The 57,671-nt window shown below is 58.4% G+C and carries 48 protein-coding genes, 3 tRNA genes, 3 rRNA genes and 1 pseudogene (2 of these 55 running past the window's edge); 22 read left to right on the forward strand and 33 right to left on the reverse strand.

The genetic code is table 11. The features are described from left to right. The 10 genes from ACYZUM_RS13030 to ACYZUM_RS13075 form a co-directional block, all read right to left on the reverse strand. Nucleotides 1-1,067, reverse strand: the 5' portion of a protein-coding gene (locus tag ACYZUM_RS13030; RefSeq protein WP_108182857.1) for an ABC transporter ATP-binding protein. It extends 544 nt beyond the left edge of the window; the window shows 1,067 of its 1,611 coding nt (coding positions 1-1,067); its start codon is at nt 1,065-1,067; its stop codon lies beyond the left edge, outside the window. 1 nt (nt 1,068) lies between these two features. Further along, nucleotides 1,069-2,091, reverse strand: coding sequence for an ABC transporter permease (locus ACYZUM_RS13035; protein ID WP_108182858.1), 1,023 nt, complete (start codon nt 2,089-2,091; stop codon nt 1,069-1,071). Beyond that, nucleotides 2,091-3,155 (reverse strand): microcin C ABC transporter permease YejB, encoded by a 1,065-nt coding sequence (locus ACYZUM_RS13040; protein WP_108182859.1) that lies wholly within the window; start codon nt 3,153-3,155, stop codon nt 2,091-2,093. The genes ACYZUM_RS13035 and ACYZUM_RS13040 overlap by 1 nt, the downstream gene beginning before the upstream one ends. Further along, nucleotides 3,142-4,992: an extracellular solute-binding protein gene (locus ACYZUM_RS13045; protein WP_108182860.1), complete on the reverse strand. Its 1,851-nt coding sequence runs from the start codon at nt 4,990-4,992 to the stop codon at nt 3,142-3,144. Before ACYZUM_RS13045 ends, ACYZUM_RS13040 begins: the two co-directional genes overlap by 14 nt. A 298-nt stretch (nt 4,993-5,290) precedes the next feature. Beyond that, nucleotides 5,291-7,933: a TonB-dependent receptor gene (locus tag ACYZUM_RS13050; protein WP_108182861.1), complete on the reverse strand. Its 2,643-nt coding sequence runs from the start codon at nt 7,931-7,933 to the stop codon at nt 5,291-5,293. A 115-nt stretch (nt 7,934-8,048) separates the two neighbouring features. Next, nucleotides 8,049-8,552, reverse strand: coding sequence for an RES family NAD+ phosphorylase (locus ACYZUM_RS13055; protein ID WP_108182862.1), 504 nt, complete (start codon nt 8,550-8,552; stop codon nt 8,049-8,051). Continuing rightward, a complete protein-coding gene (locus ACYZUM_RS13060; protein ID WP_186448526.1) occupies nt 8,549-9,025 on the reverse strand; it encodes an MbcA/ParS/Xre antitoxin family protein in 477 nt (158 codons plus the stop codon). Before ACYZUM_RS13060 ends, ACYZUM_RS13055 begins: the two co-directional genes overlap by 4 nt. Before the next feature lie 269 nt (nt 9,026-9,294). After that, entirely contained in the window at nt 9,295-12,216 is a 2,922-nt protein-coding gene (locus tag ACYZUM_RS13065; protein WP_108182864.1) for a TonB-dependent receptor domain-containing protein, read from the reverse strand. 211 nt (nt 12,217-12,427) lie between these two features. Further along, a complete protein-coding gene (locus tag ACYZUM_RS13070) occupies nt 12,428-13,375 on the reverse strand; it encodes a FecR domain-containing protein (protein WP_108182865.1) in 948 nt (315 codons plus the stop codon). Next, on the reverse strand, nt 13,372-13,881 hold the full coding sequence (locus tag ACYZUM_RS13075; protein ID WP_108182866.1) for a sigma-70 family RNA polymerase sigma factor: 510 nt from the start codon (nt 13,879-13,881) through the stop codon (nt 13,372-13,374). Before ACYZUM_RS13075 ends, ACYZUM_RS13070 begins: the two co-directional genes overlap by 4 nt. 295 nt (nt 13,882-14,176) lie before the next feature. Here ACYZUM_RS13075 and ACYZUM_RS13080 point away from each other — a divergent pair, with 295 nt between their 5' ends. From ACYZUM_RS13080 to ACYZUM_RS13095, 4 genes are all read left to right on the forward strand, one after another. Next, the gene (locus ACYZUM_RS13080) at nt 14,177-15,895 is read left to right on the forward strand and encodes a hydrogenase maturation protein (RefSeq protein ID WP_108182867.1); all 1,719 of its coding nucleotides are present in this window, start codon (nt 14,177-14,179) and stop codon (nt 15,893-15,895) included. A 268-nt stretch (nt 15,896-16,163) separates the two neighbouring features. Beyond that, nucleotides 16,164-17,027, forward strand: a complete 864-nt coding sequence (locus tag ACYZUM_RS13085) for a LysR family transcriptional regulator (protein WP_041072725.1) — start codon at nt 16,164-16,166, stop codon at nt 17,025-17,027. A 112-nt stretch (nt 17,028-17,139) separates the two neighbouring features. Then, a complete protein-coding gene (locus tag ACYZUM_RS13090; RefSeq protein ID WP_108182868.1) occupies nt 17,140-18,285 on the forward strand; it encodes a sterol desaturase/SRPBCC family protein in 1,146 nt (381 codons plus the stop codon). After that, on the forward strand, nt 18,282-19,352 hold the full coding sequence (locus ACYZUM_RS13095) for an SMP-30/gluconolactonase/LRE family protein (protein WP_108182869.1): 1,071 nt from the start codon (nt 18,282-18,284) through the stop codon (nt 19,350-19,352). The genes ACYZUM_RS13090 and ACYZUM_RS13095 overlap by 4 nt, the downstream gene beginning before the upstream one ends. A gap of 65 nt (nt 19,353-19,417) precedes the next feature. Here the strand turns inward: ACYZUM_RS13095 and ACYZUM_RS13100 are convergent, their stop codons facing one another. The 4 genes and pseudogenes from ACYZUM_RS13100 to mug form a co-directional block, all read right to left on the reverse strand. Further along, a complete protein-coding gene (locus tag ACYZUM_RS13100; protein WP_108182870.1) occupies nt 19,418-19,798 on the reverse strand; it encodes a RidA family protein in 381 nt (126 codons plus the stop codon). A 172-nt stretch (nt 19,799-19,970) separates the two neighbouring features. Then, nucleotides 19,971-20,045 (reverse strand) — tRNA-Gln (locus ACYZUM_RS13105). A 138-nt stretch (nt 20,046-20,183) separates the two neighbouring features. After that, nucleotides 20,184-20,324 (reverse strand): annotated as a pseudogene (locus ACYZUM_RS13110) (DUF1801 domain-containing protein); the annotation flags it as partial. Beyond that, nucleotides 20,266-20,835 carry a G/U mismatch-specific DNA glycosylase gene (mug, locus tag ACYZUM_RS13115; RefSeq protein WP_108182871.1) on the reverse strand — a complete coding sequence of 190 codons (570 nt, stop codon included), beginning with the start codon at nt 20,833-20,835 and terminating at the stop codon, nt 20,266-20,268. The gene mug and the pseudogene ACYZUM_RS13110, both read right to left, overlap by 59 nt. Nucleotides 20,836-20,930: 95 nt before the next feature. On the opposite strand from mug, the gene ACYZUM_RS13120 reads away from it, so the two are divergent. Then, on the forward strand, nt 20,931-21,875 hold the full coding sequence (locus tag ACYZUM_RS13120) for a LysR family transcriptional regulator (protein WP_108182872.1): 945 nt from the start codon (nt 20,931-20,933) through the stop codon (nt 21,873-21,875). Nucleotides 21,876-21,919: 44 nt separating this feature from the next. On the opposite strand, the gene ACYZUM_RS13125 is transcribed toward ACYZUM_RS13120, so the two are convergent. Continuing rightward, nucleotides 21,920-22,171, reverse strand: coding sequence for a DUF2790 domain-containing protein (locus ACYZUM_RS13125; protein WP_108182873.1), 252 nt, complete (start codon nt 22,169-22,171; stop codon nt 21,920-21,922). Between the two features lie 773 nt (nt 22,172-22,944). Here ACYZUM_RS13125 and ACYZUM_RS13130 point away from each other — a divergent pair. Together ACYZUM_RS13130 and ACYZUM_RS13135 are read left to right on the forward strand one after the other, a co-directional pair. Next, entirely contained in the window at nt 22,945-23,307 is a 363-nt protein-coding gene (locus tag ACYZUM_RS13130) for a DUF6124 family protein (protein WP_108182874.1), read from the forward strand. 207 nt (nt 23,308-23,514) lie between these two features. Beyond that, nucleotides 23,515-24,153 (forward strand): DUF6988 family protein, encoded by a 639-nt coding sequence (locus tag ACYZUM_RS13135; RefSeq protein WP_108182875.1) that lies wholly within the window; start codon nt 23,515-23,517, stop codon nt 24,151-24,153. A gap of 117 nt (nt 24,154-24,270) precedes the next feature. Here ACYZUM_RS13135 and ACYZUM_RS13140 read toward each other — a convergent pair whose 3' ends face one another. The 3 genes from ACYZUM_RS13140 to ACYZUM_RS13150 form a co-directional block, all read right to left on the reverse strand. Beyond that, complete coding sequence (locus ACYZUM_RS13140; protein ID WP_108182876.1) at nt 24,271-25,212, reverse strand: hypothetical protein; 942 nt, start codon at nt 25,210-25,212, stop codon at nt 24,271-24,273. A gap of 479 nt (nt 25,213-25,691) precedes the next feature. Next, on the reverse strand, nt 25,692-26,537 hold the full coding sequence (locus ACYZUM_RS13145; RefSeq protein WP_108182877.1) for an HNH endonuclease: 846 nt from the start codon (nt 26,535-26,537) through the stop codon (nt 25,692-25,694). A gap of 32 nt (nt 26,538-26,569) precedes the next feature. Then, entirely contained in the window at nt 26,570-27,709 is a 1,140-nt protein-coding gene (locus tag ACYZUM_RS13150) for a PDDEXK-like family protein (protein WP_108182878.1), read from the reverse strand. Between the two features lie 388 nt (nt 27,710-28,097). Between ACYZUM_RS13150 and ACYZUM_RS13155 the strand changes: the two genes are divergently transcribed. Beyond that, on the forward strand, nt 28,098-29,078 hold the full coding sequence (locus tag ACYZUM_RS13155) for a helix-turn-helix transcriptional regulator (RefSeq protein WP_108182879.1): 981 nt from the start codon (nt 28,098-28,100) through the stop codon (nt 29,076-29,078). Between the two features lie 176 nt (nt 29,079-29,254). On the opposite strand, the gene ACYZUM_RS13160 is transcribed toward ACYZUM_RS13155, so the two are convergent. Beyond that, on the reverse strand, nt 29,255-31,174 hold the full coding sequence (locus ACYZUM_RS13160; protein WP_108182880.1) for a tyrosine-protein phosphatase: 1,920 nt from the start codon (nt 31,172-31,174) through the stop codon (nt 29,255-29,257). A gap of 583 nt (nt 31,175-31,757) precedes the next feature. Here ACYZUM_RS13160 and ACYZUM_RS13165 point away from each other — a divergent pair. Together ACYZUM_RS13165 and ACYZUM_RS13170 are read left to right on the forward strand one after the other, a co-directional pair. After that, a complete protein-coding gene (locus ACYZUM_RS13165; RefSeq protein WP_108182881.1) occupies nt 31,758-32,039 on the forward strand; it encodes a hypothetical protein in 282 nt (93 codons plus the stop codon). Between the two features lie 105 nt (nt 32,040-32,144). Next, nucleotides 32,145-32,981: an SDR family oxidoreductase gene (locus tag ACYZUM_RS13170; RefSeq protein ID WP_108182882.1), complete on the forward strand. Its 837-nt coding sequence runs from the start codon at nt 32,145-32,147 to the stop codon at nt 32,979-32,981. 116 nt (nt 32,982-33,097) lie between these two features. On the opposite strand, the gene ACYZUM_RS13175 is transcribed toward ACYZUM_RS13170, so the two are convergent. Continuing rightward, entirely contained in the window at nt 33,098-35,302 is a 2,205-nt protein-coding gene (locus tag ACYZUM_RS13175) for an OsmC domain/YcaO domain-containing protein (protein ID WP_108182883.1), read from the reverse strand. Nucleotides 35,303-35,543: 241 nt separating this feature from the next. Between ACYZUM_RS13175 and proP the strand changes: the two genes are divergently transcribed. From proP to ACYZUM_RS13190, 3 genes are all read left to right on the forward strand, one after another. Then, entirely contained in the window at nt 35,544-37,046 is a 1,503-nt protein-coding gene (gene proP / locus ACYZUM_RS13180) for a glycine betaine/L-proline transporter ProP (protein WP_041071723.1), read from the forward strand. A 136-nt stretch (nt 37,047-37,182) separates the two neighbouring features. Continuing rightward, entirely contained in the window at nt 37,183-38,445 is a 1,263-nt protein-coding gene (locus ACYZUM_RS13185; protein WP_108182884.1) for an MFS transporter, read from the forward strand. A gap of 90 nt (nt 38,446-38,535) precedes the next feature. Further along, nucleotides 38,536-39,462, forward strand: a complete 927-nt coding sequence (locus tag ACYZUM_RS13190; protein WP_108184403.1) for an alpha/beta hydrolase — start codon at nt 38,536-38,538, stop codon at nt 39,460-39,462. A 74-nt stretch (nt 39,463-39,536) separates the two neighbouring features. On the opposite strand, the gene rrf is transcribed toward ACYZUM_RS13190, so the two are convergent. From rrf to ACYZUM_RS13215, 5 genes are all read right to left on the reverse strand, one after another. Continuing rightward, nucleotides 39,537-39,652 (reverse strand): 5S ribosomal RNA (gene rrf, locus ACYZUM_RS13195). Nucleotides 39,653-39,806: 154 nt separating this feature from the next. Continuing rightward, nucleotides 39,807-42,698, reverse strand: a 23S ribosomal RNA gene (locus tag ACYZUM_RS13200). Between the two features lie 237 nt (nt 42,699-42,935). Then, nucleotides 42,936-43,011 (reverse strand) — tRNA-Ala (locus ACYZUM_RS13205). Between the two features lie 9 nt (nt 43,012-43,020). Next, nucleotides 43,021-43,097: transfer RNA gene (locus tag ACYZUM_RS13210), tRNA-Ile, on the reverse strand. 124 nt (nt 43,098-43,221) lie between these two features. Next, nucleotides 43,222-44,758 (reverse strand): 16S ribosomal RNA (locus ACYZUM_RS13215). The 16S, 23S and 5S rRNA genes sit together here with 2 tRNA genes alongside, the layout of an rRNA operon. Before the next feature lie 686 nt (nt 44,759-45,444). Here ACYZUM_RS13215 and ACYZUM_RS13220 point away from each other — a divergent pair. Further along, a complete protein-coding gene (locus ACYZUM_RS13220) occupies nt 45,445-45,897 on the forward strand; it encodes a thiol-disulfide oxidoreductase DCC family protein (RefSeq protein ID WP_108182885.1) in 453 nt (150 codons plus the stop codon). An 8-nt stretch (nt 45,898-45,905) separates the two neighbouring features. Here the strand turns inward: ACYZUM_RS13220 and ACYZUM_RS13225 are convergent, their stop codons facing one another. Both ACYZUM_RS13225 and ACYZUM_RS13230 read right to left on the reverse strand, forming a co-directional pair. Further along, nucleotides 45,906-46,397: a DUF2269 family protein gene (locus ACYZUM_RS13225; RefSeq protein ID WP_108182886.1), complete on the reverse strand. Its 492-nt coding sequence runs from the start codon at nt 46,395-46,397 to the stop codon at nt 45,906-45,908. A gap of 2 nt (nt 46,398-46,399) precedes the next feature. Further along, nucleotides 46,400-47,515 carry a saccharopine dehydrogenase family protein gene (locus ACYZUM_RS13230; protein WP_108182887.1) on the reverse strand — a complete coding sequence of 372 codons (1,116 nt, stop codon included), beginning with the start codon at nt 47,513-47,515 and terminating at the stop codon, nt 46,400-46,402. A 234-nt stretch (nt 47,516-47,749) separates the two neighbouring features. Between ACYZUM_RS13230 and ACYZUM_RS13235 the strand changes: the two genes are divergently transcribed. Then, nucleotides 47,750-48,871 carry an SMP-30/gluconolactonase/LRE family protein gene (locus ACYZUM_RS13235; protein WP_108182888.1) on the forward strand — a complete coding sequence of 374 codons (1,122 nt, stop codon included), beginning with the start codon at nt 47,750-47,752 and terminating at the stop codon, nt 48,869-48,871. A 145-nt stretch (nt 48,872-49,016) separates the two neighbouring features. On the opposite strand, the gene ACYZUM_RS13240 is transcribed toward ACYZUM_RS13235, so the two are convergent. After that, nucleotides 49,017-50,096 carry an SDR family oxidoreductase gene (locus ACYZUM_RS13240; RefSeq protein WP_108182889.1) on the reverse strand — a complete coding sequence of 360 codons (1,080 nt, stop codon included), beginning with the start codon at nt 50,094-50,096 and terminating at the stop codon, nt 49,017-49,019. A gap of 74 nt (nt 50,097-50,170) precedes the next feature. Here ACYZUM_RS13240 and ACYZUM_RS13245 point away from each other — a divergent pair, with 74 nt between their 5' ends. Both ACYZUM_RS13245 and ACYZUM_RS13250 read left to right on the forward strand, forming a co-directional pair. Beyond that, nucleotides 50,171-50,563: a MerR family transcriptional regulator gene (locus tag ACYZUM_RS13245; protein ID WP_041074696.1), complete on the forward strand. Its 393-nt coding sequence runs from the start codon at nt 50,171-50,173 to the stop codon at nt 50,561-50,563. 124 nt (nt 50,564-50,687) lie between these two features. Next, nucleotides 50,688-51,206 (forward strand): DUF1993 domain-containing protein, encoded by a 519-nt coding sequence (locus tag ACYZUM_RS13250; RefSeq protein WP_108182890.1) that lies wholly within the window; start codon nt 50,688-50,690, stop codon nt 51,204-51,206. A gap of 19 nt (nt 51,207-51,225) precedes the next feature. Here ACYZUM_RS13250 and ACYZUM_RS13255 read toward each other — a convergent pair whose 3' ends face one another. Beyond that, nucleotides 51,226-51,660, reverse strand: a complete 435-nt coding sequence (locus ACYZUM_RS13255; RefSeq protein WP_108182891.1) for a GFA family protein — start codon at nt 51,658-51,660, stop codon at nt 51,226-51,228. 165 nt (nt 51,661-51,825) lie between these two features. Then, nucleotides 51,826-52,119, reverse strand: coding sequence for a hypothetical protein (locus tag ACYZUM_RS13260; RefSeq protein WP_041074690.1), 294 nt, complete (start codon nt 52,117-52,119; stop codon nt 51,826-51,828). Nucleotides 52,120-52,172: 53 nt separating this feature from the next. Between ACYZUM_RS13260 and ACYZUM_RS13265 the strand changes: the two genes are divergently transcribed. After that, on the forward strand, nt 52,173-52,595 hold the full coding sequence (locus ACYZUM_RS13265; RefSeq protein ID WP_108182892.1) for an SgcJ/EcaC family oxidoreductase: 423 nt from the start codon (nt 52,173-52,175) through the stop codon (nt 52,593-52,595). Nucleotides 52,596-52,714: 119 nt separating this feature from the next. Then, on the forward strand, nt 52,715-53,275 hold the full coding sequence (locus ACYZUM_RS13270; protein WP_108182893.1) for a fasciclin domain-containing protein: 561 nt from the start codon (nt 52,715-52,717) through the stop codon (nt 53,273-53,275). Nucleotides 53,276-53,340: 65 nt separating this feature from the next. Here ACYZUM_RS13270 and ACYZUM_RS13275 read toward each other — a convergent pair whose 3' ends face one another. The 3 genes from ACYZUM_RS13275 to ACYZUM_RS13285 all read right to left on the reverse strand — a co-directional run bounded on the left by ACYZUM_RS13275 (nt 53,341) and on the right by ACYZUM_RS13285 (nt 56,076). Then, nucleotides 53,341-54,573 carry an NADH:flavin oxidoreductase/NADH oxidase family protein gene (locus tag ACYZUM_RS13275; RefSeq protein ID WP_108182894.1) on the reverse strand — a complete coding sequence of 411 codons (1,233 nt, stop codon included), beginning with the start codon at nt 54,571-54,573 and terminating at the stop codon, nt 53,341-53,343. A 255-nt stretch (nt 54,574-54,828) separates the two neighbouring features. Then, the gene (locus ACYZUM_RS13280) at nt 54,829-55,308 is read right to left on the reverse strand and encodes a MerR family transcriptional regulator (protein ID WP_108182895.1); all 480 of its coding nucleotides are present in this window, start codon (nt 55,306-55,308) and stop codon (nt 54,829-54,831) included. Between the two features lie 72 nt (nt 55,309-55,380). Further along, complete coding sequence (locus tag ACYZUM_RS13285) at nt 55,381-56,076, reverse strand: tRNA (adenine(22)-N(1))-methyltransferase (RefSeq protein ID WP_108182896.1); 696 nt, start codon at nt 56,074-56,076, stop codon at nt 55,381-55,383. Nucleotides 56,077-56,354: 278 nt separating this feature from the next. Between ACYZUM_RS13285 and ACYZUM_RS13290 the strand changes: the two genes are divergently transcribed. The 3 genes in view from ACYZUM_RS13290 to ACYZUM_RS13300 are tightly spaced (at most 48 nt apart) and all read left to right on the forward strand, a layout consistent with a single transcriptional unit that may run on beyond the window. Continuing rightward, nucleotides 56,355-57,053 (forward strand): phytanoyl-CoA dioxygenase family protein, encoded by a 699-nt coding sequence (locus ACYZUM_RS13290; protein WP_108182897.1) that lies wholly within the window; start codon nt 56,355-56,357, stop codon nt 57,051-57,053. A gap of 48 nt (nt 57,054-57,101) precedes the next feature. Next, a complete protein-coding gene (locus ACYZUM_RS13295; protein WP_108182898.1) occupies nt 57,102-57,266 on the forward strand; it encodes a DUF2986 domain-containing protein in 165 nt (54 codons plus the stop codon). A gap of 31 nt (nt 57,267-57,297) precedes the next feature. Beyond that, a protein-coding gene (locus ACYZUM_RS13300) for a LysR family transcriptional regulator (RefSeq protein ID WP_108182899.1) crosses the window boundary here: on the forward strand, nt 57,298-57,671 show its 5' portion. The gene runs 550 nt beyond the window's last position; only the first 374 of its 924 coding nucleotides appear in the window; its start codon is at nt 57,298-57,300; the stop codon falls past the right edge of the window.

Consider the following 57,671-nt stretch of genomic DNA (forward strand, 5'->3'; position numbering starts at 1 on the left):
CGCTTGCGCAGGGGTCGCAGTTGCTTGCCGCTCAACTGCTGCAGCGCCTCACCGGCAAAGTGAATGCTGCCCTCGGCGTCGATCAGACGCAGAATCGCCTGGCCCAATGTCGACTTGCCCGAGCCCGACTCGCCGACAATCCCCAGCGTTTTGCCGCGCTGCAGATTCAGATCGATGCCCTTCACCGCGTCCAGCCAGGTGTTGCGCCGCAGCCAACCGCCGCTCAGACGAAAACGCACCTTCAGATCGCGAACTTGCAACAAGTCCTCTGTCGCGTCGAGACACAAGGCATGCCCGCCCGGCTCGGCATTCAGCAATTCAATGCTGTAAGGATGCTGCGGCGCACTGAACAACTGCTCGCACGGCGCCTGCTCGACGATCCGTCCACCGCGCATCACCGCCACCCGTTGCGCGAGGGTGCGCACCAGATTGAGGTCATGGCTGATGATCAGCAGCGCCATGCCCAGGCGCTGCTGCAATTTCTTGAGCAGCAACAGAATCCTGCGCTGCACCGTCACGTCCAGCGCAGTGGTGGGTTCGTCTGCGATCAACAATTGCGGCTCACAGGCCAGCGCCATGGCGATCATCACCCGTTGGCGCTGGCCGCCGGAGAGTTGATGCGGATAGGCCTTGAGCCGTTCGCGCGGCTTCTGAATGCCGACCAGTTCGAGCAGTTCAAGCATCCGTTCACGGGCCTGCGCGCCCGCCAGGCCTTTGTGCAGCGCCAGGCTCTCGCCGAGTTGCCGCTCGATCGTATGCAGTGGATTCAGCGAACTCATCGGCTCCTGAAAAATCATCGCGATACGGTTGCCGCGTAACTGGCGCAGATAACGCTCATGCACGCCGAGCAGCTCTTCGCCGGCATAACGAATGCTGCCATCGAGCCGCGTGATGTTCGGGTCGAGCAATTGCAGGATGCTGTGAGCGGTCACCGATTTGCCCGAGCCGGACTCGCCGACCAGTGCCAGGCATTCGCCCGGACGAATATCGAGGTCGATGCCATGCACCACAGGCTGGCCGTTGAATGCCACACGCAGGTTGCGTATTTCGATCAGGTTTTCGCTCATCTCAAGTCCTTGGATCATAAGCATCTCGGCAAGCCTCACCGATGAACACCAACAGAGAAAGAATCAGCGCCAGGGCAAAAAACGCCGTCAGCCCCAACCACGGCGCTTGCAGATTGCTCTTGCCTTGGCCGATCAGTTCGCCCAGCGAGGCGCTGCCGGCGGGCATGCCGAAACCGAGGAAATCCAGCGCCGACAAGGTCGCAATCGCCCCGGTGAGAATGAACGGCAGATAGGTCAGGGTCGCGCTCATCGCATTGGGCAGGATGTGCCGACAGATCACCTGCACATCGCCAACGCCCAACGCCCGCGCGGCTTTCACGTATTCCAGACCGCGGCTGCGCAGAAACTCGGCGCGCACCACATCCACCAGACTCAGCCAGGAAAACAGCGCCATGATTCCCAGCAGCCACCAGAAATTCGGCTCGACAAATCCGGACAGAATGATCAACAGGTACAACACCGGCAGCCCCGACCATACCTCCAGCAACCGCTGCCCAAGCAGATCGACCCAACCGCCGTAATAGCCTTGCAAGGCGCCGGCAGCGATGCCGATCAGCGCACTGGCAGAGGTCAGCGCCAAGGCAAACAGCAACGACACCCGCGTGCCGAAGATCACCCGCGCGAGCACATCCCGCGCCTGATCGTCGGTGCCCAGCCAGTTCTCGGCGCTCGGCGGGCTCGGTGCCGGCTCGCTCAGGTCGTAATTCACCGTATCGAAACCGAACGGGATCGGCGCAAACCACATCCGTCCGCCGTGCTCTTCGATCAGTTGCCGCACCTGCGCGCTGCGATAGTCCGGCTGGAACGGCAGTTCGCCAGCGAAATCCTGCTCGGTGTAGCGCTTGAACGCCGGGAAGTACCACTGGCCCTGATACTCGACCAGCAGCGGTTTGTCATTGGCGATCAGCTCGCCGCCCAGGCTCAGACCGAACAACAGCAGAAACAGCCACAACGACCACCAGCCACGCCGATGCGCCTTGAACCGCGCCCAGCGCCGCTGTCCGATGGGAGATAAGGTCAGCATCAGGCAGTCCTCGCGGTGAAGTCGATGCGCGGGTCGACCAGCGTGTAGCACAGGTCGCCGAGCAGTTTTATCAGCAGGCCGAACAGGGTGAAGATGAACAACGAACCGAACACCACCGGGTAGTCACGCGACACCGCCGCCTCGTAACTGAGACGGCCGAGGCCATCGAGGGAGAAGATCACTTCGATCAGCAATGAGCCGCCGAAAAATACCGTCACCAGTGCCTGCGGTAATCCGGCGACCACCAGCAGCATCGCGTTGCGAAACACATGGCCGTACAACACCTGACGCTGGCTCAGGCCCTTGGCTCGTGCCGTCACCACGTACAGGCGCGAGATTTCGTTGAGAAAGCTGTTTTTGGTGAGGATGGTCAGCGTGGCGAATCCGCCGATCACCAGCGCGGTGACCGGCAGCACCAGATGCCAGAAGTAATCGGCAACCTTGGCCCACGGCGACAGCTCGGCGAAGTTGTCGGAGACCAGCCCGCGTACCGGAAACCAGTCCAGCGCGGAACCGCCGGCAAACACGATGATCAACAACAGCGCAAACAGAAACCCCGGCATCGCGTAGCCGATGATGATCGCCACGCTGCTCCAGACATCGAACGCCGAACCGTTATGCACGGCCTTGCGAATGCCCAGCGGAATCGACACCAGATAAGTGATCAGCGTGGCCCACAAGCCCAGCGACAAGGTCACTGGCAGCTTCTGCCAGATCAGTTCGGTGACGCTGGCACCACGGAAAAAGCTCTGACCGAAATCCAGGTGCGCGTAGCTTTTGAGCATCAGCCACAGGCGTTCACCGGCGGGTTTGTCGAAGCCGTACTGACGCTCGATGTCGGCCACCAGTTTCGGGTCCAGGCCTCGGGTCGCGCGGGATTCGCCGCCAATGGTTTCGACATGACCGCCGCCCACCGTTGCGCCGACTCCGATGCCCTGCAAGCGCGCGATGGCCTGCTCCACCGGGCCACCCGGCGCGGCCTGCACGATCACGAAATTGACCAGCAGAATAGCGAGCAAAGTCGGCACGATCAGCAGCAGACGCCGCAGGCTATAGCCCCACATGCGCATACTCCTTTTGCTGTTGCTGCAGCTGCGTGGCGGTCAACGCGGTCGGGCTGATTTCCCACCAGGTATCGAGCCCGGCGTCATACAGCGGCGCTGTCGCCGGGCGGCCAAAACGGTTCCACCACACCGTGGAAATTCCCGGCGGGTAGTAATTGGGAATCCAGTAGTAACCCCACTGCAACGCCCGATCCAGGGCATGGGCATGGCGCAGCAGGCTTTCGCGGTTGTCGGCCTGCACCAGCCCTTCGAGCAAGGCATCGACCGCCGGATCACGCAGCACCATGTAGTTATTCGAGCCGGGATCGTCGGCGCCGTCAGAGCCGAAGTAATTGAACATCTCGCGCCCCGGCACCTGACTCACCGGGTAACCCACGACGATCATGTCGTAGTCGCGATTGCGCACGCGGTTGGTGTATTGCGCGGTGTCGACCTGGCGAATATCGAAGCCGACACCGATCTGTGCCAGGTTGCGCTTGAACGGCAGCAGCAGCCGTTCAAAACCCTTCTGACCGTTGAGAAAGGTGAACTGCAGTGGCTCGCCTTTGGCATTCACCAACTGATCGCCACGGGGTTTCCAGCCGGCGGCTTCGAGCAGTTTCAGGGCTTGTAACTGCTCGGCGCGAATGTTGCCGCTGCCGTCGGTTTTCGGCGCTTCGAAGACTTGGGTAAACACCTCGTCGGGGATCTTGCCGCGCCACGGTTCGAGGATTTTCAGTTCCTCGGCGTCCGGCAACTCGGTGGCGGCCAATGCGCTGTGCGAGAAGTAACTGCGCTGCCGCAAGTACATGCTGCGCATCATCTGCCGGTTGCTCCATTCGAAATCCCAGAGCATGGCGATCGCCTGCCGCACCCGGCGATCCTGAAACAGCGGTTTTTGCAGGTTGAACACGAAACCCTGCGAACCTTGCGCGGCACCTGGCGCCAGATGTTCGCGGAGCAGTTTGCCCTGCTCCAGCGCCGCCCCGGCATAGCCGATGGTGTAACTGGTCGCGGAAAATTCGCGGTTGTAGTCGAAGCCGCCAGCTTTGAGCACTTGCCGTGAAACATCGGTGTCGGCGAAGAACTCCACACTCAAGTGATCGAAGTTATACAGGCCGCGCGTGATCGGCAGGTCCTTGGCCCACCAGTCGGCAACGCGCTGAAATTTCACGCTACGCCCGGCATCCACCGCGCTGATCCGGTACGGGCCGCTGCCCGGCGGGATCTCGAAACCGGCGCCCTCGGCGAAGTCACGCGTGCGCCACCAGTGTTCGGGCAGCACCGGCAGTGTCGCCAGATCCAGTGGCAAGGTGCGGCTGTCGTTGTTCTTGAAGTTGAAGCGCACTTGCGTCGGCGACTCCACCACGACATCGGCGACGTCACGAAACTGTTGGCGGTATTTGAGGCTGCCCTGAGTGGTGAACAGCTCGAAGGTGTAACGCACGTCTTCGGCAGTGATTGGCGTGCCGTCGTCGAACCGGGCCTTGGGGTTGAGGTAAAAGCGCAACCAGCGGCGATCCGCATCCAGCTCCATCTGCTGCGCCACCAGGCCGTAGACGCTGTAGGGTTCGTCCTTGCTGCGATAGGCCAGCGGCGCGTAGAGCCAGCCGTCGATCTCGGCGACGCCAGTGCCTTTGTCGATGTACGGAATCAGGTGATCGAACGGGCCGCTTTCCAGCGAGGAGCGGCGCAGTGACCCGCCCTTGGGAGCGTCGGGATTGGTGTAAGCCAGGTGCTGGAAGTCCGGGGCGTATTTGGGGGCTTCGCCGTAGACCGTCAACGCGGGTTGTGGAGCGGCCCAATTGAATGGGCTTAGCAGCGCAAAAGCGCTGAACAGAATGAGCCTGGAGAACATTGGCAGATCCTTTTTGCACGGCGCTGTTTATGGCCTCATCGCTGGCAAGCCAGCTCCCACACGTTTTGCGATATTCACAAATCCCTGTGGGAGCTGGCTTGCCAGCAATGACGCCCTAACAATCACCAAACCTTCTGCCTACCTGTGATGTGCAACAGGCCGGCAATTTTTATAGGGCAGGTTTAGATCAATAAGTGACTAAAACCCGCCGCCTCCATGAAATCCGCTCCCTGTAGGAGCTGCCGCAGGCTGCGATCTTTTGACTTTTGAAGATCAACAAGCTCCTACACAGAGCGGGTCAGAACTTGTAATTGACCCGCGTGTACAGCGTCCGCCCGAACGGGTCGCCGTACTTCGGGTCGTAGCCGCTCTGGAAGGTGTAGGTCTGGTTGCTGAACTGCGGCTCGCGGTCGAACAGGTTCTTCGCGCCGAGGGTCACGCTGAGGGTTTTGCGCCAGGTGTAGGTGCCGGCCAGATCCCAGACGTTGTACGAGCCGACGTAATCGTGAGTCTCACGGTCGGAGTCGTGGTAACCGCTGGTGTAGCGGTTGGTCAGGGCGACGCCATAAGGGCCGTAGTTCCAGCTGCCGGTCAGGCTGTGGCGCCAACGAGCCACAGCGCCGGCCGAGGAAAAGTCGCCGCCACGAAAATCGCCAAGCTTGTCGATGTAGTCGCCCTTGAGCTGCTGCTGGTACTCGTAGCGGCTGACATAGGTGCCTTGCAGGCCGATACCGAAGTTGCCGTACGGGGTGCTCGGCAAGCGGTAGTCGAAGCTGACGTCGACACCATTGGTCTTGATCTTGCCGAGGTTGGCCAGCCCCGTGACGATGTGATCGATGGAGCCGTCAGGCTTGCGCACCAGGCGGTCCGGGTACAGCTCCGGGTTCTCGAACACCGCTGACTCGGGGAATTCGGCGATCTGGTTGGCAATGTTGATCCACCAGAAGTCCAGCCCGGTGCTCAGGCGCTCGAACGGCTGATAGACGAAACCGAGGGTGACATTGCGCGCGGTTTCCGGGCTCAGGTCCGTGTTGCCACCGGTGCGGCTGTAAAACTGCTGGGCGCAGTCGCGGTTGGCGATGCCGCCGTTGCTCGGATTACCGCCAGCGCACAGCCGTGGGTCGTTGTAGTTGGCGACGGTGAACGTGGTGAAGTTCGGGTTGTACAACTCGTACAGCGACGGCGCGCGGAAACCCTCGCTGTAGGCGCCACGCACCACCAGCTCCTTGAATGGCTGGAAGCGGAACGAGTATTTCGGGTTGGTGGTGCTGCCGAAGTCACTGTACTTGTCGTGGCGCACGGCGGCGGACAATTCCAGGCTGTCGAGTACCGGCACGTTGACCTCGGCGTACTGCGCCGAGACGCTGCGATCCCCGGCGACACTGGCATTGGGGTCGACACCCAGGCTCTGCACGTCGGCGGCGAACTGGGCGAAGTCCTGATGGAAATCTTCCTTGCGGTATTCGCCACCCAGCGCCAGCGCCGACGGGCCGGCGCCGAACCAATCGCCAATCTCGCGGCTGACACGCCCGTCAATGGCCTTCACCCGACCGACCGCCGTCGAGTAATCACCGTCCACTGCATTGGCTGCCAGCAACGCCTGCCCGGCAGCGGTCTGCGCGCCAAACGGATTGATGATGCCATTGGCGATACCGGCACTGACGGCGCGGTCGTTGACGTACCCGGCCTCAATGGCATTCACCACTTTGTTCTGGTTGTACGACGCGCCGACGTTGTAGTCCCACCCAACCACGCTGCCATCGAAGCTCAACAGCAAACGCTGGCCGGTGTTGTCGTCTTCATGCTGACGCGCGCCGACGGCGGTTTCGCGCCAGTTCACATCCACCGGTTGCGTCGGGTCGAGGGCGAAAACGCTGGGGCCGGGGGTAATGCCGTTACCGGGATAGAACGTCGTGCCGGGATTGACCTGATTGCCCATCAAGGTGCCAGGGCCGATCTGCGTACGGTTTTCGTTGCGCGCCCAGAAATATTCGAGGCTGACATTGTGATCGTCCGCAAGCTTGCCGGTGGCTTTGGCGAAAGCCGAGGTCTTCTCGGTTTCCGGTACCAGATCGAGGTAGTTCCACAGGCTCTGGCGGCAGATGCCGTTGCGCGCCAGCAATCCTGGCGCGTTGCAACCGGAACCGGCCAACGGGTTGGTGGCGTTGCTGCCCTGACTCCAGTTCGCCGGCGATGCGGTGCCGGAGGTGTAATCGAGACCGCGTCCGGGCTGATAGTTGTAGGTGTAGCCACGATCCTCGGCAGCCAGGCGTTGCTGCTTGTCGTAACTGACCACACCGAACACGTTGAAGCGGTCATTCTGCAAATCGCCAAAGCCCCAGCTGCCACTGAAGTTACGACTTTCACCACCGCCGGCATGAGTCGGCGTGTCGTAGTTGGTGCTGAGCTGGCCTTCGGTGAGGCTGGTCTTGGTGATGAAGTTGATCACCCCTCCGATCGCATCGGTGCCGTACAACGCCGAAGCGCCGTCACGTAGCACTTCGACGCGATCAATGGCGGCGAACGGAATAGTGTTCAGGTCAACCCCGGACCCATTGATCGCGTTGGTCGCGTTGTTGCTCAGGCGCCGGCCATTGAGCAGCACCAGCGTCTTGTTCGGGCCGATGCCACGCAAATCGGCATACGACGCCCCGCCGCTGCTCGAACCCACTGAGCGGCCGGAGCCGACCGAGGACTGGTTGGCGGAAATCCGGCTCACCAGTTCTTCTGTGGTGCTCACGCCCTGCTCGCGCAATTCTTCAACTCGCAGGATTGTGACCGGCACCGCGGTTTCCGCATCGACCCGGCGAATCGCGGTGCCGGTGACTTCGACCCGTTGCAGCTGGGTCGTGGGTTCGTCGGCAGCAACTGCCGGCAAGGTATTGATCGCCAGCAGCAAGGCCAGGCTCAAACGGGATCTAACGGGTGAAAAATGGATCATGAACAGCCATCCCTGCGTTTTGGTTTATGCAGGGATGTGCAATGGACAGCAGGGTTTTATAGAGCCCGATTTAGACCGTTGGGTGATGAGGTTATGCAAAAAAACCAGCTGTGTATCAAACCAGTTCCATCTCCCTCAGCAACCGGGTATCCAGCCCAAACCGCTCCTGAGAAACCATCCTGAACTGGCCCTCCGCCAATTCGCAGCTCACCAGCAAATTCCACGAATGGCGGGTTGCCGCCGAGGGGATCAGTACAAACGGATGTTCTGCCAATAACGAATCGGCAAACAGTTGTTGATTGGGTGAAGGTTTGGCGGGGCTCAACCAGTAAGGATTCGGCACTTCCTCAGGCTGCACTATTTTCACTTTTGCTTCGTTGATGACCTCAAAACACGTGAGTACATAGGGTTCACTGTCCAGCGCATCAAAGCTGTGATTGGCTGCCACCTCCAGAATGGCCGACGACGGATCGACCGATGCATAAACGACTCGTCGTCCGGGTTTGTTCCATCGGCCACCATTGAGATTTGAACCCATCCCGCTGTCCCACGTCCCTCCGTAGACCTCGGGATCCAGCCGCCAGGCATACCAGTGCTCGTCCCAGGGCAAGGGATTCATGTGTAAACCCCGTATATTAGCTGCCCCAGATACTGCTCCACCATCTGAAACCCCAGTGAGTGCCGAATAAACTCAGCGGGGACGCGACCGTTCAGGTAGGTGCTGGGCTTGCGCAGCCACTCCTCGGCCCGTGACTGCCTCCCGAAGGCGCGAGTGGCCTTTTCCAGCACCAACGCATATTGGTAGGCGACGACGCTCTGCTGCGGGTCAAGCCGTACCGTCTTACCTTCCTTCAGTAACCGCCGGACGGTGCTGACCGACTTGCCGGTGATGCGTTTGACCATGTCGCCTTGCAGATAAAGCTCAGAGGTTGAAAGCATGTTGACGACATCGTTCAACTCAAAACCTTCGTCGGTCAGGTCAACGATCAGAAAGGCATCGTCACCTATGTTCCGGCCATTGACGAGCACGTCGACAGGTCTGCCCTCGGCCCTCTTTACCCCCGTCAGCCGGGGCACCTTGACGCTGGGCATCGCGACATCCTCCATGGGGCATCTGGCACGATCGGTGCGCCAGTGAAGGCGATGGGAATAAGCAGGCGTTTCGTATTCGAGGTGGGGAGTTCGCATAATCCATCCGTTATCAGAGGCCTGAGCGTCCAAGCCGTTTACGACTTCAATGTCATATCCGATGCTATAGATCACGCTTCCGACGACCAACCTGAGATTGTCGTCGGAAATATCCCCGTTTCTGCAAAAAACTCCCCCGTTTCCGTAGGACGTTACTCACATATTCCACGTGCTCAACTGCCGAAGTGATAACTCACATCCAGCCACCACTGCCGCCCGTACGGGTCGTAGTTGCCGGTCGGGTAATACGGCCAGCCGGCGGAGTCGTCGTGCTTGATCTGGTTGAGCACATTGTTCACGGTCAGGCCGACACTGGCGCGGTCGTTGAGTTTGTAGCGGGCGCTGGCGTTGAACACCGTCCATGGCGACAAACGCCCGTCGCCCGCGCCATTGGTCACCGAGCCGTAACGAATGCCCATCAGCGTCGCCGTGGCCTTTTGGTAATCCCAGGTCAGGCTGGCGTTGACCTTGCTGCGCCAGTCGTAGTTGGTGCGCGAGGTGCGCCAGTCCTGAGTCGGCGCCTCATCGGACTCCTTGTAGAAATGCGAAAGCACCAGGGTATAGCCCAGCGCCGAACTGAACGCGCCGTACTGGCCGGCGCCCCAGCGGATGTTGCTCTTGAAGTCCAGACCACTGACCCGCTCGCTGGCGGCGTTGATCGCATTGACCCGCACTCGCTGCAACTGATTGGGATCAATCGCGGCATTGCCCGGGTTGCGATCGATGCGCGCCAGGGTCGACTGGCAGTTGGCCGAGTTGATGTCCTGGGTGCCGTTGCGGCATTCGTTCTCTTGCTGCAACAGGCGGTTTTCGTCGACGGTGGTCAGCAGGTCATCGATCTCGACCCGCCAGAAATCCGTGGAGAAATCGAAATTGCGCGACGGCGACCAGACAAAACCGTAGGTCCAGGATTTACCGCGCTCGGACTCAAGGTCCGGGGTGCCGCTCTGGGTGTAATCGACTCGCCCGCGATCACACGCGCCCTGCACGCCCTGGCTGCAACCGTAGTAGTCGATCTGCGCCGGGTAGTAACCGTTGCTGTCGGACTGGTAGATGTAGTTCAGATCCGGCGCGCGGAAACTGGTGCCGTAACTGCCACGCAGCAACAGACTGGTGATCGGGCGCCATTCCAGGCCGAGGTTGTAGGTTTTCTGCTGCTCGCTGCGGCCGCTGAATTTGTACTGGTCCCAACGTCCGGCGGCAGTGGCCAGCACAGTGTCGGTGACCGGAATGCTGAACTCGCCACCGGCGGCGTAACGCTTGCGCGAACCACCGGAGCTTTGTGCCGGGCTCACACCATAGAAAGCGCCGTCATTCAGACCGTCGTCCGGGTCGACGCGATACGCCTGCTTGCCCGCTTCCAGCACCCCGGCAAATCCGACCGGGCCGGCCGGCAGGTCAAACAGATCGCCATTGATCGAGGCGTTGTAGCTGGTGGAAACCGATTTGCTGCGCTGGGTCAGGTTGCTGCGAAACTGCTCCCACTCTTGTGGCGCCAGCGGACGATCAAGCCGCGAGGCGTCCGGGGCGAACACCGGGTAACCGTCACGCGTGCCCAGTTGCGGGCCGAGGTAGAAATCCTGAATCGAGGACAGCGGCGTGTAGCGCGTGGTTCTGACGCTGCGATATTCCGAGCGGTTGGCCGCCAGGTCATAACGCCAGCCGGTGTCGGCGATCTTGTCCGAGAGGCCGAGGGTGCCGGTCCACGACGTGTCGGTCCACTTGCTGTTGTTGCTGGTGCGCCCGCCAATTTCCTCTTCGCCGTAACGGCGATACCAGCGCTCCAGATTGCCGCTGTTCTGGTTGATGAAGTCCGGCGAAGTAAACGTCGGGCCACGGGTGTTGTTCTGAATGTGATCGAGGCCATACATCAAATCGGCAAACACCTGACCGCTGTCGCTGAAATGCCAAGTGCCACGGGTGTAGCCGTCGTAGTTTTCCTTTTGCGTCTGAATGGTCCAGTAATCGTTGTACATCTGATCGGTGCGGCAGCGTCCGCCGTTGTTCAGCAGCTTGTTGTCGAAGGTGCCTTGATAGGCGCCGCAACCGGGGCCGAGGTAGCGGTTGTTGCTCAGGTCGCGGCGGTAACCGACGTCCGCCAGCGGGCCGCTTTGCATGAAGCCGCGATCGTCGGCCCAGATCGGATCGCGGTTGGTCAGCTCCAGGCCGAACAAGCCGTCGAAGTCGCCCCAACTGCCGCCGCCGCTGATTTGCAGGCGCTGATTGTCGCCACCGCCACGCTCGCTGGTGCCGCCCTTGAGATTGACGTCGATGCCATTGATCTGCTTCTTGAGGATGATGTTGACCACCCCGGCAATCGCGTCCGAACCGTAGATCGCCGAAGCGCCGCTGCTGAGAATTTCGATACGTTCGATGACTGCCGAAGGAATGTTCGCCAGGTTGGTGAAGTTGACTTTGCCGTCGTACGGCGTCGGGTAATCGGCGACGCGCCGGCCGTTGATCAGCACCAGCGTGTGATTGGGGCCGAGGCCCCGCAGGTTGATCGCGCTGGCCGCCGGTTGCCAGGTATTGCCGTAGTCCTCGCCCTGGGTCATGCCGGTGTTTTGCGTCTGCGTCGCCAAGGCGTCATAGACGTTCTTGTAGCCGCGCGCCTCCATCTCTTCGTGGGTGATGACGTTGACCGGGGTCGCGCCATCGCTCTGTGCACGAGCGATTCGCGAGCCGGTGACGGTGACTTTTTCCATGCGGTAATCGGCGCTGGTCACCGGGGCCACGGCGCTGACTTTGGCCGCTACCGGCGTACTCGCCGCGCCTTCGCGCACGCTCAGGCCCTGGGCACTCTGCTCGACATGCAGGCCACTGCCGAGCAACGCTTTCTCGACCGCCTGACGCCCGCCCAACGCACCGCGCACCACACCGCTGCGTTTGCCCTCCACCAGATTCTGACTGAAGGAAATCGGTACGCCGGTCTGGCGCGAGATATCCAGCAAAACCTCATCGAGCGGGCCGCTGGCGATGTCGAAGGTGTAGACCTGGGCCGCAGAATCCTGCGCATACACCGCGATCGGCCCCAGTCCCATCGCCAGTGCGGCGGCGAGGGTCAGGCGCGGTAATTGTTGTTTGAATGAAATCATCAAGGGCTTCCCTGTTGAAGGCGTCTGCCGGGAATGAGCAGCGGGCCGGCGCTTTTTATAGGGCGGCGATTAGGCCAAGAAGTCATAAACCTATAACCGGAATAAAACGCACCTCTGTGTAGGAGCTGCCGAAGGCTGCGATCTTTTGATTTTGTTTTTTCAAGATCAAAGGATCGCAGCCTGCGGCAGCTCCTGCAGGGTTGCAGTGGGCTTAAGGGCGAGGCTGGATGCTGACCCAGTAGGGGTTGTGCCATGTGACGCGAATCGGCAGCGAACGCTCCAGCAATTGCAAAGTGCGGTCACTGTCGTCCAGCGGATAGAGGCCGCTCAGGCGCAGATCGGCCACTTCGGGACTCAGGTGCAGAATGCCCCGGCGATAGCGGCGCAGGCTGTCGATCACTTCGCTCAGCGGCCGGTCGCGCACTTCCAGGCGCCCCTGCACCCAGGCACTTTCCTGTCCGTTACTGCGCTCCAGAGCGAGAATGTCCTGCGCGTTGAACGACAGGCTCTGCCCTGCCTCGACCAGTCGCCGCGCCCCGCCAGCGGTGACCACTTCGACCTGCGAGTGCAGCATCACCAGGCGGGTGAAATCATCGTGTTGTTGCACGAGGAATTTCGTTCCAAGTGCACGCATCCGACCGTGCTCGGTCTCGACCACAAATGGTCGAGCGCAATCCTTGGCGACATCCACCAATAACTCACCGGTGCGCAATGCCAGCAGGCGCTGAACCGCATCGAATTGCGCCACCACTCGCGTGCGGGCATTCAGACTCAGTGCACTTCCATCCTCCAGGGTAAAGTCGCGCCGCTCGCCAGTGCCGGTCGCCAACTCCCCCGCTTCCGGCAGCCAGCCGTAGCGGCGCCCGAGCAATCCGGCCAGCACGGCAATCCCGAGCACACTCAGGCTACCGCTGAGAAAACGCCGACGACTCGACGGCGCATTCAGGCTGTGCAACAGACTGTTGCGGGGCAGCCCGCGCAAGTGCGGATGGCGCAGCAGGTTCAGGCCACCGCCCATTTGCTCGATGATCCGCTGATGTCGCGGGTCGGCTGCCCGCCACGCGTCGAACGCCGCACGTTCGCCAGCGCTGGCTTCACCGGACTGCAACAGCGCCATCCACTGCGCCGCCTCATCGATCACCGCGTCGTCCGGCCTCATGCCTGCATCGCCTGATAGCAGCGTTTGAACGCCTCGACCATGTATTGCTGCACCCGACTGGTGGAAACCCCAAGCCGTTCGCCGATTTCGCTGTAGGTCAAACCGTCGAGCTGATGGTAGAGAAACGCCGCTTTGGCCTTGGCCGACAAGCCATTGAGCAGGCGATCGACCGCCAACAGCGCTTCGATCACCAGCGCGCGTTCCTCCGGCGATGGATGCACCGGTTCCGGCACCAGGGCCAGGCTTTCCAGATAGGCGCGTTCCAGGTCCTGGCGACGCCAGCCTTCATACATCAGCCGTCGGGCGATGGTGGTCAACAACGCCCTGGGTTCACGAATCGCGGTCGGGTCCGGCAGGGTCAATACCCGCAGAAAAGTTTCCGAGGCGATGTCCTGTGCACTGTGCGGGCAACCCAGCGTGCGGCCAACGGCAGCGCACAGCCAGCGATAGTCCTTTTGGAACATTTGCCCAATCATCCGGTCATGCGGGTTTTGAACATCACCCATGTCTTGCTCCCTGAAACGGGTCCCACCCGCTGCGAAAAACCATCGTTCTGCCGGGATCGTCCGACTCCTGATCTGGCGCGACTGTGCAATAGCGCTGCTTACATTTGAAGTAATAAAAAATCAAGACAGTCAAACCTTTGAGAATAAGGAACTTGCTCGCCGGGGAAATATTGACTCACACAACGTTGACCCGGATCAGTTGCCAGCGCTGCAGCACTGACTAATCTGCGCGCTCCATCGAATGCCAGGGACGGCTCATCAGGAGCCCACGGCAGCCCTTTCAAGGAAGAAAATCATGCGATCACTGAAGATTATTCTGCTGTCCTCGGCCTTCAACGGCCTGACTCAACGCGCCTGGCTGGAACTGCGCCAGGCCGGGCATTCGCCCAGCGTTGTGGTGTTCACCGACGAGGCTTCGGTGCGCGAACAGATCGAACACAGCGGCGCCGATCTGGTGATCTGCCCGTTCCTCAAGGACCGCGTGCCGCAAGCGCTGTGGAGCAATCTCCGGCGGCCGGTGGTGATCATTCATCCGGGCATCGTCGGCGATCGTGGCGCCAGCGCGCTGGACTGGGCGATCACCAACGAACTCACAAGTTGGGGCGTGACCGCCCTGCAAGCGGTGGAGGAAATGGACGCCGGCCCGGTCTGGGCCACCTGCGAATTCAATCTGCCGCCGGGCTTGCGCAAGTCCGAGTTGTACAACGGTCGGGTCAGCGATGCGGCGATTCGCTGTATTCGCGAAGTGGTCGAAAAATTCATCGACGGCTTTGTCCCTGTCGCACTGGATTACAGCGATCCCAAAGTCCGCGGCCGCCTGCAACCGAACATGAAGCAGGCCGACCGCACCTTCAGCTGGCACGACTGCTCGCGATTCATCAAACGCTGCATTGACGCCGCTGACGGCCAGCCCGGTGTACTGGCGAGTCTGGCCGGCGGGCAGTATTACGTGTACGACGCGCACCTCGATCAGCGCACCGGCATTCCCGGCAAGATCCTCGCGGTGCATGACGATGCGGTACTGGTTGCCACCGGTGATCACAGCCTGTGGATCGGTTCGTTGCGGCGCAAACCACTGCCCGGCGAAGAAACCTTCAAGCAACCGGCGCGGCACGTGCTGGCCGGGCAACTGGCCGACGTGCCGACGCTCGACTGGTCAATCGCCCGCGAGCCGTTCAATGAGGAGGCGTATCAGCCGATCCGCTACCGTGAATCCGGGCATGTCGGGGAGCTGACCTTCGAGTTCTACAACGGCGCGATGAGTACCGAACAGTGTCAGCGTATGGTCGAGGCGCTGCGCTGGGCCAAATCGCGGGACACCCGCGTGCTGTTGATCAAGGGCGGGCGCGGCAGTTTTTCCAACGGTGTGCACCTGAACGTGATACAGGCCGCGCAGGATCCGGGCGCCGAGGCCTGGGCCAATATTCAGGCGATCGACGATGTCTGCGCCGAGCTGCTCAGCGCGCAGCAACTGGTGGTCAGCGGCGTGACCGGCAATGCCGGGGCCGGCGGCGTGATGCTCGCACTGGCCGCCGACATCGTGTTTGCCCGGGCCGACATCGTGCTCAATCCGCATTACAAAAGCATGGGCCTGTATGGCTCGGAATACTGGACCTACAGCCTGCCCCGCGCCGTCGGCCCGACGGTGGCCGAACAACTGACCCAGGCCTGTCTGCCAATCAGCGTCACCCAGGCGCTGCAACTGGGCATGGTCCAGGAGATCGGTCCGCGCTGCCCGGACGAGTTTTCGTTATGGTTGCTGCAACGGGCCAACGCGACATTGACCGACCCGACCTATGCTGCCGTGCGTGAGCGCAAATTGCGGGTTGATCAGGTACTGATCGAGCAATGCCGGGAAAACGAACTGCAGGAAATGCAGGAGGACATGCTCTACAACCGCAACCAGTTTGCCGAGAAGTGCAGCCACTTCGTCTACAAGCGCAAGGCCTGCGGTACGCCGGCGCGGTTGGTGGAAGACTGGGCGCGGGTGCGCAAGGTTGAGTTGGCGGGTTGAGCTTCAGCGCCCACTGAGGCCTCATCGCTGACAAGCCAGACTCCCACCGGGTTCTGCGTCCGACACAGTACCTGTGGGAGTCTGGCTTGCCAGCGATGGCGGTGTCTCGGGCGGCACTGGTTTGGCAGACATTCCGCCACCGCGAGCAGGCTCACTCCTGCAGGGGTTTGCATCACTCACGAAATCCATGGAAACCGCAGCGCAATGAACGATGACGCGGTGGCGAGCCGACACTTACAATGCCCGCACCTCAGATACCGGCCCACCCATGGACATCGACCTCGCCCGCACCTTTCTGGAAATCGTCCGCCACGGCAGCCTCGCTGCGGCGGCGCAGAAGTTGTTCGTCACACAAACGGCGATCACCGCCCGGGTGCAGAAGCTCGAAAGTCAGCTGGGCAGCACGCTGTTCGTGCGCAACCGCGCCGGGGCGAAACTGACGGCCAATGGCGAGGCCTTCGTGGTCTACGCCAATCAACTGGTGCAGACCTGGGAAGCCGCGCGGCGCGACCTGCCGCTGCTGGACGGCTATCACAACGTGCTGCACATCGGCGGTGAAGTCAGCCTGTGCAACCCGTTGATGCTCAGTTGGGCCGCCGAACTGCGCGAAAAAATCCCCGGGCATGCCCTGCGCATGGAAATCCGCGACGGCGAAAATCTGCTGCGCCAGCTTGAACTCGGTGTGCTCGATGCCGCGCTGGTCTATCAGCCGGAATATTGGCCCGGCCTGCAAGTCGAGCAGGTACTGGAAGAAAAACTGATTCTGGTGCGTGCGCCAAACCGCCCGGATCCTTACGTCTACATCGACTGGGGGCCGGACTTCCGTCGCCAGCACGACGCCGCCCTGCCAGACAAGGCCAAAGCCGCGCTGAGTTTCAACCTCGGCCCGTTGGCCCTGCAATACATCCTCGAACACGGCGGCAGCGGCTACTTTCGCACCCGTGTGGTGCGCAGCTATCTGGAAACCGGCGCGCTGGAAGCGGTGACCAAGGCCCCGGAATTCGGCTATCCAACTTATTTGGTGTACGCCCGCGAGCGAGACTCGGCGACCCTGCAACAGGCCTTCGATCTGTTGCGCCAGGTGATCGAGACCGATGACGACTGGTCGCAGCGCTGGAACCCGTTGAGCTGAGTCGGCCGCTTTGCACCGGAGCATGGCACAACTGACCTCAAGGTCCGGCCTGCACAAACGGCCCGATCGGCTAATCTGCCGGGTATAACAACAATACCCGCAGGTGAACGCATTGAGGCAGACCACCGAGGCATTCCGCAGCCGCTACCGTGCGGCCATTCATCCATTGTACAACCCGTGGCTGCACGGCGCTTTCGTGCTGCTGTTCGGCGTGCTGGCGATCGGCGCCTTCTGGAGCAGCGCACGCCAGGTACAGCCACTGGAATGGCTGAGCGTGCCGCTGACGCTGCTGTTGTTCAACGTTGGCGTGTACATGGTCCATCGCCATCTCGGCCACCACAAAAGGACGTTCGCCAAGCTGTTCTATGCGCGGCATGCCGGCGACCACCACAGCTTTTTCACTCCCGGCCACATGACCTACGACGGCGCTCGCGACTGGCGGGTGATTCTGTTTCCGGCCTGGCTCATCGTCGTGCATACGCTGGTTTTCACCCTGCCGCTCTGGTGGCTGCTCGCACAGTTCAACGCCAATGTCGCCGGGCTGTTTGGCGGCTGCATGGTGCTGGGTTATCTGGCCTACGAGGTGTTTCACGCCTGCGAGCATCTACCGCCGAATAATCCGCTGACGCGCCTGCCGTGGATCCGCCAGATGCGTCATCTGCATGAACTGCATCACCGTCGCGAGTGCATGCAGGAACGCAATTTCAATATCGTTCTGCCGTTGATGGATTACCTGTTCGGCACCCTGTACTGGGAGCCGCAACCCGCCCCGTTGCGCCATTCGAGACCCGCCATGACCCGCATGCAGCACCAGATCGATATCGCCGGCGAACCCATGGCCATCCTTCGCTACGCTGCCAGCGTCAACCACTGGCCGCAGTGGCATCCCTCGTCGCTGAAGATCGACGGCCCGCAAGGCCCGCTGCACGCCGGCGCACGTTTCGAAGAAGACATTCATGCCGGCGGGCGCGCCGGTCATTTGCGCTGGGAGGTCACCGAGTATCTGCCCGGCCGGCGCTGGTGCGCGCGGGCGCGCGGTGACCACGGTCTGTCGTTGCGGCTGACCTACGAATGCACGGCCGAAGGCGACGGCACACGGTTCGTGCGCACCCTGGATTATCGCTTCGACGGCTTGGGCATGCGCGTTGCCAACCTGTTGCTGTTGAAGCGCCGCATCGAACGTGAATCGGCCACATCGATGCACGCCCTGCGCGACATGGCACTCAAGCACCTGACGCTGACGGGGCAACACTCATGAAGCGCCTGCTGTTACTGCTGGTCGTCCTCGTCATCGCGTTTTTGCTGTTGATGCCAACCAGGGTTCAACCGGTGGCGTGGAAACCGCCAGCGGCACCGTCACTGAGCGAAGGGATATATGCCGAAAACCAGCGACTCAAAGCCGTCGAACAGATTGGCCCGGGCGACATCGATGGCCCGGAAGCACTGCTGCTGGAAGGCGACTTCCTGATCACCGGCCTGCATGACGGGCGGCTGATTCGCACCAGCCTCGATGGCAAGACACGCCAAGTCCTGAGCGACACGGGCGGCCGCCCTCTTGGGCTGGCGCGGCATCCCAACGGTCTGCTGGTGATTGCCGACGCGGTCAAAGGCCTGCTCTCGCTTGACGCTCAGGGTCGACTGATTCCTCTGACGACCGAGGCCAATGGCCTGCCCTTCGGTTTTACCGACGACGTGGCGATCGACCAGTCCGGGCACTACGCCTATTTCAGCGACGCCAGCAGCCGCTGGGGCTATGGGCACGACGGTGAGGCGATCATCGAACATGGCGGTGACGGGCGTTTGCTGCGCTACGACTTTCAGACCGGCAAGACCAGCGTGCTGCTGGACAAATTGCAGTTCGCCAACGGCGTAACACTCGGCCCGGACGACGCTTATGTGTTGGTCAACGAAACCGGCGCCTACCGCATCAGTCGTTACTGGCTGACGGGCCCCAAGGCCGGCACCCACGACATGTTCATCGACAACCTGCCCGGTTTGCCGGACAACCTCGCGTTCAATGGCAGCAACCGCTTCTGGGTCGCCCTCTACGCACCGCGCAGTGCCTTGCTCGACGGCACCGCCGGGCATCCGTGGGTGCGCACGATGATCGTCCGGGCACTGACTGTGCTGCCCAAACCGGTGGAGAAACGCGGGTTTGTGCTGGGGCTGGATCTGCAGGGCAAGGTGATCGCCAATCTGCAGGATGCCAGCAGCGGCAATTACTCGCCGATCACCACGGCGCGCGAGTATGGGGACTGGTTATACCTGGGTTCACTGAAAGCCAGGCACATGGCGCGGTTGCCGCTGGCTGATGCGCTGAAGTAAGTACGCAGACGAGTACTGGATGGCCGGGCGTCATCGCTGGCCACCAGCACGGTTTTGCAGGTTGATCAGGCCTTGGCGGCCATCGCGGTGACTTCCACGCGCATGCCTTCCACCGCCAGCGACGCCACGCCCACCGCCGCGCGCACCGGCCATGGCTTGGCGAAGAAGCGCTTGTAGACTTCATTGAACGCAGCACGGTCGGCCATGTCGGTGAGGTAAATGGTCAGGTGCATCACCCGATCCATCGAACTGCCCGCCCGCTCCAGCGCCACTTTCAGCGCCTGCAGGGTGCATTCGCTTTGCAGGGTGATATCGCCCAGTTCCAGGCTGCCATCGGCGCGGGTCGGGATCTGGGTCGAAACCAGAGTACCGTTGAAACCGACAACATCCGAGGAAATCGAATCCGCATCCGGATCAGGGGTGAAGCTGAGGTCGTGATTAGCCATGTAAGTCTCTTGTCTGGCGAGAATGAGGGTCGCCGGCCAACAACCCGCCGGGACTTTTCGCGGGGCAGTTTACAACAGTCTTCCGGTGCGACTCAGGCAACCCTCGCTGCCGGACAGAAATCGCGCGCATAAAAAAACGCCAGCCCTTTCGGACTGGCGTTTTTTCTGAATATGGCAGGGGCGGCTGGATTCGAACCAACGCATGGCAGGATCAAAACCTGCTGCCTTACCGCTTGGCGACGCCCCTGTGTCTCAAGCTCTGTAACAAGCTCTGCGAGAATGGGCCGCAATTTACCAACCTTTTTTTGATCTGGGAAGCCCCGAGTGCAAAAAAATTTGTTTTAAAACAGCCAGTTATTTTCTGAATCAAGGCAACCGCCACGATTCACTTCGACACCTCCAGCGCAATCGCCTTGCGAATCAGCGCTTTCAAGGCCTGCTCATCGACCGGATCGCCCTCGTGAAAATCAATCGCCCGGCGGGTGTTGCCCTCCAGGCTGGCGTTGAACAACCCCGCTGGATCGGCCTGCGATCAATACCTGATGCAATTCCTGATAGGCCGCGACCAATTGCTCAAGGGAGAACGCCCGATTGCGCCCACTGGGATTAGGCAATACCCACACGTGCGCGCCACCCAAAGTCTTCGCCTGCGCTCCCCACGCCAGCACTTTCTGCCCCGACAACGCGGCATACGCAGCCTTGCCGAGAAACGCCACATAACGCGGCGCATAGCGGCTGATCTTCTGTTCAAAGCCCAGAGCCGCCGCGACGAATTCCTGCGCCGCCAACTGATCTGCCCGCGCCGTCGGCCGCTCGACCACCGCCGTCAAGCCGCAGCCAAATTGCAGGATGCTTTGATCGTCCTCCGCCTGCACCTCATGCGGCGTAAACCCGGCCAGATGCAAGGTGCGCCAGAAGCGATTCCCGCGCCCGGCAAAATGATGCCCCTGCGCCGCCGCGAGTAACCCCGGATTGATCCCGCAGAACACCACCGAAAGCCCCGACGCCAGAATGTCTTCCAGCCTTTCACCCGCCATGCGCCCGCCCCTCGCTCGCTCGCTCGCAAACAATTGCAACACCAGCCACGGCAAACTCTAGAATGGCCATCCCATCCACAGAGCCAACAACAACGATGGACGTTATTCAAACCCTGCGCTGCTTCGTCGCCGTGGCCCAAAGCGGCAGTTTCACCGCCGCGGCCGACGTGCTCGACACCACCACGACCAACGTATCGAAAGCCGTCTCCAGCCTCGAAACCCGGCTGCACACGCGTCTGATCAACCGCACCACCCGCCGCCTCGCGTTGACCGAAGCCGGCGTACGTTATTTGCAGCGCGCCGAAAAAATTCTTGATGACTTGCGCGACGCCGATGAAGAAGCCGGCACCGCCCAGACCTTGCCGGTCGGGCGTCTGAAGATCCACGCCATGGCCGCCATCGGCAATCACTACGTGATCAATGCCATTGCCCGCTACCGCGAGATTCACCCCACGGTGATGTTCGACCTGACCCTGAGCAACCGCCTGCCCGACCTGCTCGAAGAAAGCTACGACATGTCGATCGTCCTCGCCCGCGACCTGCCGGATTCCGGTTTCGTCGCGCAACGCCTGGGCACCACTTACAGCATTCTCTGTGCATCGCCGTCATACCTGGCCAAACGCGGCCACCCCGCTACACCTGCCGACCTCGCCGCGCACGATTGCCTGCGCATCGTCAACACGGTGATGCCCGCAGAAAACTGGGTGTTCGAAGGGCCACAGGGCATGGAAACCCAGAATATCCCCGACTCGCCCTTCCACATCAACACCGCCGACGGCATGGCCACGGCGATCAGAAATGGCATGGGCATCGGCATTCAGCCGCTGGCATCAGCCGTCGAAGGACTGGTTGGAGGCACGCTGGTGCGCGTCCTGCCGCAGTATCGCCTGGAGGAATACAACCTGTTTGCGATTTACCCGTCGCGCAAATTCGTCGACGCCAAAATCAAGACCTGGGTGGAGTTCCTGAAAACCGCCATTCCGCAACTGCTGGCGTCCGATGAACACATCGCCGGAGCCAAAGAACTCGCCAAGGCTTAATGCCGCAGACCTGGAGTGTCGACCCTCCAGCGCCTGCACCGACATCAACCGTTGGAACAACCGTTGCCCATCACTTGGTATTGCACGACATGTTGCGCGCCGTTCGAGTCTTCATAAGTCATCTGCACCGGCACCGCGCCGCACTGATTGGCCGCCTCGGAGATCGACACCACGTGGGCGATGTCTAGGTGAGCGGCGGCGTTGTACGCCTCGACTGGCGCGGTTTCATCCGTCGCAAACGCCTGCGCGCCGATACCGCCAAAGGCCAGAAGAAGAGCGATTTTTGCAAGTTTCATGATGTTCACCGTCTCGTGGAGAACCGTGTTGTGTCACGGGTTGCAGACGATGTTAGGGATTGAAGCGCACGACAAAAATCGGTCGGCTGGACAAACACTGTGTCCAGAATGGTGATGAATAAGACCTGAGAACCTTGGACAGGCCATTCGCGAGAAGCCTCGCTCCCACAGGTTTCGTATCGACCACAACAAGGGTGTACACCGCCAACCCCATGTGGGAGCGAGCCTGCTCGCGAAGGCGTCAGTCCAGTCAGCGATGAACCTGAGTCAGCTCTATCCTCCGAAGCCTCTGATTTCCACACAACAACTATCCCCGTCGCGAGGGGATTTAGCGAAACGTCGCACTGCCCCGCTCTCCTCTTTGCCAAACCATCCGCTCACGAAAAGCGCAGCCCCGAAAACCCTCACGTTTAACCCTCTCCCCGCACACGTTTAAAAACACTCGCCGTTACGTCATCCCAGGCTACAACGCCTTGCGCCATTGCCTACGACTACGCCAGAATCCGCCGGCTTGTGCGCCCAGGGTGCGGGTTCTATCGTGGTTCGGTCGCTGAAAAGCAGCGATCGGGTTTGGTAGCCCGGTTCACACATGGCGCAAAACGTCACCTTACACAGATGCCTTCTGGCGCCTGCGTTTTATGGTGGCCATGCGCAGGGTGCTTTCGAGCACGCCGGTTTTTCCATGTGTGCCGGTCTACCAACCTTCGTAATGGCCACCACCCTCGTTTGGTAGCGAATGTGATGGTTCCCTTAGCCACATATGGAGCTTCACTATGTTCAAGGTCACACCAAACCCGCCCGAAACCGAAACGGTCTCACCCTACGAATCCCCCGATTCCCGAAAACTCAGCGAAGCCGCCGAACGCGCCCTAGACCACTACCTGAACCCCGCCAGCCCAATCATGGCGACGCCTTACACACCCAACGCCATGTTCCTCGCCAACCCCAAAATCGCCACCGAGGAACTATTGGCGAACGCCAGTGAATCGCTGGGTTCGGCAACGGTGATGTTGGGTGATGTGGCCGCCCTGGTGGAGGGGCCGATTCGCAAGACGCTGCTGGGCATTGCGCAAGTGGTGATGCTGGGGGAATTGGCGGTGAATCAGGCGCTGGATAATGTTGTGCCGACGACCTAGCGAACATTCCCGCTTGGCGCTCAATGGTGAGTGCCGAGAGGGATCTGTCAGAAACTGACTGCGTGATTTGTCTGCTTCCGGCCAGAAGCAGTCGCTCGGTTTCAACTCAAAAGCGAGGCTGCGACTACAATCCCGATTGCGGCTCAACCGTGCCTCACGCTACCCTCGGCTTTTACCGGTGAATTTAAACATTAGGGCTAGAACTCCATGGAATTGCAGAGCGCAATCGAGAAGTCTGAACAATGGATGCTCCAGTCATCACCCCTTATCGATGGGCTCGACATCGGTCCTTCTGTCCGGAACCGCGTGGCAGCATCACTTTTTCTTCTTTGCACTGAACATCAGCAGGCAGTACACGTACTAACCGATCAAGGGTTGCATGGATCTGCATTTACTCTAATGCGTCCGCAGTTCGAGGCGTACATTCGCGGCGTTTGGTATCACCAATGTGCCACAGACGCCCAGTTGGACTCATTTGTGAAAGGTGCGGAAGCGCCAAAAATCCACGAACTGCTAACTGACATAGGAAAACTGCCGGACTTTGACAGTCAGGACCTTACCGAGACCAAGCAGGCGATTTGGGGTTTGCTCAATGACTTCACTCATGGTGGCTCATTTCAAGTTCGGGCGCGAATTACCACCAATGAGATTCGCAGGAATTATAAATCCGAACACGTCGTCGGTATGTTGGGCTGGTCGTCGATGTTGTCGTACATGGGGTATGTGGGCATGGTAGCCATAGCAAAGAACGATGTACTGGCCAACAAACTTCGCGGCATCTTACATTCAATCTATGCTGGCGAAATACCTTCAATCAGCCAATCCTCACTGACATCTGACAAATGACCACTCCGACTTAGAAGCGGTCAGCGGTGCCTAAGGAGAGGATGGGCGTCAGCTGGGGCACAGCCTACCTTTGAAAACCTCCAGGATATTTGAGATATCGTTTTTGGGACCTTAACCTCAGGGCTTTATTAGTTTGGTAAGCGTTTTGGGTGGGCGGGTATTAATCTCATCAACCAATCGATTCAGCTTTGGCGCGCGATCTGAATCGCTCTTCGAACCATCGACAAAAACTTTTACTATATTTGAAACCAGTTCATGGGCCATCTCCACGATGGACTCCACAGTCAGCCCAACGCTTGAGCCGCCTTTCAGATAATCTAGGCCATTGATATTGTATACTTTGTACCCGCCAAGGCTGCACACCGGGCGAGCTGTAGCTTTAATGATGTTTAAAAAATAATCATCTTTGGAAATAGTCACCTTTCCGAACTCGTCAAGTTCGTGATCGATTAAGCTTTTGAAAACAGATGAATTCAAAAGTCGATCATTAGGCTTTCCTATGTATATGTATGGAATAGATATCTCGCGATTGTCCACGATCGCCTTAGGGGCATATGACATGGCCGCCGCGTTGTGCTTAAGATAGTTATTTAATACATAAACTTCATAAAATTTCCCAATGAACAGAAAGTCATAAGCTTTCATGAACGCTTTCTTGCAGTCTTCATAAAAATCACCACGGTATTTTTGAGGTGAACTCAAAACTCCAATTGAATTCGACTTAAATATTTTGTCGATTTCAGCATTGAGCCTTTCGTCCCTCTTTAGTGGTATGTATTTGGTTTTTCCGTGTGAATTTGTTCCGATAAAAGAAAAAATCACCCATGCGTGGTAGTACTCTGTGAGTATTGAGAGGTTGTGAATTAGTGCGTCTAAACTGTAAGATAACTTCTCGTCAGTGACGTACCAGTAGCGGCCGCTCGCTTGGTCATCGAGACCTCTCTCGACTTCCTTGGTGAGATGCACAACTTTTCTTAATTGATATTCCAGCGAACTTTCACAGCTCGCTTTAAACATATAATGATCATCATTGCTTATTTCAGAGGCGGGGATTAGCATTTAAATTCCTTTTGGAACTACGTGCGCTCAGGAAGCATATCAAAAAACCATCACTATTACCCATGGCACTCGATCGCTCCAAGGTGACTAACGAAAATTTTGTATTGTATACACCCTCAATTAGCCGTGGTCACCATCGCCGAGAACACTATTGAGAAGCCATAACTGGTTGCAAGTCAGCGCTATTATCTGAGCCAGCCGAAAGGCTAATCAAGGATATACGCATCCGTTTCTCGAACAGCCGCAGAAATTCGGATGGCTCTCTAGCTTTCGTAAATGTATCTGAATGACCATTTTTGGCCGGTTGCGGTCGCTTGTGAACGTCCGCTTCTGGCCGATCGGTGCCATTCGTGGAGGGCACCGATCGGCCATAAGAAGAGGTTCAGAAGCAACCGCTACCGGCCGGCTATTCCGTTCTGCTCCAGACTCTCGGCTCAGGCTGGGCAAGCATAATCTCATGGTGACTTTCTTCGTTATCCCTACTCACGACTTCCTGATTCAGCCCCCCACCCACACTGACTCCAGTGCCAATCCAATGCCTCTGCACTCACTCGATCAGAATCCTGTTTTGGTAGACGAACCGAGGAGCCGTCCAGCGTCGCATAATCTGTACCGATCAACTCTGGTGAAATCCGTATCACCATCTTCTGCGACTCGATGGCGATCAGCCGCAAATCGAACAGCGTATGAATGTCCGCCCTTAACAGAATTCCATTCGATAAAACGTTGGTATGAACCCCCTTATAGGGGTAAATGTGCGCAGCCTCGAGCACGGCAGGCAGGTTGCATCCTGTGATGGCACAGGCGCTGTCATAAGCTCCCATCAACGCTTTGCGGAATGCGGGTTGCCCGCGGCGACGGATAATGTCGGCGGTTACGCGCTTTCTGGCATCGGCTATGTCCTTAGGATTAAAAGTAACTCCTTGCTCAGCAGCCTCCTCAGCGTCTGCCAGTGCTTGCTCGACCGGATTCGAAACTCGCCGAACAGAAACACCAAATCGGCTACCCGAAGCTGCATCGGGGTAGATTTCCCAAATGCCGTGCTGGAACGGGTCGTAAACCTCAAAGGCACCCTTGCCAACCTTGAACAGCCTGTCGTAACGATTGCCCTGATCAGTCCTACGCGGCTTTTCATTTTGTGTGTAGCCAGTCCGGGCAGGTGAGTTGACGGACAACATGTAGAGGTCTGCCAGGTTGTTGGTGTTGTACCCCGGATCCCTGGTGAGGATCCAGTCTTCAACATCTTTCCGACTGGCTTCTCCCCCAAGCTCAACGACAGCCCCTAGGGCTTTTTCCCAAGTGCGAAGGTCTTTAAATTTGGCCAAACGTCATTTCCCCTTGAATGCTATGCCTGTCCTTAAGCGAATTGCTGATGAGCGCGTTTCCACAGTTCGTGCATGTCATCGATCAGGCTGACAGCAATTAACTCCCTCGTCTGCGGATCCCGGAGGAGAACCAAATCTTCATTGGTGGGCGTATGCAAGTTCACATTGATCTTGGGGAATTTCCAGAACAGGGTGCCTGAACTGCGAGTATTGGGCGCGATCAATCGACCCAGCGCCATGAGGCGCTCCCGATCTTCCGGGAACTGCTCACCGTCGCAGTAGTAGCCGCTGTAGAGACGATGATTGAGTTCGATGTACACGCCCCCCTTCATAAAGGTAAAAGGGAAAGTGAGGCCGATGTACTTGCTGTTTTTGGCCTTTTTGTAATAAGCGTAAACCGCCTCTTTCGTGGCCGAAATTTCAGGTTTGCCGAGTTGAGGATATTGGCGAGCTTGATACGCTGTCATGCGCTCCCAGATGTCGATCTGTAGATCGGCCAATACGGCGTTGAATGCATGGTTGATATCGGCGATCACGAAAAGGTTCTCGCCAAGCAGGATCTGTTCTTTCAGCTTGTTCATGTAGATCTCGCTCTGGTCACTGGATGTCAGCTTCTGGAGTAGTTCGATGTACTGGAAAACGCTTTCTCGCACGCCGGGCTCGCGGGCAACCAGCGGGACACAGTCCTTGAGCCAAGACACAATCTCAGCTTCATAGCTGAGCAGGATGACGGGCAGGGACTTGCGACTCCTTTCAGTGGGCTCGGAACCCTCCAAGGTTAGATAGGTGGTCCAGATGTCGGCGTAACCTTCTGCTTGCATTCGCTGGTGATAGCGCCAGAGCTGCTCATCCTGATCGCCGGCGTAGATCTTGTTTTCGATGATCAGTGCTTGCCCGGATAGGTTGCGGACTAGGATGTCGATGTTCTGGTACTCGACCTCGACAGTCACACTCTCTGAGTCGAAGTTCTCGATGCCCAGTCGCTTCAACAGGAGATTAAGCAGGGTTGTTCCCTGATGGTGGGTAGCCTTGGGATCAAGCAGGAACGCAAGGAAGCGCGAGTGAAGCCGAACCTCGTCACTTGAGCTACGTAATACGGAGAAGAGATTGAAAGCTGGCGGGCGCTGATATCTCGCTCGCAGAAGCGCCACGGTTTGCAGAAAATCATCCATGAGAGAGGGATCCTGATTAAGGCGGAGTGACTGCGCGCAGTATCAGGGAAATCGCCCACAATGGTAACGGCGATTTGATGCTGTTTATATCACGCAAGCACCAAGCCCTCTGCCCCAACACAGTCTCCAACTCCCCAATCCGCGCCTGCAAACGCTCTCGCTCCACAGAATAAAGGGAAGGAGAAATAAATAAGCCCTCTCTTTACTTACGCTCAGAACGTATTTCAACAATCGCATTGGGTCAACTTCAGCCCGTTACGAGAGACAGCTATTGGCCGAAAGCAGACCTGTCTCCACCGACGAAACCGTCGTCACAAACCTGTCACCCCCAACCTGCTAACCTCCCCTGCGCCACTTACCCAAGAGCCCCAAAAAAAGGTGCCCCAAGGTGTACTCCGTTGCCCCACCCCGCCAAACAATCATCCTCCGCTCCGAAAACCTCCACGCCGAAGACTTCGGCGCCCTCTTCTCCCGGTTCTTCGGCAATCGCTACGCCGACTCCCCGCCAATCCCTTCCAGCATCATCATCGGCGGTGTCTACGGCAGACACGACGGCGTGAGTTTCCGGCGTATGCATTACCACGGCGATTTCACCGTGACCTTTCCCGACCCGCAGGACGAGATCACTTTCGTGATTCCCACGGCGGGCAAGATTGTGTTCAACCACCGCACCGAGTCCGTCGGTGTGGCCCAGGTGGGGTTGGCGATTGATAAGGCGGACATCCGTTCGATGCGGTTTCTCGACGATCATGCGCAGCACGGGATTTCGGTGAGTCGGGCGCAGCTCACGGAGCGGTTGTCGGCGTTGTTGGGGCGGCCGGTTGTGCAGAAGATTGTGTTTGAGCCGGTGGTGGATCTGCACACGGCGGCGTATGGCGGGATCAAGGCGTTGATTGATCTGGCGACGGGCACGGAGTTTGATCTGTTGCTCAACAGCGGCACGCTGATGCCGTCGCGGTTGCGTGAGATGTTGATTGATGCGGTGCTGGAGGCGTGGCCGCACAATTTTACCGAGGCGTTGCGCCAGCCTGCGCCGAGGGTGGCGCCGCGGCATGTGAAGTTGGCGATGGCGTTTATTCAGGCGCATCCGGAGCAATTGGTCAGTGGCGTAGAGCTGGCGCGGTTGAGCAATGTCAGTCAGCGCGCTTTGCAGGAAGGGTTTCGACGGTTTGTCGGGATGTCGATTGTGGCGTATCAGCGGCAGGTGCGATTGGAGCGGGCTTTCGAAGCGCTGCGGTATTCGGCGTCGGTGACGGAGGTGGCGTTGCGCTTTGGCTTCAGCAATGTCGGGCGGTTTTGTCAGTATTTTCAGCAGGCGTATGGGGTGAGTCCGGCGCAACTGAGGGGGGCGGGTTTGATTGGTTTATAGGCAAGGAAGCTTGTGGGTCAGTTGACGGTGATGTTGGCTGACATGACGCCTTCGCGAGCAGGCTCGCTCCCACAGGGTTAGGCGGTAAATCAGGGTTGCCAGTCCCCTGCCTTCACCCGTTTTTTCTGGTGTTTTGTGAATAGCGGTCATCCTTGACCTGATTGTCATCCCATCACTTAGTACGCGTAACTGGCCTTGAGGCTGCCGCTGAAACCGTGGCTGTCACCACCGCCACTGGCACCGACTTCTGCGCCGACGCTGACAGCGCCAAGGCTGGCCATCAGGTTGACGCCGCCGCTGAACTGGTCGCGGTTGTCGAAGGCGGCGCGTTGTTCGATGTCGAGGCCCAGCAGGTGACCCTGGCTGTTGACGTCGTTGTTGCCCAGCGTGCGCTCGTAGCCGACTTGCACGCCTGGCACCAGTTGCCACGCGCCCATCGCCACCGGGGCGAACGCCACGTTGAGGTTGGCGACGGCGCTGCGGCGGGTGGCGGTGTTGTCGTCGACGTCGAGTGCCAGTTCGCTGCCCTTCTCTTGGAAGCCTTTGAGGTCGAGGTGGCTGATGCGCACACCGAGGCTGGGTTCGAGAATCATGCCGTTGACCGGAGCGCGGTAACCCAGCGCCAAGGTCGCGCCGGTGAGGTTGCCCTGGGTGTCGCCCTTGGCCGTGCCGAGGCCGCCGCCGAGTTCGCGTTTGCTGGCGTAATCGACGTAGCCGGCGCTGGCATTGGCGTCGACGAACAGCCCACGTTCCAGGCTGGTGAAGCCGTAGCGCGCACCGAGGTCGAAGAAGGTGAAGTCGGTATCGGCCTCGCCGCCCGCACCGCCGACGGTGCCTTTGCTGTAACCGAAACCGCCCCGAGCACTGAGTTGTTCGGAGAAGCGCTGGGTGATGCCGACCATCAGGCCTTGGCTGTGTTCGTTGCTGCTCTCGGCGCGGGACGAGCCGTCGGTGCCGAGGTAACCGGCGAGCGTGGTGGTCCACAACCGGTATTGCCCGACGTTCAGATCGGAGCCGCTGGCGTAGGGGGCGGCGGCTTGTTCGATCAGCGCGTTCTGCCGCAGCAGGTAGCTGGCGGCGTCGGCATGAACCTGGCCGCCGACCTGAGCTTCGACACCGCCGAGGGTGCCGGCGTCGATCGCCGATTGCAGATAATAGTTGTAGGCGCTGTAGGTGCCAGACAGGTAGGCGTTCTGCAATTGACGCAGTAATTCGGCACCGGCAGCGGCGTTGCCGATCAATCCGGCCTGCCCCGGCAGGCTGTTGTATTCGACCAGTTTGCCGCGCAGCACGTAGATGGTTTCCTGCGACAGGCCAAGACCTTGTTTGAGGTAGTTGTCCATGCTGCCGTATTCGGCGGTGACTTCATCAAGACCGGCCTGCAGGTAGCTGGCCTGCACGCCAAGCAGCGGCGCATAGATCGAGGCCATGCTCGGCGGCAGCGCCTTGAGGGTCGCGGCGACGCGCGCGGCGGTGTAATCGTTGGTTGCCAGGTAGTTGGCCATGATGGTCGCGTTGTCGACGCCGGCGATGCTCTGCAACACGGCGGCCGTCCAGCCGGTACGGTCCTTGCCGGCGGTGCAATGGAACAGTTGCGCGCCGTCGGTGCTGGCCAGTTCGTTGAACAACTTGCCGAACTGCCCGCGCATCCCCGCGTCGCTGACGAAAGCGCGGTTGGTCTGTTCCATCATGGCGATGGCATCGGCGGCACTTTTGAACGACACGGTGGTGATGTTCGCGCCCGAGGTGGTGCTGCCGATGATGTCGATGTTCTGGTAGCTCGCGCCGCTCAGCATTGTGTCCGGCGTACCAGCGATTTCGCTCGGCGTGCGCAGGTCGTAGACGGCTTTGATGCCGAGGCTGTTGAGGGTCGCCAGATCCGCTGCCGACGGCGTGATCGCGTTGGAGCGGTAGAACACGCCACCGCGCATCGTGCCATCGTGGGCCGTGGAATACGCGGTGGTCAGCCCGGCGACATCACGGAAGTTGTCGATGCTTTGCAGGCGGGGCGTGTCGAGCACGACCGGCTCGGCAGCCTGGGCAGCAGCGATGGACAGGCTCAGAACAGACAGCGAACACACAAGACGTTGAAACACAGTGCAGCCTCATTGGAATTAGCGTTGGGCTGGCTACTATCTGCAATCAACTGATACCGAATATGACAGAACGACTGCGCAAGAAAATGGTTGCGCGATCGGGCCGTGGGCTGCGTTTTTTGTCCGTAGGGTTCGGTTTTTTGCATGAATTTCGGGAGCAACGGAAAACCCTGTGGGAGCTGGCTTGCCAGCGATGGCGGTGGGTCAGCCATGAATAATGGTGACTGACACGGCCCCATCGCTGGCAAGCCAGCTCCCACAGTTTTTTTGCGGTGAGCTCAGGACTGGCAGCTGCCAGAGATCCAAAGTGGGAGCTTGCCGCCCATGTCTGGCGCCTTAAAGTATCGAGTGATCAAATCAAACTCCGCTCCGACGCCGCCAACTCATGCTCGGCCAGTGTGTTGCGTGCATGCAACCGAGCACGGCAGATGGCGTCATCCACTTTTTACCCGAGGCGATCTTGCCGCACATCAGGTGTAGTGTGGGTGCACGCATTGGGGACGCTTCCTTATGTCGATTGCTGGATAATGCCCAACGCCTGTCAGCGAGGCCATTGAGGCGCATGACTCAACGAGGAACCCAGATGACCACAATCACCGCACGCCAATGCTCGTCCTGGGTGCTACTGACCCTGCTCGCCACCGGCATGGCGCTGACGCCCGGCTGTTCGAGCAAACGCTACGCCACCAACGGCTCGAACTGCTACGCCAAAGCCGTGCCCACTTCCGGCGAAGGTGGTCTGGCCTGGGGCGACACCTTGAGCATGGCGCGCAAGAAGTCGATGAATAACTGCATGCGCTATGCGAGCCGCTCTGGAGGGACGCCGAACACTTGCCAGGTGGTGCAGGCGCAGTGCAAACGCTGAAGACAATTGATGAGTTCTGCTCATGAACCCTAGCAATCAAAACCGTATTGTTGAGCAATGAACAGCCCTATAAGGTGAAGGAACACCTGGAAAGAGTTGCCCACCATGAAAAATCCTGCACAAGTGATCGTCGTCATCGGTCCCGGTTCTATTGGCCAGGCCATCGCCCGCCGGGTCAGTGCCGGCAAGCATGTGATACTGGCGGACCTGAAACAGGAGAACGCCGACGCAGCAGCCAGAGTCCTTTTCGATGCAGGGTTTGAGGTCACCGCGACGGTCGTCGACATCGCCTCTCGTGAATCGGTGCAGGCCCTGGTGCAGACCGCCACCGCCATCGGCGAGATCAGTGGCGTGATCCTTGCCGCTGGCGTTTCCCCTTCGCAGGCGCCAGTCGCGACCATTCTTCGAGTGGATCTGTATGGCACGGCGCTGGTGCTGGAGGAATTCGGTAATGTCATCGCCAAGGGAGGCTCGGCGGTGGTGATCGCCTCGCAGTCTGGCCATCGCCTGCCGGCTCTGAGTGTCGAGCAGAACAAGGCACTGGCCACCACGCCGGTGGAAGAACTGTTGGCGTTACCGATGCTACAAGCTGATCAGATCAGCGATCCCTTGCACGCTTACCAGATTTCCAAACGCGGTAACTCATTGCGGGTCATGGCCGAGGCGGTGCGTTGGGGCAAGCGTGGGGCGCGGGTCAATACCATCAGCCCGGGGATCATTTTCACCCCGCTGGCACGAGACGAACTGAGCGGCCCGCGTGGACCCGGCTATCAGCGCATGATCGACTTGAGCGCCGCCGGACGCGGTGGCACACCAGATGAAGTCGGCGCGGTCGGTGCGTTGCTGATGGGGCCGGAAGGCACGTTTATTACGGGTAGCGATTTCTTGATGGATGGGGGTGTGACGGCGGCGTACTTGTACGGCGATCTGGCGCCGCAGTAATCATTCACTGAGACGACCTGTTCTTTGGCAAGCCCGCCCGCACAGGTTTACGCAACCGTGGAGAGGGGATTCAGCCCCTCGCCACAGGCTCCTCACTACGAAGTGACCGTCTGCTATCAGCGCTTCAACACCGCCGCATTCGCCCGCGCGGTGTGCAGCTTTTTGTAACTGTCGATCAGACGCAAATGCCGATCCAGCCCTTCGAGCTTCATGCTGGTCGGTGTCAGACCGTAGAAACGCACACTGCCGTTGACCGAACCAATCGCCGCGTCCATGCGCTCGTCGCCGAACATGCGACGGAAGTTGGCTTCGTAATCGGCCAGTTCCAGGTCTTCATCGAGTTCCATTTCCAGACACACATTCACCGCCTGATAGAACAAGCCGCGTTCGACAGTGTTGTCGTTGTATTGCAGGAAGGCTTCGACCAGGTCCTTGGCCTGCTCGAATTTCTGCAGGGCGAGGTAGATCAGCAGGCGCAGTTCCAGAATAGTCAGCTTGCCCCACGGCGTGTTGTCGTCGAACTCGATACCGATCAGCGTGGTGATATCGGTGTAATCATCCAGCTCGCTGTTTTCCAGGCCTTGGGCCAGGTTGCGCAGACCGACTTTGCTCAAGCTGTGCAGGTTGAGGATGTCGGCGCGGAATTGCAGGGCCTTATTGGTGTTGTCCCAGATCAGATCGTCGACCGGGTAGATTTCCGAGTAATCCGGCACCAGGATCCGGCAAGCGTTGGCGCCGAGATCGTCGTAGACCGCCATGTAGGCTTCTTTGCCCAGGTTTTCGAGAATGCCGAACAGCGTTGCGGCTTCTTCGGCGTTGGAGTTTTCGCCCTGCCCGGAGAAGTCCCACTCGACGAATTCGAAGTCAGACTTGGCACTGAAGAAGCGCCACGACACCACACCGCTGGAGTCGATGAAGTGCTCGACGAAGTTGTTCGGTTCGGTCACGGCCTGGCCGGAGAACGTCGGCTGCGGCAAATCGTTCAAGCCTTCGAAGCTGCGGCCTTGCAGCAGCTCGGTCAGGCTACGCTCCAACGCCACTTCCAGGCTCGGGTGTGCGCCGAACGAGGCGAACACACCACCGGTGCGCGGGTTCATCAGGGTCACGCACATCACCGGGAATTCACCGCCCAGCGACGCATCCTTCACCAGCACCGGGAAGCCCTGCTCTTCCAGGCCTTTGATCCCGGCGAGAATGCTCGGGTACTTTTCCAGTACTTCCTGCGGCACGTCCGGCAGGGCCATTTCGCCTTCGAGGATTTCGCGTTTGACCGCGCGCTCGAAGATCTCCGACAGGCATTGCACCTGGGCTTCAGCCAACGTGTTGCCGGCGCTCATGCCATTACTCAGGAACAGGTTTTCGATCAGATTCGACGGGAAGTACACCACCTCACCATCCGACTGGCGCACGAACGGCAGCGAGCAGATGCCACGCTGGGTGTTGCCGGAGTTGGTGTCGTACAGGTGCGAGCCTTTGAGTTCGCCGTCGCGGTTGTAAATGTCCAGGCAGTAGTCGTCGAGAATCTCTGGCGGCAACTCGTCTTTCGGGCCGGGCTTGAACCAGCGCTCGTTCGGGTAATGCACGAACTCGGCGGTGGCGATGTCTTCGCCCCAGAATTGATCGTTGTAGAAGAAGTTGCAGTTCAGGCGCTCGATGAACTCGCCCAGCGCCGAGGCCAGTGCGCCCTCTTTGGTCGCGCCCTTGCCGTTGGTGAAGCACATCGGCGAGTGCGCGTCACGGATGTGCAGCGACCAGACGTTAGGCACGATATTGCGCCACGAGGCGATCTCGATCTTCATCCCCAGATCCGCGAGAATCCCCGACATATTGGCGATGGTCTGCTCAAGCGGCAGGTCCTTACCAACGATGTAAGTGCCCGCCGCCGACGTCGAATGCGGCATCAGCAGCGCCTGCGCATCGGCGTCGAGGTTTTCGACTTCCTCGATCACAAACTCGGGACCGGTCTGCACGACCTTCTTCACCGTGCAGCGATCAATCGAACGCAGAATGCCCAGGCGATCTTTTTCAGAGATGTCCGCCGGCAATTCGACCTGAATCTTGAAGATCTGGTTGTAGCGGTTTTCCGGGTCGACGATGTTGTTCTGCGACAGGCGAATATTGTCGGTCGGGATGTTACGCGTCTCGCAATACAGCTTCACAAAGTAAGCCGCGCACAAGGCCGACGACGCCAGGAAGTAGTCGAACGGCCCCGGTGCCGAGCCATCGCCTTTGTAGCGGATGGGCTGATCGGCGATCACCGTGAAGTCGTCGAACTTGGCTTCAAGTCGAAGGTTGTCGAGAAAGTTGACCTTGATTTCCATGCGGGTTTACCAGAGAGCAAAAACGAATTGGCGGCCATTATCCGGGTTTTCAGCCTGACGTCTTGTGCTTTTGCGTAATCATCGCCGAGTGGGCTGTGCGGCGCCTGTGCGGCGCCTGTGCGGCTGCGGACGACAAAAATGCCACGAGCAGTGAATTATTTCGTGTCTTCTTGTATCTGACGGAAAGAACCCATGCCACCAAAACAATGGCATCGAATCCGTTCAGCTATGAGTGACCCGCATGAAATCAAGGAAAAACAAGGTCAATCCCATCGGATTGAAAGACATCACCATTGTCGACGACGCCAAGATGCGCAAAGCGATCACCGCCGCCGCGCTGGGCAATGCCATGGAATGGTTCGACTTCGGGGTCTACGGATTTGTCGCCTATGCACTCGGCAAGATCTTCTTCCCCGGGGCTGATCCTGGCGTACAGATGATTGCAGCGCTGGCGACCTTCTCGGTGCCGTTCCTGATTCGTCCGCTGGGCGGGCTGTTCTTCGGTGCGCTGGGCGACAAATACGGGCGGCAGAAAGTGCTGGCCGCGACCATCGTGATCATGTCGCTGAGCACCTTCGCCATCGGCCTGATACCGTCCTATGAGTCGATCGGCATCTGGGCGCCGATCCTGCTGTTGCTGGCGAAAATGGCTCAGGGTTTTTCGGTCGGCGGTGAGTACACCGGCGCCTCGATCTTCGTTGCCGAATACGCGCCCGACCGCAAACGCGGCTTCCTCGGCAGCTGGCTGGACTTCGGTTCGATTGCCGGCTTCGTCCTCGGTGCCGGCGTGGTGGTGCTGATCTCGACGATCATCGGCGAAGAGAAATTCCTCGAATGGGGCTGGCGCCTGCCGTTCTTCCTCGCCCTGCCGCTGGGTATGATCGGCCTCTATCTGCGGCATGCACTGGAAGAAACTCCGGCATTTCAGCAGCACGTCGAAAAACTCGAAGAAGGCGACCGTGAAGGTCTGGCGGGCGGGCCGAAAGTCTCGTTCAAGGAAGTCGCGACCAAGCACTGGCGCAGCCTGATGACCTGCATTGGCGTGGTGGCGGTGACTAACGTCACCTATTACATGCTGCTGACCTACATGCCGAGCTATTTGTCGCACAACCTGCACTACAGCGAAAACCGTGGCGTGCTGATCATCATCGCGATCATGGTCGGCATGCTGTTCGTGCAGCCGGCGATCGGCTTTATCAGCGACAAGATTGGCCGCAAGCCCTTCATTGTTGTCGGCAGTATCGGTCTGTTTCTGCTGGCGATTCCGGCGTTCATGCTGATCAACAGCGGCAAGATCGGCCTGATCTTTTCCGGTTTGCTGATCCTCGCGGTGTTGCTGAATTTCTTCATCGGCGTCATGGCCTCGACCCTGCCGGCGATGTTCCCCACGCACATCCGCTACAGCGCGCTGGCCGCTGCATTCAACGTCTCGGTGCTGATCGCTGGTCTGACCCCGACCGCCGTGGCCTGGCTGGTGGAAAGTACCAACAACCTGTACATGCCGGCCTACTACCTGATGGTGATTGCCGTGGTTGGCCTGATCACCGGCGTGACCATGAAAGAGACCGCCAACAAACCGCTACGGGGTGCTGCACCGGCGGCGTCTGACCTTGAGGAAGCCAAGGAACTGCTCAAGGAACACCACGACCACATCGAGCAGAAAATCGAAGACATCGACGCCGAAATCGCCGAACTGGAAGCCAAACGCAAGGAGTTGGTGCAGCAGCATCCGCGCATTAACTGAGCCGTTCGCAGCGTGGCCACTCAAAACGGAGTCGAGTGGCCACATAAACGCCGTGCAACTCAATCCGCAGACGACCACTCACTGAATTGACGAAGGTTGCGCCATTCTAAGCAACCTCGATATCGAAGGTGCCAGCGTGGACACTCACTCCGATCGTCGCAACAACCTCTCGCTGGACAGCCTGAACTTCTTCCTCGCCGATGTGCGCGACGGACTCGGGCCGTATCTGGCCATTTACCTGTTGGCCGTGCATCACTGGGAACCGGCCAGCATTGGGCTGGTGATGACCCTCGCTGGCGTCGCGGCCCTTGTCACCCAGACACCCGCCGGTGCTCTGGTCGACAACACACGCAGTAAACGAGCGGTCATCGCGATTGCCGCATTGCTGGTGACCGGCAGTTGCGTGGTATTGCCCTTCGTGACGTCCTTCAGTCTGGTGGCGATCACTCAAGCGCTGAGCGCCGCAGCGGCATCGGTGTTCGCACCGGCTATCTCGGCGATCACCCTGGGCATCACCGGTCCGCGCGCGTTCACCCGGCGCACCGGACGCAACGAGACTTTCAACCATGCTGGCAACGCCTGTGCGGCGCTGCTGGCTGGTGGGTTTGCCTACTTGTTCGGGCCGGTGGCGGTGTTCTATCTGATGGCGGTCATGGCGCTGTGCAGCGTGATCGCCGTGAGCTTCGTCGACAGCAACGCCATCAACCATGATCTCGCCCGTGGGCTCGACCCAAGCGACGCCGCCCACGGCAAGACGCCATCGGGATTGACGGTGTTGCTGACCAACAAAGCGCTGCTGATGTTCGCCATCTGTTGTGCCCTCTTCCACTTGGCTAACGCGGCGATGCTGCCACTGGTGAGCCAGAAGCTGGCGCAGGTCAACTTGCAAATGGCGACACCACTGACTTCGGCCTGTATCGTCGCCGCGCAACTGGTCATGGTGCCGGTCGCCCTGCTGGTTGGGGTCAAAGCCGATGTGTGGGGACGCAAGCCGCTGCTGCTCGCGGGCTTCCTGATTCTTCCGTTGCGCGGCGTGCTCTACACCTTGTCCGCCGACCCTTACTGGCTAGTGGCGGTACAGATGCTCGACGGCGTCGGCGCAGGGATCTTCGGCGCATTGTTCCCGGTGGTAGTGAAAGATCTGACCTTGGGCACCGGCCACTTCAACGTCAGCCTGGGCGCGCTCTCGACCGTTTTCGGCCTGGGCGCAGCATTAAGTGCCAGCGTCGCGGGTGTTGTATTGCAGGAAGCCGGTTACAACGCGGCATTTCTGACCCTGGCGGTGATTGCCGGGGTGGCATTCGTTCTGTTGTGGTTGGCGGTACCGGAGACCTTGCGGCGGGTGGGGAATGATGTGAATGTTCTTGACCGTGAGGCGCCCTTCACTGCTCCGCCGTAAAACCCTATATCGTTAAGTGGGAATTGCTGATGAGGGAGGAAGGATTTGGCTGATAACACGCTTGAGTTCACCGAAAGTGATTTGGCGCAAATGCAGCGCTTCAACCGCAAACTCGCCTGGCTGCCGCGGTTTCGCGTTCGCAATCGGCTGACGCCGCGTTTGATCCAGGCTTTGCTGCGCGCCAGTCAGATGCTCGGCGCGAACAAACCGGTCAAGCACGGCCTTCAAGTGCAAAGCACTGTGGTTCATTCGCACGCGGCTTCAGTGCCCGTCCGAATCATCCGCCCACAAGGAAAGCCCAAGGGTGTGGTACTTGATTACCACGGTGGCGGCTGGGTGATCGGCAATGCACAGATGAACGATGACCTTAACATCGCAATGGTCAAGGCTTGCAACGTGACAGTGGTGTCAGTTGACTATCGGTTGGCAGTCAATACACCGGTTGAGGCGTTGATGGCGGATTGTCTTTGCGCCGCACGCTGGCTGCTGAGCGACAATTGCACGGAATTCGTTGGCCTGCCGGTGATCGTCGTCGGCGAATCCGCGGGCGCGCACTTGGCAACCGCAACGTTATTGGCACTCAAACCTGCACCCGGCTTGTTGCAGCGCGTCTGCGGCGCCTTGCTGTATTACGGCGTCTACGATCTCGCGGGCACCCCGAGCGTACATGCCGCACCTGCAGAAACGCTGGTACTCGACGGCCCGGGCATGGTCGAGGCGCTGCGCCTGCTGACTCCAGGACTGAGCGATGATGAACGCCGACAGGCGCCATTGTCTCCGCTTTACGGCGATTTGAGCGGATTGCCACCGGCGTTGATGTTCACCGGCGAACTGGATCCGCTGCGCGATGACACGCTGGAACTCGCTGAGCGTTGGCAACAATCGGCACCAGTTGAAGTACATCTACTGCCCTCGTCCGCCCATGGCTTTATTCATTTTCCTACCACCATGGCTAGTCGTGTTCTGGACTACAGCCGGGCGTGGCTTTCGCATCAGATCGGGGCAATTAAGGGCTAATTGGCAAGCGAAGCACTTTCCTGCGGACAAAACAAAACCCCAACTGCTTTCGCAATTGGGGTTTCGGAATTTAATCTTGACGATGACCTACTCTCACATGGGGAAACCCCACACTACCATCGGCGATGCATCGTTTCACTTCTGAGTTCGGGATGGGATCAGGTGGTTCCAACGCTCTATGGTCGTCAAGAAATTCGGGTACTGACTCGTGACCAACTGGCCTCGCTTCAGCAAATCGGGTATGTGATACAGGTGCTTTGTGAGCTGCGCGAACTTTCGGTTCATTGCGTCTTCACACACCGCAATCTGGTCTCTTTCGAGCATTCAGATTGCTTGGGTGTTATATGGTCAAGCCTCACGGGCAATTAGTATTGGTTAGCTCAACGCCTCACAGCGCTTACACACCCAACCTATCAACGTCGTAGTCTTCGACGGCCCTTCAGGGAACTCAAGGTTCCAGTGAGATCTCATCTTGAGGCAAGTTTCCCGCTTAGATGCTTTCAGCGGTTATCTTTCCCGAACATAGCTACCCGGCAATGCCACTGGCGTGACAACCGGAACACCAGAGGTTCGTCCACTCCGGTCCTCTCGTACTAGGAGCAGCCCCTCTCAAATCTCAAACGTCCACGGCAGATAGGGACCGAACTGTCTCACGACGTTCTAAACCCAGCTCGCGTACCACTTTAAATGGCGAACAGCCATACCCTTGGGACCGGCTTCAGCCCCAGGATGTGATGAGCCGACATCGAGGTGCCAAACACCGCCGTCGATATGAACTCTTGGGCGGTATCAGCCTGTTATCCCCGGAGTACCTTTTATCCGTTGAGCGATGGCCCTTCCATACAGAACCACCGGATCACTAAGACCTACTTTCGTACCTGCTCGACGTGTCTGTCTCGCAGTCAAGCGCGCTTTTGCCTTTATACTCTACGACCGATTTCCGACCGGTCTGAGCGCACCTTCGTACTCCTCCGTTACTCTTTAGGAGGAGACCGCCCCAGTCAAACTACCCACCATACACTGTCCTCGATCCGGATAACGGACCTGAGTTAGAACCTCAAAGTTGCCAGGGTGGTATTTCAAGGATGGCTCCACGCGAACTGGCGTCCACGCTTCAAAGCCTCCCACCTATCCTACACAAGCAAATTCAAAGTCCAGTGCAAAGCTATAGTAAAGGTTCACGGGGTCTTTCCGTCTAGCCGCGGATACACTGCATCTTCACAGCGATTTCAATTTCACTGAGTCTCGGGTGGAGACAGCGCCGCCATCGTTACGCCATTCGTGCAGGTCGGAACTTACCCGACAAGGAATTTCGCTACCTTAGGACCGTTATAGTTACGGCCGCCGTTTACCGGGGCTTCGATCAAGAGCTTCGCGTTAGCTAACCCCATCAATTAACCTTCCGGCACCGGGCAGGCGTCACACCCTATACGTCCACTTTCGTGTTTGCAGAGTGCTGTGTTTTTAATAAACAGTCGCAGCGGCCTGGTATCTTCGACCGGCATGAGCTTACGGAGCAAGTCCTTCACCCTCACCGGCGCACCTTCTCCCGAAGTTACGGTGCCATTTTGCCTAGTTCCTTCACCCGAGTTCTCTCAAGCGCCTTGGTATTCTCTACCCAACCACCTGTGTCGGTTTGGGGTACGGTTCCTGGTTATCTGAAGCTTAGAAGCTTTTCTTGGAAGCATGGCATCAACCACTTCGTCACCTGAAAGGTAACTCGTCATCAGCTCTCGGCCTTAAGATCCCGGATTTACCTAAGATCTCAGCCTACCACCTTAAACTTGGACAACCAACGCCAAGCTGGCCTAGCCTTCTCCGTCCCTCCATCGCAATAACCAGAAGTACAGGAATATTAACCTGTTTTCCATCGACTACGCTTTTCAGCCTCGCCTTAGGGACCGACTAACCCTGCGTCGATTAACGTTGCGCAGGAAACCTTGGTCTTTCGGCGTGGGTGTTTTTCACACCCATTGTCGTTACTCATGTCAGCATTCGCACTTCTGATACCTCCAGCAAGCTTCTCAACTCACCTTCACAGGCTTACAGAACGCTCCTCTACCGCATCACTTGCGTGATACCCGTAGCTTCGGTGTATGGTTTGAGCCCCGTTACATCTTCCGCGCAGGCCGACTCGACTAGTGAGCTATTACGCTTTCTTTAAAGGGTGGCTGCTTCTAAGCCAACCTCCTAGCTGTCTAAGCCTTCCCACATCGTTTCCCACTTAACCATAACTTTGGGACCTTAGCTGACGGTCTGGGTTGTTTCCCTTTTCACGACGGACGTTAGCACCCGCCGTGTGTCTCCCATGCTCGGCACTTGTAGGTATTCGGAGTTTGCATCGGTTTGGTAAGTCGGGATGACCCCCTAGCCGAAACAGTGCTCTACCCCCTACAGTGATACATGAGGCGCTACCTAAATAGCTTTCGAGGAGAACCAGCTATCTCCGAGCTTGATTAGCCTTTCACTCCGATCCACAGGTCATCCGCTAACTTTTCAACGGTAGTCGGTTCGGTCCTCCAGTCAGTGTTACCTAACCTTCAACCTGCCCATGGATAGATCGCCCGGTTTCGGGTCTATTCCCAGCGACTAGACGCCCTATTAAGACTCGCTTTCGCTACGCCTCCCCTATTCGGTTAAGCTCGCCACTGAAAATAAGTCGCTGACCCATTATACAAAAGGTACGCAGTCACAGAACAAAGTCTGCTCCCACTGCTTGTACGCATACGGTTTCAGGATCTATTTCACTCCCCTCTCCGGGGTTCTTTTCGCCTTTCCCTCACGGTACTAGTTCACTATCGGTCAGTCAGTAGTATTTAGCCTTGGAGGATGGTCCCCCCATATTCAGACAAAGTTTCTCGTGCTCCGTCCTACTCGATTTCATGACTAAGAGACTTTCGCGTACAGGGCTATCACCCACTATGGCCGCACTTTCCAGAGCGTTCCGCTAATCTCAAAGCCACTTAAGGGCTAGTCCCCGTTCGCTCGCCACTACTAAGGGAATCTCGGTTGATTTCTTTTCCTCAGGGTACTTAGATGTTTCAGTTCCCCTGGTTCGCCTCTTGCACCTATGTATTCAGTACAAGATAACCATCTTATGATGGCTGGGTTCCCCCATTCAGACATCTCCGGATCAAAGTCTGTTTGCCGACTCCCCGAAGCTTTTCGCAGGCTACCACGTCTTTCATCGCCTCTGACTGCCAAGGCATCCACCGTATGCGCTTCTTCACTTGACCATATAACCCCAAGCAATCTGGTTATACTGTGAAGACGACATTCGCCGAAAATTCGCAAAACTCTTAAGAGTCACTCACAAATTTTACCTTAGCCTGATCCGTTACCAGTGAAAGTAACGTTCAGTCTATCTTTCTATCACATACCCAAATTTTTAAAGAACGATCTAATCAAAGACTAGAAATCAATATTCGCACCGGAATATTCATTTCTAAGCTCTAACAAGCAGAAGCAGTTAATGGTGGAGCCAAGCGGGATCGAACCGCTGACCTCCTGCGTGCAAGGCAGGCGCTCTCCCAGCTGAGCTATGGCCCCATACAAAATTGGTGGGTCTGGGCAGATTCGAACTGCCGACCTCACCCTTATCAGGGGTGCGCTCTAACCAACTGAGCTACAGACCCAATTTCGAGCGCGTAACTGATTAGCTCAGAGCTATCAGCTTGGAGCTTAAAGCTGCTTCTATCGTCTTCTTCAATGAATCAAGCAATTCGTGTGGGAACTTATGGAGCAGCTGATGTCGTCGATTAAGGAGGTGATCCAGCCGCAGGTTCCCCTACGGCTACCTTGTTACGACTTCACCCCAGTCATGAATCACACCGTGGTAACCGTCCTCCCGAAGGTTAGACTAGCTACTTCTGGTGCAACCCACTCCCATGGTGTGACGGGCGGTGTGTACAAGGCCCGGGAACGTATTCACCGCGACATTCTGATTCGCGATTACTAGCGATTCCGACTTCACGCAGTCGAGTTGCAGACTGCGATCCGGACTACGATCGGTTTTGTGGGATTAGCTCCACCTCGCGGCTTGGCAACCCTCTGTACCGACCATTGTAGCACGTGTGTAGCCCAGGCCGTAAGGGCCATGATGACTTGACGTCATCCCCACCTTCCTCCGGTTTGTCACCGGCAGTCTCCTTAGAGTGCCCACCATAACGTGCTGGTAACTAAGGACAAGGGTTGCGCTCGTTACGGGACTTAACCCAACATCTCACGACACGAGCTGACGACAGCCATGCAGCACCTGTCTCAATGTTCCCGAAGGCACCAATCCATCTCTGGAAAGTTCATTGGATGTCAAGGCCTGGTAAGGTTCTTCGCGTTGCTTCGAATTAAACCACATGCTCCACCGCTTGTGCGGGCCCCCGTCAATTCATTTGAGTTTTAACCTTGCGGCCGTACTCCCCAGGCGGTCAACTTAATGCGTTAGCTGCGCCACTAAGAGCTCAAGGCTCCCAACGGCTAGTTGACATCGTTTACGGCGTGGACTACCAGGGTATCTAATCCTGTTTGCTCCCCACGCTTTCGCACCTCAGTGTCAGTATCAGTCCAGGTGGTCGCCTTCGCCACTGGTGTTCCTTCCTATATCTACGCATTTCACCGCTACACAGGAAATTCCACCACCCTCTACCATACTCTAGCTTGCCAGTTTTGGATGCAGTTCCCAGGTTGAGCCCGGGGATTTCACATCCAACTTAACAAACCACCTACGCGCGCTTTACGCCCAGTAATTCCGATTAACGCTTGCACCCTCTGTATTACCGCGGCTGCTGGCACAGAGTTAGCCGGTGCTTATTCTGTCGGTAACGTCAAAATTGCAGAGTATTAATCTACAACCCTTCCTCCCAACTTAAAGTGCTTTACAATCCGAAGACCTTCTTCACACACGCGGCATGGCTGGATCAGGCTTTCGCCCATTGTCCAATATTCCCCACTGCTGCCTCCCGTAGGAGTCTGGACCGTGTCTCAGTTCCAGTGTGACTGATCATCCTCTCAGACCAGTTACGGATCGTCGCCTTGGTGAGCCATTACCTCACCAACTAGCTAATCCGACCTAGGCTCATCTGATAGCGCAAGGCCCGAAGGTCCCCTGCTTTCTCCCGTAGGACGTATGCGGTATTAGCGTTCCTTTCGAAACGTTGTCCCCCACTACCAGGCAGATTCCTAGGCATTACTCACCCGTCCGCCGCTGAATCCAGGAGCAAGCTCCTTTCATCCGCTCGACTTGCATGTGTTAGGCCTGCCGCCAGCGTTCAATCTGAGCCATGATCAAACTCTTCAGTTCAAACATCTTTGGGTTTTTAAGAAACCCTAAACTTGGCTCAGCAATCGTTGGTTACATCTTTGATTTCTCGCGGAGTAACTTGTGATGCTGATAATCTTGTTGACTATCAGTCTGACTCCACAAGCACCCACACGAATTGCTTGATTCAGTTGTTAAAGAGCGGTTGGTTAAGATCTTTCGTCTCAACCGAGGCGCGCATTCTACAGCAGCCTCATTTGCTGTCAAGTGATTATTTTCAGAAGTTTTCGAAGAATTCTTCAACAACTTCAACCACTTGCGCTTCCGATCTCTCGTTAGCGGGAGGCGAATTCTACAGCGTTACACGCTGCTGTCAACACCTCTTTTTCTCCGCTTTCGACCGAGAAGATCGAACCGTCAAAAGAGCCAAACATCACCGCTCTTTCAACTCCTTCCAGGCTTCGATGAACTGAAGCAACCCACTGTCGAAAACCTCGCAACTCATTGAATATCAAGGAGTTTTCCGTTTCGACTGCGCCGGAAGTGGGGCGAATTATAGACCTCCAGAATCTGCCGTCAACCGTTAATTTCAGTTTTCTATCAATGCACCGAAAAGCCTGCTTATATATAGACGCAACGTCAGCGGATGCGCAGCATACGGTCCATCACCTGAAACAATTTCCGGTGATGCTTCACAATGACAGCCCAACTGCCTGGATCGCCCCCCCATGCCCGATTCCCGAATACGCCCCACTCCAGCCCCCTTGCTCAATCCAGGCGAGACCGTGGTGCTATTCGACGGTGTCTGCAAGCTATGCAACGGCTGGGCGCGTTTTCTGATTCGTCATGACAACAAGCAGCGAGTGCGCCTGGCGGCAGTGCAATCGCCAGAAGGTCAGGCGTTGCTGGCATGGGCCGGTCTTCCGGTCGACGAGTTCGACACGATGGCGGTGATCCGCGACGAGCATTACTGGGTGCGCTCCGATGCGTTCTTCGAAGTCATTGCACAACTGCCGGCTCGTTGGTCGCCGGTCAGGCTTCTGCGAGTTTTCCCACGAGCACTTAGAGACTGGACCTACGACCGCGTGGCACTGAATCGCTATCGGATCTTCGGCAAGTACGACACCTGCCTGTTGCCCGACCCCGATCACGAACGTCGCTTTCTCAAGTCGCCAATATGAATGCTCCGCTAAAGCATCAACTGCAGCCACTGCCCCGGCGTCATTTTCGTCACCATCATCAAGACAATCACGAACATCCCGAGAAACCCGCAAACGCCCATCCAGAACCACTGTCGATAAACAGCCCGGTAATCAGCATCAACCCCTGCCCCATATTGCACCGCGTCCGCCGCCATCCCTTGCAAACGTTTCTGCAGCAACAGCACCGGCAGCCAGAGCGATCCCACTATCAAGAACAGGATCAGCGACATCAGCACCCAGTCCGTGGTCAAGGGCAACCCGGAAAGCCTTGTCAGCCAGTAACCCGTCGCGATCTGGATGAAGCCCGCCGGCGTGGTGATCCAGGCGTCATAACGCACCACCATTTTCGCCACATGCGCGATCACTTGTGGATTGGCCGTACGGCTGGCGGCAATCAGGTACAGATAGGAACCCATGCCGAAGCCGAAGAGGAAAATCGCAGCGATGACATGCACGTACTTCACGCTCAGATAAAGCATGCTCACCACATCCCGTCAGAGAACATCACAGACAGGCAAAGATTCTGCGGATCGTTGATCGCTGCCATGTATTCGTCGACGCTGATCTCACCGACACAAGGACGGGCACCCGGTTCGGGCAGGTAACCTCGGTCGATCTTCGCGGCCAGAGCGACGGCAGCACAACTAGGGATCTCCGGCCCCTTGTCATTCAGCGCGGTCAGTTGCGCCGTCATCGACAACGGCAGGTCGTTCATTCCGACACCCCGCACATCTATATACATCGCACTTTTGCCATCACCGAAACGCTCAAACCATGTCCCCCAGCGATGCAACCTGGCAGCCCACACCCTGTGGTCACGCACCAGCCCTTTCCTCATCGCCAGTGCAAACAGATAATTGGCCACGCCGCCAAGCTTGAGGCCAGCGCCAGCCTTGAAACTCAACGTGTGCGCACCAAACCGGCTGGCAAAGATGTCCATGTCCGGTACATCAACATTGGCCAGCGCACGAGTGCCCAGGTTCTTCAGCTTGCGCAGGGTCAGGTCTTCCCAGCCCATCACCTCATGCACTTGACCATTGCGCAGTTGGCGGATCGGTTTGCCCGCATACGCCAGCACACCCTCGATCGTCGACAACCCCGGCATTTTCGCTGACGAGGAAATGCCGTGCTCGATCGAGTCGATGCGTTTGAAGCGATGGCGCTGCTCATCGATGATCGCCGACGACAGCGTCGGCACCGAACTGCAACCACTGAGGATGGCGACACCGGCCTCTCTCGCTCGGGCATCGAGTACGCCGATGCCATTGACGAACGTCCGGCAGTCCGCCAGATCGCAATAGTTGACGCCCGCTTCGATGCAGCTTTCGGCCACCGCATAGGATTGCCCCTGAAACGGACCGCCCGTGTGGATCACCAGTTGAATATTCATTGCACGCAGAGCAGCGGCGAACCCGGCGCCCATTGCGTCACCACACCAGCGCTCGCAGCGCGCCCCCAACTCAGCGACCTTGCGCTCCAGCTTCTGCGGATCGCGCCCCGAGATCGCCAGTTCGATGCCCGGCATGTCGATCAGATGCCGACAAACGATGCTGCCAAAGTTTCCATACCCGCCAACCACCAACACCCTGAGTGCCATCAACGCTTCCCTGAACAATTCAACAACTGCCCCGCAACCGGGCTCGGCGCAGCTTCCCTGATATCACCGGGCCAGGCAAGACAGCGTCGGTAGAGTCAGCTCCGTGTCGGCCAGATCGATTCCACTCACCGGGATAACATGCAGCGCTCGCAGTCGCATATCAACTTGTACGATGTCTTATCACAAGGTATTACTACGTCTCGTCAACAAAAATAAAACCACGGAGATCGCTACATGGACTCATTCCTGTCCGCCAAGCCTGAAAGCCTTGATCAAGCGAAAGGCAATACCCGCCGCAGTTTCCTGAAAAAGTCGCTCGCTGTTTCCGCCACGCTCGCCACCGTCGGCAGTGCCGCACTGCCCCGCTTCTCCGATGCCGCCGAACCCTTGAGTCAGCGTTACCCTGATCCACTGATTCACATCCTCGACGACAGCTTCCTGGACCTGCGTATTTTCAACGCCAGTGTTGAAAAACTCGCCACCGGCATGCGCTGGGCCGAAGGACCGGTGTGGGTCGGTGATGGCCGGTATCTGTTGGTCAGCGACATCCCCAATAATCGCATCATGCGCTGGGACGAAATCACCGACACCTTCACCGTGTACCGCGAACACTCAAACTTCTCCAACGGCATGTGCCGGGATCGTCAAGGACGTCTGATCGTTTGCGAAGGTTCCACCACCACTAGCGAAGGGCGCCGCATCACGCGCACCGAACACAATGGCACGAGCACCGTGCTGGCTGACAGTTTCGACGGCAAACCCTTCAACTCGCCCAATGACATCGTCTGCAAAAGTGATGGCTCGATCTGGTTCACCGACCCGCCATTCCAGACCGGCAACAACTACGAAGGCCACAAAGTCACCCCGAGCCAACCCCATGCCGTGTACCGCATCGACGGTGAGAGCCAAAAAGTCACCCGGGTAATCGACGACCTCAACGGCCCCAACGGCCTGTGCTTTTCTCCCGATGAAAAAACCCTGTATGTCGTCGAAGGTCGCGCCAAGCCCAATCGCCTGATCTGGGCGATTGCGGTGAAAGACGACGGCACCCTGGGCGAACGCCGCAAGCACATCGAAGGCTTGGACTATGCCGCGATTGACGGCATCAAATGCGACGAAGCGGGCAACCTGTGGTGTGGCTGGGGCGGCAATGGTGATCCCAAGGCCGACCTGGAAAAACTCGACGGCGTGCGCGTTTTCAATTTGCAGGGCAAGGCCATCGGGCACATTTCGCTGCCAGAGCGCTGCCCCAACCTGTGCTTCGGCGGACGCGAAGGCAATCGACTGTTCATGGCCAGTAGTCACTCGATCTACTCGTTGTTTGTAAATACGCGTGGGACTACGTTTGCGTTGTAAAATCGACGTTGGTCTAGCGATAGTTCCGTGAGTATCGAAACAAGATCCTGCCGCGCATCCGAGGCTGCGCGGTGACGATCCTTGTCGCTGAATGGTCGTTCGATAGAATGCCGCCCTGTATCGACGGCGCCGCCCAAGGGAGACGTCAGAGTGCCTGGCCCTTGGCTATGTAATACGCGTTGACGAACGTTGCCGTGTGCTGCAAAGCCTGACGTATGTCCGGTTTGACTATTCGATGCCTGTTGGCAAATTGCTCGACCGCCGCGGTGTTGAAACGAGTGGTCTGGATAAAGTCCAAGGCTTCGGGTTTTGTATTCAAAAACCACGCGACCGGAGGAATACTCAGTAGCCACTTCAGCAGTCGGAGTGAAATGTGATGTTTGGGAGACTTCAAGCCCAAAGGTTTAGCCACCTGTGCCAGGAGTTCTCGCAAGTTTGGCGTTTGATCATCAAGCGCCAGCAGTTCCTGGCCCACCATGGCAGGATCAAAAGCACAAACAGCCACCAGTTCGACCAGATAATCCACGGTGACCAGTGGCAGCCAGTGCTCGGCGGTACCGGGCACTGCAGTCATCTTGCCCTGCACCAGGTTGCATATCAGCGCCACCAGCGGCTGACCGTCAAGGATATGCCCGGTGCGGCTGTGGCCACAGACCGTCGCAGGGTGGACAACGGTCATCTCACCACCCTTGGCGGACATGACCTGCTGGGTCGCAAAATGCGCCTCCAGCTTGCTTGCCTCGTATCCACCGACACGTCGGTAGACGGCGGGCCAATTCGTCAACTCCGGCTGACGAGGATCAATGCCGATGCGTTGCAGATGTTCATGATTGTTCAGCATGTAGCCGCCGATCATCACTAAACGGCTTTTTTGCTCAGCCGCCAACAGCGCCACACGCTTTGCCCCCGCCACATTCACCGCACGAGACTGCTCCATCGAAAGCCCCCATGCGAAGTGAGCGCCCAGATGGAATATGACGCTGGCGCGCCTCAGCACCTCCTGATCAGCCAGGCTCAGCCCGAGATTGTCCTGTTCCAGATCGCCAGCCACGGCAAATACCCGTGTCGCGCACCCGCCTAAACTATCAACTTGCTCGCGCAACGCAGCCAGCCGCTCCGGGCGACGCATCAACACCCGAAGGGTGTGACCTTTTGCACTCAGGTTCGCCAGCAAATGTTGACCGATAAAGCCGGTTCCCCCCGTGACAAAGCACTCCACGCTCATTTCCCTGTTCCTTGTTGAAGGTGAGAAATCCAGCGTAAAGTATCGACCCAACTCTACAGTCAAGCGGTGTTTTCATGAAAATCGGCGAACTCGAGGCTCGCAGCGGCGCCAGCCGTCATACCTTGCGTTACTACGAGCAAATCGGCCTGATCTCACCGCTGCGGCAAACCAACAACTATCGTGTCTACACCGAGCAAACCCTGCAGGATCTGGATTTTATCCAGCGCGCGCAAAGCATGGGATTTTCCCTGGGAGAAATAGGCGAGATTCTGGATGCGCAGCGCAACAAGCTGATCGATTGTGCTGACGGCGCGAAGCTGATTGAAAAGAAGATGGCCGAAATCAAACAGAAAATTGCCAACCTCCAAAGCATTCATCGGTATCTGGATGTAGAGCGTGCGACCCTTGAAGCGAGTGCTGCCAGGCAACTTGAGCTTCAACAGTTGAGCGACGCTGCCAATCATTGATCCTACGGCAAATGCCGTGGGGAGGCTCCTGCGCAAAGTGTGCTGTCGCGGTTATTTTCGACAGCGAATCGACTACCCTTCGCCACCGAGGTCTCACCTTTGAATGACTACACAGGGAATAACCATGTCGATCCATGCAATGACCCTTCCTCGTTTCGCTCAGATGTTGCGCTCGCTGGCGGCCATCCTGTCCAAGAGCGAGGCTTACGCCCTTGAGCGCGGCTACGACGCGCAAGTTCTGCTCGACGCACGTCTGGCCCCGGACATGCACAACCTCGCGATGCAGGTTCAATACACCTGCACCCAGGCACAGGACGCCGTGCAGCGGCTAACACAACAACCGCTGACCAAGCTCACACCGCCCGAAAACATGGCGGCGGCCAAGGCATTGATCGACAGCACACTGGAGATGCTGGCGGCGGCAGATCCGGCGCAGATTGACGCCAGCGCGGACAAGAAAATCGCCCTCGAACTGCAAAACGGCATCGCCTTCGACATGACCGGCCGCGAATACGCCGTGGACTGGGCGATGCCGCAGTTCTACTTTCACCTGATCACCGCGTACAACATCCTGCGCCACAACGGTGTGCCGCTGGGCAAGGCGGATTATGTGCAACACATGTTTGCGTATCTAAGGAAGTAATTGCAGCGCGAGCTTCGGGTCAGTCAGGATTGACCCGGAGTTTTTGCAGAAGAAACGCCAGTGACTCCACCGCCCCGTGATAACTCTGCGTTGAACGCTGCGTATCCCATGACATGGCATCGTCCACACAGAAATCGCCAACGCATTCCATGCTCAGATCCTCATCAAGCAGTCCGAGCGGAATCCACACGTAAGGCGATTCGCGAAGTGGGTTGGGCACGGTCGAGCCGCACTGTGCGCAGAAGTCGTTTCTGTAGCCGCTGGATATGATCCAACTGTTGATCGAGTCCTGCCCTGCGTCCCAACGAAAGTCCCGAGCGCTGACCAGAGTAGCGAGGTTGAACCCGACACCGGTCTGTTTGCGGCACAGTGAGCAGTGGCAGCGATAGAAAAAGCGCGGTTCCACCGTGAGGGAAAAGCGTACTGCCGCGCAAAGACACTGCCCTGTTGTCATGGGGACCTCCTTGGAAAATGATTGATCAGGCGCTGGCGTCAGGTTTAGAAACAAGCGCGCCGGCAGAACCTCAGGTTACAGACAGAATGTATTGCGCCAAGCGTTGACAGAGATTTGAATGGAATCGTCTATCGAGAGGGCGATCCTTCCCTTTGCGCTCAAAGCCTAAATCAGCTTTTCGACCAAAACCGTGTCCGCCTCGATAGACATATCGCCAAAATCGCCCTCGAGAGATAGAACGTTTTCAACAAAGCTGATCCCTTCCAGCTCTCCGAGGACGCGAGAATTTTGAATGTGCAGAGCACCGAGACTGATGGGCAACTCTGCGCCATCGATATTCCACGCCGTCAGTTTGCATCGGCAGCCGTCCTTCAGGCTGACGACCATTTCGAAACAGCGATGTGCCTGATCCAACGTGAACGATAAAACGTCGCTACTTTCGAGCGCTTGTACATCCATACTGAGTTTCTTATGTTTAAAAGCGCATTCTAACGATCTGCGAGGCCCCGGCCATGACTCAGATAAATAAACCCGAAGACGCTCCAGGCGCATTCCAGGCAGCCTGGAACGCTCACGACATGGCGGCACTCGGAGCTCTGTTCGATCCGCAAGCGACGTTCGTCAATCGTTTCGGCCACTTCGTTCGGGGCGTCGAGCAGATCGTTGCGCTGCACGCGCCCATTCACCAGACGATCTATTGTGACTCCACTCTTGAGAATGAACTGATCGATATCGATCCTGTTGCTGACGGGGTGGCGATCATTCATTTCTGGAGTCGTTTGTCGGCCGGTGCTGCACATCCGGCCGGGGCGCATGTGGTGGATACGCTGATTCTCGCGGTGCTGATCAGGCAGAACGAGGCTTGGCGCATCAGAGCGCTGGAGAATGTGACCCTGACCAACCCGCGCACAGGTGAAGCCACCCTGCGTGATTAGCGGTAATCCGTTTCGGCGTACCGCAAAAGGTTTTTCGCTGCATGCTGCATCCGTTTCACCCCCTGCTCCGTATATTCAACACCCTCATTCGAAGGGTCGAAGAATCAAGGAGACGCACCATGCACATGCTCATCAAACGCCTTGCTGTCGCTTGCTTCACCCTGCTCTGCCTCGGCGCCGGGTCCAGCTTTGCCGCCGATACCGTGATGGTTGGCGGCGCGGCCATGTATCCGACGAAGACCATCGTCGAAAACGCAGTCAACTCCAAGGATCACACGACCCTGGTCGCTGCGGTCAAGGCCGCCGGGCTGGTGGATACGCTCAACAGCAAGGGCCCGTTCACGGTCTTCGCTCCTACCAACGAAGCCTTCGCAAAACTGCCCGCCGGCACGGTCGATACCTTGGTCAAGCCTGAACACAAGGTGGACCTGACGAAGATCCTGACTTACCACGTCGTGGCCGGCACTCACACTGGCAAACAGCTGATGGACGACGCCAAAATGCACGGCGGCAAAGTGATGCTGAAAACCGTCCAGGGCGAATCGCTGACCGTGATGCTGCACGACGGCAAGCTGTGGGTGCAGGACGCCAAAGGCGGCAAGGCGGCCATTACCATCGCGGACGTCATGCAATCCAATGGCGTGATTCATGTAGTCGATACGGTGCTGATGCCGAACTGACCGGTTGACGTGGGCGGGCTCTCGTCAGAGCGTCCGCCAACGTCACGATTGAAATGCCTTGCGACTCACGCCGAACGCTTTTCCACCCAGCGCCGATATTGCCGGGTGCGAAACGCCATGCCGATCTGCTGCAAAATCAGCGCGCGTAACGGTGACACCCCCGGATCAGGCTTTTTCGCCCGACTGAGTTTACCCAGCTGAAACTTCACCACCGCCATGTTCGCCAGGGCGGCGACGGCCTTGTTTTTCCAGGTGATCGGCGGCAATTGCGGGGCGTTGTCCTTGCCCTGCAGCCAGTCACGCGGCAGGTACGGATCGATGGCCAACGCGGTGCCGATACCGACCATGTCCACGCCGCTTTGCACAACGCTTTCGGCCACCGGACGACGGCGGATGCCGCCGGTGACCATCACTGGCATTTTGGCAACGGTCTGCAGGTCCCGGGCAAACTCGACGAAATAGGCCTCACGAGCCAACGTGCGACCATCGCGCGCCTCACCCTGCATGGCCGGGACTTCGTAGCTGCCGCCGGACAGTTCCACCAGATCCACGCCCAGATCGTTGAGCAGCTCAACGACCTTTTTCGCGTCGTCAGCGGTGAATCCACCGCGCTGGAAATCGGCAGAATTGAGTTTGACCGCTACGGCAAACTCTGCAGAAACCACGGCCCTGACTGCCTTGACGATCTCGACCAACAACCGCGCGCGGTTCTGCAGAGAGCCGCCCCACTCGTCCGTCCTTTGATTGGTCAGTGGCGAGAGAAACTGGCTCAACAGATAGCCGTGGGCGGCATGGATTTCCACCCCAGTGAAGCCGGCCTGTTCACCGAGGCGTGCGGTGTGCGCAAAGCGCTGGATGACGTCCTCAATCACACTGGCGGTCATGGCGTGGGGCGTGGCGAAACGCTTGGACAGTTTGCCCAGGTCCAGCGGCACCGCTGACGGCGCCCAGGTTTTCTGCCCGAGGTTGGACTGCATCTGGCGCCCCGGATGATTGATCTGCAACCAGAACTGCGCACCGGCAGAACGGCCGATCCGCGCCCAGCGCTTGAACTTGTCGAGTTGCTGATCATCTTGCAGCACCACGCCGCCCGGCCCGGTCATCGCGCGGCCGTCGACCATCACGTTGCCGGTGATGATCAGCCCGGCACCGCCATCGGCCCACGCCTGATACAGACGCATCAATTCTGCAGAGGGTGCCTGGTCGGCGTCCGCCATGTTTTCTTCCATGGCGGCTTTGGCGATACGGTTCTTGATGGTCGAACCGTTGGGTAAGGTCAGGGGGTCGAACACATTCATGGAGCAGTCCTCAACTGGAGATGAGGCCACCATAAGATTGAAGTCAACTTTAAGGTCAATGACTTTTTTCAAGGTGATTTCGCTGACTCATGCGCAGGCTCCATAGGACCTGATAGCAGCGTTATTGCCTTGCCCAATCAGCTTCAGACGCTAGCGTTAACGTCAGGTCGAGGGTCAAGCAAAAGTCCGATGTCATCAGCAAAAATTATTCGCAGCAGCGGGGTTGACCTTAAAGCGAGGTTTAAGGTGAGCCCGTCAGGCTCTGGATGCCTGACGGGCGTTTGCTTTTCTTGCCGCAGCTGCTGGCTGCTTGTCGGGCGCAGAAGCCACGCCTTCTTCGCACAGCCGTTGGATCAGCCTCTGCGCATTGTCCGCACACGCCATCCCCGCAGGTTTGCCCTCGATCCCTTTGATGACCAGCAGCAGTTGTTCCTTGTTCTGCGCCAGCCGTTGCTGCAGCACCTCGATTTCATCGACCTTTTGCTTCAAGCCACTGAGCAACTGGTCGTGCTGCCAACCGTTGGCATTCATCGGCATCAACTGACGAATTTCCTCCAGGGAAAAACCTGCCGCCTGCGCGCCGGTGATGATATGCAACACCCACTGTGTGTCGGGGGCGTAATCGCGATAGCCATTGGCTTTGCGCGCGACCGAAGTGATCAACCCGCTCGCCTCGTAAAAACGAATACGCGAAGGCGCCAGTCCGCTGATTTTCGCCAGTTCACCGATTCTCATGTCCGACTCCGCAGCACGTTAACCTTGAAGCTGACTTTAAACCTGAAGGAGCCCAAGCGCCAACACGGCAGATCAAGCCAACAACTCAGTGATCCACTGAATCTGTCGCGAAATTTCTTCCAGTTTTTCCTCGGGCACTTCCTGGCGCGCCTGTTTGAAACTGGTCAGGGTTTTCTGTCTCTGCCGTAAGAGACGCTGCCACTTGGCGATGAATGCCGGGCTGCGTGCTTGCATCAGCAACGGGCCGAAGTACAACTGTTCGGCGCTGTAGCTCACCGGGGCGCCGCGCTCGGCGACGATGATTTCGTAGAAGAAACGGTTTTCCTGCAGCACTTCCTCGTCGAGGATGCGGTAGCCGTTGTCCATCAGCCATCGGCGCAGGGGTTGCTCGCCGCCGTTGGGTTGCAGGATCAGCCGCTCGTGACCGCGCAGACGCGCCTTGCCGCTGTCAAGAATGTCGCGAATCGTCTCGCCGCCCATGCCACAAAGGCTGATTGCGGAAATCTCGTCGTCCGGCTCGATCGCCGCCAGGCCACTGGCCAGACGCACGGTGATGAACGGCTGAAGATCGTTGTCGCGCACTGTGCGCACCGCGGCATGGAACGGTGTCTGCGCTACCTCGCCGGCCACCGCCGCAACGATGGCGCCGCGGCGCATCAGAGCCACCGGCAGATAGCCGTGATCCGAGCCGATATCCGCCAACCGCGCGCCAGCCGGTACATGCGCCGCCACCCGCTCCAGTCGCATGGACAATGTGTGTTCGTTCAACTGCCGCCCTCTTCCCCAGCCATCGCCGGCACTGCTGGCCGGACAAGGGGCGCGACTCTAGCGGGCGGTGGCGGGTATTTCAAATCCGGACGCGCGCGCCGGTGTTCCGACGTAGACTCGATGCAGAGGCGCATGCGTCGGCTATCCTGATTGCAACCGGTCTACGAATCTGCGCGCAGCCCTGTCTCAAAACAACACATGCACTCTTGGATAAGATCAATCTTGAACACAGCCCTCGGCGCGCTGCTGACCAGCGATTTCCTGACGTTACCGAAGCCATGATCGAGCGCGAGCAGCTTCACCGGCAAGGTTACGCGCTGCTGCGCGATGCGATCCCGGGGAATTGGCTCGCCGACCTGCGCGCGATATTCGATGCGAATGTGCAAGCATCGGAACACTGGCCGGTCCCGCGCGGCATGGACTGGCGCCATTCGCTGCTGGACCTGGATGCAACGGTGCAAGCGGTGTGTCGCCTGCCGCAGGTACTGGCGGTGGCAGGTGAGCTGATTGGCGAACGCTTCTTCCTGTCCCAGGTCGAGGGTCGCGAACCGCTGGCCGGTGGCGGCCATCAGCAACTGCACCGCGACCTGTCGATCCAGCGGCCCGGCGACATGGTCAACGCCATCGCCTTTTTCGATGACTACGGCCCCGACAACGGCGCCACGCGCATCGTCCCGGGCAGTCACCGACCTTCACCACAACAGCCACCATTCGACCCCAACGACGAGACTGCTGTCGTGCAGCTTTCAGGGACTGCGGGGGACATTTTGCTGTTTGACGTCGATCTGCTCCACGCGGGCAGTCGCAACGTGAATGGCGCACGTCGGCGCTCTATTCTGATCAACTATTGCGCGCAGGCACTGTATAGGACGCAGCTGGAAACAGCGGGCTTGCGCGGTGTGCGAATGGACACCCGTGAGCAGTTTGATCCCGCATCGCTGCAACAGGCTCGCCAAATGGCTGCGACCCGGATTTAATGCGCGCTTGATGGGCACATGCCCGGCTCCACTTCACCGAGTAGAAACATGAACCGCCAAAAGAAACTGCAGCAGTTGTTCAAGGAAAAGGCCAAAAAGGCCAGCGCCAAACTGGCGCCGAAAAAGCCCAAATACATCAGCAAGGCCGACCGCGCAAAGATGGCTGCCGAAGCGGCCGCCGAACCGGTTGAGAGCTGCGAAAACGCTTTATAAAAGCGCCGAAATGTAAAAAGGCCAACCCCCTATGAAGCCACTGGACCTGACGCGTTTCGACCTCAATCTTCTAGTGGTGCTTGAGGCGCTTTGGGCGGAAAGGCACGTCGGGCGTGCGGCGCAGCGCCTGCACCTGTCGCAGTCGGCCACTAGCCATGCCCTGTCGCGGTTGCGCACAGCGTTTGATGATCAGTTGTTCATTCGCAATCCCCGTGGCATGGCGCCGACGCCGCTGGCCACCGAGCTGATGCCCAGAGTGGCAGCGGTGCTCGAGTCGGTACGGTTGGTCGCCAGCCCACGGGGGCCGTTCGATCCGGCGCGTCTGCAGGCGACACTGTCGGTAGCGGCCACCGATTACGCCGTGTTGACCGTCATCGCCCCGGCGCTGGCGAAACTTCAGGCTGC

This window comes from Pseudomonas sp. m6p, assembly GCF_055760375.1.

Coding starts and splice junctions, on each gene's coding strand:
- ACYZUM_RS13035 (WP_108182858.1), bottom strand. CDS start 2,091: ATGCTGACCTTATCTCCCATCGGACAGCGGCGCTGGGCGCGGTTCAAG.
- ACYZUM_RS13040 (WP_108182859.1), bottom strand. CDS start 3,155: ATGTGGGGCTATAGCCTGCGGCGTCTGCTGCTGATCGTGCCGACTTTG.
- ACYZUM_RS13045 (WP_108182860.1), bottom strand. CDS start 4,992: ATGTTCTCCAGGCTCATTCTGTTCAGCGCTTTTGCGCTGCTAAGCCCA.
- ACYZUM_RS13050 (WP_108182861.1), bottom strand. CDS start 7,933: ATGATCCATTTTTCACCCGTTAGATCCCGTTTGAGCCTGGCCTTGCTG.
- ACYZUM_RS13055 (WP_108182862.1), bottom strand. CDS start 8,552: ATGAATCCCTTGCCCTGGGACGAGCACTGGTATGCCTGGCGGCTGGAT.
- ACYZUM_RS13060 (WP_186448526.1), bottom strand. CDS start 9,025: ATGCCCAGCGTCAAGGTGCCCCGGCTGACGGGGGTAAAGAGGGCCGAG.
- ACYZUM_RS13065 (WP_108182864.1), bottom strand. CDS start 12,216: ATGATTTCATTCAAACAACAATTACCGCGCCTGACCCTCGCCGCCGCA.
- ACYZUM_RS13070 (WP_108182865.1), bottom strand. CDS start 13,375: ATGAGGCCGGACGACGCGGTGATCGATGAGGCGGCGCAGTGGATGGCG.
- ACYZUM_RS13075 (WP_108182866.1), bottom strand. CDS start 13,881: ATGGGTGATGTTCAAAACCCGCATGACCGGATGATTGGGCAAATGTTC.
- ACYZUM_RS13080 (WP_108182867.1), top strand. CDS start 14,177: ATGCGATCACTGAAGATTATTCTGCTGTCCTCGGCCTTCAACGGCCTG.
- ACYZUM_RS13085 (WP_041072725.1), top strand. CDS start 16,164: ATGGACATCGACCTCGCCCGCACCTTTCTGGAAATCGTCCGCCACGGC.
- ACYZUM_RS13095 (WP_108182869.1), top strand. CDS start 18,282: ATGAAGCGCCTGCTGTTACTGCTGGTCGTCCTCGTCATCGCGTTTTTG.
- ACYZUM_RS13100 (WP_108182870.1), bottom strand. CDS start 19,798: ATGGCTAATCACGACCTCAGCTTCACCCCTGATCCGGATGCGGATTCG.
- mug (WP_108182871.1), bottom strand. CDS start 20,835: ATGGCGGGTGAAAGGCTGGAAGACATTCTGGCGTCGGGGCTTTCGGTG.
- ACYZUM_RS13120 (WP_108182872.1), top strand. CDS start 20,931: ATGGACGTTATTCAAACCCTGCGCTGCTTCGTCGCCGTGGCCCAAAGC.
- ACYZUM_RS13125 (WP_108182873.1), bottom strand. CDS start 22,171: ATGAAACTTGCAAAAATCGCTCTTCTTCTGGCCTTTGGCGGTATCGGC.
- ACYZUM_RS13130 (WP_108182874.1), top strand. CDS start 22,945: ATGTTCAAGGTCACACCAAACCCGCCCGAAACCGAAACGGTCTCACCC.
- ACYZUM_RS13135 (WP_108182875.1), top strand. CDS start 23,515: ATGGAATTGCAGAGCGCAATCGAGAAGTCTGAACAATGGATGCTCCAG.
- ACYZUM_RS13140 (WP_108182876.1), bottom strand. CDS start 25,212: ATGCTAATCCCCGCCTCTGAAATAAGCAATGATGATCATTATATGTTT.
- ACYZUM_RS13150 (WP_108182878.1), bottom strand. CDS start 27,709: ATGGATGATTTTCTGCAAACCGTGGCGCTTCTGCGAGCGAGATATCAG.
- ACYZUM_RS13165 (WP_108182881.1), top strand. CDS start 31,758: ATGACCACAATCACCGCACGCCAATGCTCGTCCTGGGTGCTACTGACC.
- ACYZUM_RS13170 (WP_108182882.1), top strand. CDS start 32,145: ATGAAAAATCCTGCACAAGTGATCGTCGTCATCGGTCCCGGTTCTATT.
- ACYZUM_RS13175 (WP_108182883.1), bottom strand. CDS start 35,302: ATGGAAATCAAGGTCAACTTTCTCGACAACCTTCGACTTGAAGCCAAG.
- proP (WP_041071723.1), top strand. CDS start 35,544: ATGAAATCAAGGAAAAACAAGGTCAATCCCATCGGATTGAAAGACATC.
- ACYZUM_RS13190 (WP_108184403.1), top strand. CDS start 38,536: ATGCAGCGCTTCAACCGCAAACTCGCCTGGCTGCCGCGGTTTCGCGTT.
- ACYZUM_RS13220 (WP_108182885.1), top strand. CDS start 45,445: ATGCCCGATTCCCGAATACGCCCCACTCCAGCCCCCTTGCTCAATCCA.
- ACYZUM_RS13225 (WP_108182886.1), bottom strand. CDS start 46,397: ATGCTTTATCTGAGCGTGAAGTACGTGCATGTCATCGCTGCGATTTTC.
- ACYZUM_RS13230 (WP_108182887.1), bottom strand. CDS start 47,515: ATGGCACTCAGGGTGTTGGTGGTTGGCGGGTATGGAAACTTTGGCAGC.
- ACYZUM_RS13235 (WP_108182888.1), top strand. CDS start 47,750: ATGGACTCATTCCTGTCCGCCAAGCCTGAAAGCCTTGATCAAGCGAAA.
- ACYZUM_RS13240 (WP_108182889.1), bottom strand. CDS start 50,096: ATGAGCGTGGAGTGCTTTGTCACGGGGGGAACCGGCTTTATCGGTCAA.
- ACYZUM_RS13245 (WP_041074696.1), top strand. CDS start 50,171: ATGAAAATCGGCGAACTCGAGGCTCGCAGCGGCGCCAGCCGTCATACC.
- ACYZUM_RS13250 (WP_108182890.1), top strand. CDS start 50,688: ATGTCGATCCATGCAATGACCCTTCCTCGTTTCGCTCAGATGTTGCGC.
- ACYZUM_RS13255 (WP_108182891.1), bottom strand. CDS start 51,660: ATGACAACAGGGCAGTGTCTTTGCGCGGCAGTACGCTTTTCCCTCACG.
- ACYZUM_RS13260 (WP_041074690.1), bottom strand. CDS start 52,119: ATGGATGTACAAGCGCTCGAAAGTAGCGACGTTTTATCGTTCACGTTG.
- ACYZUM_RS13265 (WP_108182892.1), top strand. CDS start 52,173: ATGACTCAGATAAATAAACCCGAAGACGCTCCAGGCGCATTCCAGGCA.
- ACYZUM_RS13270 (WP_108182893.1), top strand. CDS start 52,715: ATGCACATGCTCATCAAACGCCTTGCTGTCGCTTGCTTCACCCTGCTC.
- ACYZUM_RS13275 (WP_108182894.1), bottom strand. CDS start 54,573: ATGAATGTGTTCGACCCCCTGACCTTACCCAACGGTTCGACCATCAAG.
- ACYZUM_RS13280 (WP_108182895.1), bottom strand. CDS start 55,308: ATGAGAATCGGTGAACTGGCGAAAATCAGCGGACTGGCGCCTTCGCGT.
- ACYZUM_RS13290 (WP_108182897.1), top strand. CDS start 56,355: ATGATCGAGCGCGAGCAGCTTCACCGGCAAGGTTACGCGCTGCTGCGC.
- ACYZUM_RS13295 (WP_108182898.1), top strand. CDS start 57,102: ATGAACCGCCAAAAGAAACTGCAGCAGTTGTTCAAGGAAAAGGCCAAA.